We start from the raw sequence: 53997 nt of genomic DNA on the forward strand, positions 1-53997 counted from the left end.
AAGGAGGCGGCGTCGAACGTCGGCGAGATCCTCCTGCAGTTCCCGCTCTACGCGGGAATCCTCGGGATCATGTCGTCGACTGGACTCATCGCAGTGTTCTCCGACGCTATCGTCTCGATCGCGAACCCGGTCTCGTTCGGTGTCCTCGCGCTCATCTCGGCAGGGCTCGTGAACTTCTTCGTCCCCTCCGGCGGCGGACAGTTCGCCGTGCAGGGCCCGATCATGCTCGATGCGGCCAACCAGCTCGGAGTGGACCCGTCGATCGCGATCATGGCTGTGTCCTACGGCGACCAGTGGACGAACATGCTCCAGCCCTTCTGGGCGCTGCCGGTGCTCGCCATTGCCGGGCTGAAGATGCGCGACATCCTCGGCTACACCGTCATCACTTTCCTCGGCTCAGGGGTGGTGATGGCGGCCGCGCTCTTCTTCGTCTCCCTCTGAGACTCGGTGATCCTTCTCATTGTGGTGGGCGGAACGGAATCGTCGATACGACGGTCGGGAGGCCCCGCCCCGGCGATGGTGAGTCACTGATCTGCAGATTCGCGTGGCATGACAGGATAAGTGACCGGAAGTGTCTATGTGGTAACCTCCGTTGTTGGCCGTCCCTGGGGGACCGAGGGAGCGGCGAGGACGGAATCTCATTCAGCAACAGCCGTTGATCATGCCCGGTTGAGCACGCTGTTCGGCCGGGTCCGATGCCACGACGCAACAGCGTCCGGATAAGGAGCACAACCATGTCAGCATCAGTCGACACCCCGCCGGGTGAACCGAGGGGAGAGGCGAAGGGCAAGGCGAAGCCGTCTCTGCCACCCGTGAATAAGAAGGTGTTCCTGGCGGCAGCACTGGTGGCGCTTGCCATCACCGTGTGGGCCCTCATCTCGCCGACCAACGCCGAGGCGGTCCTCGGTGCCGTCGTCGGCTGGACCTCCGATTGGTTCGGTTGGTTCTACGTCCTCCTCGTTCTCGCCGTCCTCGTCTTCGTCATCTACCTGGCGGCCTCCCGCTACGGAAACACGAAGCTCGGCCCCGAACACTCGAAACCCGAATTCGGTCTCGTCGCCTGGGCATCCATGCTCTTCGCCGCCGGCATCAGCACCGACCTCATGTTCTTCGCCGTGGCCGAACCGGTCACGATGTACCTCACCCCGCCGAGCACCGAGGCCGAAACGGTCGACGCGGCCCGCGAATCCACTGTGTGGGCGCTCTTCCACTACGGCCTGAGCGGATGGGGACTCTACGCACTCATGGGTATGGCACTGGCCTACTTCGCCTACCGGATGAACATGCCGCTGGCGATCCGCTCGGCGCTGGCCCCGATCTTCGGCAAGCGCGTCCATGGTGCTTTGGGTGAGACGGTCGATTTCGCTGCCCTGCTGGGCACGATCTTCGGTGTGGCCACCTCGTTGGGCATCGGCGTCGTCATGGTCAACGTCGGCCTCAACACGGTCTTCGGAATCCCGATCGGCACCGCCACCCAGGTCGGCATCGTCATCGTCGGTGTCGGTGTCGCCACGCTCTCCGCGGTCTCCGGCGTCGACAAGGGAATCAAGTTCCTCTCCATCCTCAACGTCGTCCTCGCCATCGCACTGAGCCTGTGGGTGCTCGTGGCCGGGAACACGAAGTTCCTGCTCAACGCCCTCGTCCTCAACGTCACCGACTTCGTCCGTCTGTTCCCGAACATGGCCGGGCAGACCTTCGCCTTCGAAGACACCGGAACATGGATGACCGACTGGACCCTGTTCTTCTGGGCCTGGTGGATCGCCTTCGCCTCGTTCGTGGGACTCTTCCTCGCCCGCATTTCCCGCGGACGCACCATCCGCCAGTTCGTGCTGGGCACCCTGACGATTCCGTTCATCTACATCTTCATGTGGATCTCGATCTACGGAAACTCGGCCCTGGACATCATCCGCAGCGGTGATGCGAAGTTCGGCGAGTCTGTCATCCTCAGCCCCGAGGGCGGATTCTACGACCTGCTCTCCCGCTACCCGGCCTTCGCCGTCATCGCGGGATTGGCAACTGTCACGGCGCTGCTGTTCTACGTCACCACCGCGGACTCCGCGGCCCTGGTCATGGCCAACCTGTCGTCGAACCTGCGCAACCCCGCCGAGGACGGACGCGCCGGACTGCGCATCTTCTGGGCCCTGTCGACCGGTGCCCTGACGGTGGCGATGCTGCTCGTCGGGGGCATCGGCGCCTTGCAGAACGCGACGGTGATCATGGGCCTGCCCTTCGCCTTCGTCGTCATCCTAGTGATGATCGGCCTGTACAAGGCGCTGCGGGTCGAGGCGAACCGCGTCGACAGCGTCGATACGACCCTGCCCGGCTCTCTGGCCCGTCGCTCCCGGGGTCCCGGCCACGAGACCTGGCAGCGTCAGCTCGGGCGGGTGCTGTCCTTCCCTAACAAGGCACGTGCCGAGGAGTTCGAGCAGAAGGTCCTCATCCCCACCCTCAACGAGGTGGCCGCAGAGATGGAGGGCCGCGGAATCTCGTCGCGCTGCGGTCGCGTCGACTCCGAAGGCGTGTTCGTCGACGACGGCGAGCTCTTCCAGTTCGAGGTCGACGGAGACGGAGAATACCCGTTCCGCTATCAGGTGTGGCCGCACAAGGTCAGTGTGCCGTCGTTCGGCGGAATGGTTCCGCGCGGAACAGGCGAGGACTACTACCGGATGGAGGTCTACCTCGATGGCGGCACCGGTCAGGGCTACGACATCATGGGCTTCTCGAAGGAGCAGATCATCGATGACGTGCTCGACCAGTACGAACGCCACGTCGAATTCCTCCAGCTGCAGGAGAACATCATCCACCGGGATGACTGAATCGCGATGTCCGGATGACTGAATCCGGCAGGTGAGAGCAGCGCCCGGGACCACTGGCCTGTTGGCCGGCGGTCCCGGGCGTCGTCATTTCTCGCACCGAGGATGCGTCGATCTCCAGTGCCGAGGCTGGCGGACGCTGCGTGGTGGGCTCGGGGCGGCCAGGTGATCACCCCGCCATCACGGTGCGCAGGGTGCGGGTGACTGACAGGGCCGTCAGCCCGCTGGTGGCAGGGTTCTCCGGGCTCGGCGTCGATCGGATGTCGAAGGCGAACTCCCCTGCGGACCCGGACGCTCGGATTCGATGGGCGGATTGGGTCTGACCTGCCACGGCCTGGAGCTCGACCTGCACCCTCTCCAAAGAGTCACCGAGCAAGTCGGCATCGGTGCGTTCAGGCGCGGAACCGGTCGACGCCAATCTGGCTCCTGAGCCTGAGGCCGACGCAGCAGAACTCAGTCCGCGGGTGGCCCAGGCGAGGGCGACGGCGATATTGACGTTGGCAGGGAACTTCTCGATCGCTTCGGCGGGATTGCCCTCGAACACCGTCAGGGGGCCGTCTTCGAGGCGGAGGGCACGCAGGCGCTCGACTTCGATCTCGGGCATCCATGGTCGGATGAGTCCGCTCGCCTCCTTCGAGGTGGTGATTTCGACGCTGTCGAGGCCATCGGACTGAGCCGCCGCCTCGAGCACATCGAGACCGCCGATCGCCCCATTGGTCACATGCAGGCGGCCGGGTCCGGCGAGCAGGCCCGCGCGGATGTCGGGATCGGCCATGGCTCCGACACTGGTGAGGACGAGAGGTCGGCCGGACGCGATGACGGCGGGGCCGAATCGGGCGGCGGCGGGAACCCCAGCGCATTCGACTATGACATCGAAGCGGTCGAACATCCTCGGCGAGGGGAAGGAGCCTGGGTCGGCATGATCGGCGGGCTCGATGAGTCGGGGGAGGTCGACCACCTCGGCGCCGTGATTCGGGCGACCTTCATGCTTTGCCCGTTCCGAGACCAGGGCGGTCAGGGCGAGCGCACCGGACTCGAGCTCAGGAGAGAGCAGCCTGGCGACGTGACGGCCGATGGCACCGAATCCGAGGAGGAGCACTGAAGTCATGGCCGCACCCTATCGGAGGCGTCTGACACAAGGCTGGACCGTTTCCGCAGGAGGCCGGAGCATGGGGGTGCGCGGGCAATGTCAGTGCGACGCGATACGGTTGCAGGATGGACGACGAATCACAGCCGAGCGCATCCGGGGGAGCCGTCACCGGCGACGACGGACTTGCCCGCACCCCGTGGGCGTACGGTGACCCGATGCTGCTGGACTACTACGACAGTGAGTGGGGTCTGCCTATCCACGACGAGGCGGGGCTGTTCGAGCGGATGAGCCTCGAGGGATTCCAAGCAGGACTGTCGTGGCTGACGATTCTGAAGAAGCGGGAACGGTTCCGTGAGGTCTTCGCCGGATTCGATCCCGACGCCGTGGCTCGCTTCGGCGAAAGCGAGATCGAGCAGCTGCTGACCGATTCCGGGATCATCCGCCACCGCGGCAAGATCGAAGCCTGCATCAACAACGCCGCTCGCGTGATCGAACTGCGTGAAGACGGCGGACTCGATGCGTTCCTGTGGTCGTTCCAGCCTGCGCAGACTCCGCGACCGCGCACCACTGCCGAGATCCCGACGACCGGACCGGAATCCGTGGCGCTGTCGAAAGCACTGAAGAAGAAGGGGTTCCGCTTCGTCGGACCGACGACGATGTATGCGCTGATGGAGGCCATCGGCATGGTCGATACGCACCTGCTCGATTCCCACCGCCGAGGAGCGTCCGGAGTGTGGTCGGAATGAATGACATTCGCGTCTCCGCGCTCGTCCTGCTCCACCCGCAGCGCCGGGAACTGCTCATGGTGCGCAAGGCCGGGACCACCTCCTTCATGCTGCCCGGAGGCAAACCCGAAGAGGGGGAGACCGCTGAGGACACCATCGTCCGTGAGATCGCCGAGGAACTCGGACTCGATCTGGACCGTCACCGACTGCACGCCCTGGGCACGTTCGCTGCCGCGGCGGCGAATGAAGCCGATCACCGTGTCATCGGCGACGTGTTCTGCTACGACGGTCTGCCGGAAGCACTCGATGAGGAGAACATCGCGCATCTGGCCGAGATCGCCGAAGCCGGCTGGTTTCCCATCGACCCGCTGCCCGCAGACACCGAGACGCGCCAGTTCGCACCGCTGACCCGCGATGAGGTCATCCCGGCGCTGCAGGCCGAAGGGAGACCGGCCGGCTGACCGGCGCTGGACTCGCGCGGGGCGGTGCTGGTCTCACAGAGTGCGTCGCTGGAACCCGAGGTCGAGAGCGAACAGATGCAGTGAATGCACCAAGGTGATCGCGGCGATGAGGAAGCTCAGTGAGATGTCGGCGATGCCGAAGATCGTCAGCGCCGGCGGGCTGACATAGCCGGGGGCCTGCACGAGGGTGCAGCCGATGACGATCGCCCCGGTGAGGATCGCAATCAGCATGGCGATCGTCGTTCTCCCGACTGCCGCCAGGCACAGCAGTCCGGTGGTGAACAGCAGAGCGAAGAGCGCGAAGACATCGACTCCTCGACCGATGATGAGGACTTCCTGCCACAGGTTGCCGTACGTGACCGAACTGTCCGGTTCGGGGGAGTAATAGGGGAAGAACGAGGCGGTGATGACCAGCACCACGAGCGGCCCGTAGAAGCGGGCATAGATGATGTTGATGCGTCGAATGCGCTCGGCGAGGTCATCGGCACTGCGGCAATGCCCGGTCGCCGTCGACCGACCGTCGTCTGTCGCAGTCATTGTGACGCGCCGTCAGAATCGAGGCCGGTGGCAGGCGGACTCGTCACTGTGCCGAAACTCGGCAGAAGCATCGCAATTCTCCAATCAGGGAATGAGGGGATTGTGGTCGAGAATGACCAGAATGGATTAGTCGGCATCAAGCGGGCCGATACCTGAAATGTATCCAGGAAAGTTACCGCCCGGTGTTCTCGGAAGACAAGGAATGGTCGTGACTCAGGATGCATGCCCGCGAAATTCTCTCTATTCGCACAAAGGCATTCATGACGAGTTGTGGGTTTGTCCCTATTTCGACGCTCGGTCAGTCGCATTCCTCGTGTGGGCGGCCTCGAGGTCGGGCGCAGCATGTTCAGCGGCTGCACGACCGAGCAGAAGCGAGAGCCGTTTGAGGCATTCGCGGAATTCGGGGCTGTCGATGACGGAGAAATCGGTGTCCAATCGAGCCAGTGCCAGAGCCATGGTGGCCAGACTCTGCCCGCCGATAGTGACGAGGCAGCGATCGTCCTCGAGCGCCTCGACCATACCCTCTGCGGATGTGAGTCTCTTCATCACTGCAGCGGCGGGGGCATTGACGATGACGTGGGCCGAATGCCGCCACCTGGGTTCCGTCGTATGACGTTCGACGAATTCGCCGATGTCATCTGCCGGAAGTGGGCGCGGAGTGAAGTTGCGACCGCTCGGGGTCTTCGGCACGATGCGGTCGGCGCTGAAGACCCGCCAGGCCTCGGCCCTGGGATCGTAAGCCAACAGGTGCCACCGGTGCTGACGGTTGACGAGTCGGTAAGCCTCGACTTCCAAATGGACCTCGTGTGCCGGGCTGCCCGCGGCCTCCTCCGATGGGGAGCTGCCGGCGTCGAGGACAGCGGTGTTCGGCTCGGGCGTCTCGGTTTCGGTGGGGCTTGAGCCGTCTGCACTGTCGCGCGAGTGGGCGGAAGGCTCGCCGAGGTAGGTGAACCGCAGACGTTCGTGACGGCGACAGTGGTCGATGAGGGTGACGATGAGGTTGGGGTCGATGATCGGCATCGGCTGATTGCCGACGACCGGAACAGTGAAGTGCGCGAGGCTCTGCACCCGTGCCCGGACCGCGGCGGGGAGAATGGTCTCGAGCTTCGCCAGTGCCAGTGCCGAGGTCTCTTCCATTCCGCCGATGATGCAGCTCAGCCCCGAGTGGAGGCCGACGGCGACCGCCACCGCTTCATCGGCGTCGAACATGAGCGGCGGGATGCCCACGCCGTTGGAGGAGAGACGGTATCCGCCCTCGGTTCCGCGCATGCCGTCGATCGAATAGCCGATATCGCGGAGCGTGCCGATATCGTTCCGGACGGTCCGCGGACTCACTCCCAGACGATCTGCCAATTCGGTTCCCGACCAGGTTCGGGGCACCATCAACAGTGACAATAACCCGAGCAGCCGTGCTGCAGTCTGTGACATCTCTGCGTCTTCTGTCGTTTAGGAAGACCTCCTGCCTGAACTCAGAATAGCATTATGCAAATCGTTCCGGGGCAGAGCGAAAACAAAGAAGTGGCTTCCCCGAATTCGGAGGAACTAACAAAATTGATGCACGATCAGCAGAATATTCAGAGCATTCCTTCCACAGAGACAACTGAAGCAGAATTCGACGTCGATGACTATCTCGAGTTGTATTCGTCGGCACGGAAGAGGGACAAAGGGTGGATCCTCGACGAGGTCATGATCCTCACCGGTTGGTCACGTGACCATGCGCGGCGCCGCCTGGCGGCCTTCCGAATCGGAGTAGACGATGACTACGACGATCCGCCCGCCGACCAGCCGTCGTCGAGGTGCTGCAAATACTCACCCGAATCGCGTGCACTCCTCGTCCGGATCTGGGAGTGGTCGGGGTTCCAGAGCGGAAAGTACCTGGCCGCCGTGATGCCGCAGCTGCTCGATGCGGCCGAACGCCACGGCGCCCTGGTGCCCGACCGCGACGGTTACAGCATCAAGGTCCGGTCCGAGCTGCTCGCCGTCAGTCCGGCGTCGATCGACCGATATCTGCGCACCGCGCGAGCCAAGGAGTTCCGAGACCGTCGGGTGTCGACGAAACGATTCACCAGTCCCAGCGAAGACTTCCTCGACTTCGCTTCGGGACCGAACGAGTACGAACCCGGATTCTTCCTCGTCGACACCATCGCCCACGCAGGACCGACCCGAGCTTCGAACTGTGTGTTCACGATCAGCGCCTCCTGCCTGCACACCGGTTGGGTCTTCACCCACAGTCTTGCCGACAACGCTCCGGACACCATGGTGGACGTGCTGCAATGGTCACTCGATGAGGTGCAGGGGATTCCCTTCTGGGTCAATGCCATCGAGCTGAGCAATGCCGATGACACCGTCCACGAGGCGACCGACCGGTGGGCGCGGGGACTGGACATCCACTTCAGTCCGGTGCTCAAAGATCTCCGACGCGATCGACTTCCGGAAGCGTCGCGGCATCAGCATCTCGTCCATGAGTACGGCAATATCCGCCGCTATGACACCGACGGGGCCCGGTCTGCACTCAACGGACTCTGGCGCGCGGTCGATGACCGGCTCAACTACTTCACTCCCACGCGCAAACCGGCTGGCTGGGCCGATGATGGTCACGGCGAGCAGCGGCGAATCTACGACGAACCGCGCACACCGTTCGAACGTCTGCGCGCAGCGGGAGTCATGTCACCGACGCAGGAGGACGAGCTCACCCAGTATGCGGATGGTCTCGACCCGGCCCGACTGACCGAGGAGATCGTGTTCTGGCAGAGGCGTCTGCAGGAGCTGGCCGCCTGAGAGAGTTCCGTTCCCACACTGCCGGCAGAGCATCGTGTCCGCTGGCTGACGTCAGAGCCGTCGCTGAGGGGTGATGACTTAGTCCCGTTCCTGCCGCGAATAGGCGATGAGCGCCCGATACAGGTCGATCGGCGCGCAGTTGGCGCCCTTGGCCAGGGACTTCATGAGTTTGCGGTAGGTCTGATAGTCCATCTGCGCCGGATTGTCCGTGGGCACGAGATTGAAATCGTGCAGAACGGTCAGCGCCCGGGAATCCATGATGGAGAACTTCTTGGGATTGACCACCGTGAGCAGGGTGCTGGCCATCGGAATTCCCACTCCGGGCAGCATCTGCAGCAAAGGCAGACGGAACCGGTTGGGTGTGTCATCGTCCAGGGCAACGCCGGTGACGAAGTCGATGTCATCGGACGAGATCTCCTCGAGACTCGGCAGAACTCCGATAGCCTTCCACTCGGCGACCTTGAGGAAATGCTTGCGTTTGAACGATTCTCGGACCTTCGTCTTCGGACCGATGTCGTTGAAGATCTCCGACTCGAGGTCCGTGAGGGCATAGAGCGGTTCGAACTTGAGGACGAATGCGGTGTCGATGGTGCCACTGGGAGCGTCGCGTTTGAGGTCCGAGCTGAGTTCCGATGAGTTCATGGACCGATGATAGGTGACCATTCTGACGCGCAGGTGAACACTTCTCCGCCGAAAGAGGGGCAGACCCTGCTGATACGGCAGATGCAGTGTCGATGTCGTAACCTCGGACTATGAACCCCGAAGAACCGTCTCAGGCGACATACACCCCGGCCCTGTTGGGCCTGGTGTGGACGGCGATGTTCGGATTCTCCGCCTTCTTCTTCAGCTATTCGACGATGGTGACGATTGCGTCGACGGACGGACTGTCGACCGTCACCGGCGGGTCCGTGCTGACGACGATGATGATCGGTGTCATCGTCGCCCAGCCCTTCGCCCCGTGGGCCGGTCGCGTCTTCGGTTTCAAGGCCTCGCTCATGCTGGCTCTTGTGCTGCAGTTCCTCGGCCAGCTCCTCGGACTCTTCGTCACCCCGCCCCTATTGGCACTCGTCCTCGCCGGACTCTGCGGAGGCGTCGGATTCGGGCTCTTCGTCGTCCTCGCCAATGCCGCGGTCCCAGGAACGACCGGGCCGGGACGAATCGGCAAGGCGCTGGGCTTCTTCGGAGGGATCACTTCTCTGGCCGCGGCCGTCGGAGCTCCGCTCGGGCTGTGGTTGGTCGAGACGATCCCGATCTGGACCTTTCGCATCATCGTCTGCGCATGTCTCCTCTTGGCCATCCCCACCGTGCTCAAATACGTACCCGGTCGGCCGCCTCGGCGAGGGAATGACGACGCGGGGGAATCGGCGAGCGACAACGAGACGGTCGGAGTTCGGCCCGGTCGCAACGAGAAGCGGAGCCTGCGGAAGGTGGGACGCCGGGCGGGGGAGGCGCTCGGGCTCGTCCTCATGCTGTCTCCGTTCCTCGTCGGCATGATCGTCTTCGGGATCATCGTCGGCTTCGGCCCGGGCGAAGATGTCGCCGTGGCGGCACTGTTCATCGCCGGGATGCAGATCTCGGCGGTCATCGGACGCTTCGTCGTCGGGGCCGTTTCGGACAACTTCCCGCCGTTCGCCCTCAATATCTTGGGACTCGTCCTGACGGCGCTCGGGCTGGTCTGCGCTGTCGTCTCCTACGGTGGGACGCTGTTCGTCTCGATGCTCATCATCGGACTGGGATTGGGCGCCATGCAGTCGGCAAGCCTCGTCATGGCCTTCGCCGCGGTCAGTTCGCCGAGCCGGGCCAGCGTCGCCTGGAATATGAACTTCGACATCGGGCTGGCCGTCGCCGGTGTGGTCGGCGGGCTCGGTTTCACCTATCTCGGATCGTCGTCGACCTTCCTGGTGTGTGCTCTGCTTCTGCTGTTCACCGGTGCCCTGTCGTGGATCGCGCGGACTCTGCAGATGCGGAAAAACGGGCACGGCTGAGCTGTCAGTGCGGGCGCTGTCAACCCGGAGGCTGCGGGGCGCGACTGAACCTGTGGCTGCGGGGCGCGACTGAACCGTCAGCGCGGAGAATCCTCATCGAGCTGCGCCAACAGTCCTACGGCCGCACGCGTGTACTCACCGATCCAGCGATCGTGGATCCGTTTGATCGGGAGCGGTGCCAGTGCCAGCAGTCGGGTGCGTCCCTCCTTGCGGCCGGTGACCAGCTCAGCGCCCTCGAGTACCCGAATATGCTGCAGCACAGTAGTGCGATCGAGGTCTGGAAACGCCTCGCAGACCTCACCGGTCGTCCGCGGTCGAGTCCGCAGCAGGTCGAGGACGCGTCGGCGGGTGGGGTTGGCCAGGGCCTTGAAGACCGCGTCGTCGGATTCATCCGATCCTGTTCCCAACTCCCGTGACATGTGGTAAAAATATCACATGACAGATGAGCAGAGCACCCAGAACACACCCGCCGAGCAGTACGATCAGTCCCGCCCATTGGAGGAGCTGTCTTTCACGGTCACCGGCTACATCTCGAAGACTCCTCATGAGACCTATGAAGCGGTCGCTGATCCCGAGCAGCTCTCGCACTACTTCACGACCGGCGGCGCCCGCGGCCGTTTGGAGGCCGGGGCCGACGTGACATGGGACTTCGCCGACTTCCCGGGCCGATTCCCCGTCGAGGTCGTCGAGAACATCCAGGACGAGAAGATCGTCATCCGGTGGGAGGGTTCCGACGACTCAGTGGAGAGTGACACGACGACGACCTTCGAGTTCACTCCCGTCGATGACGGTGCCCGGACGCTCGTGACGATCACGGAGAAGTCCTGGAAGCTCACCGAGGGCGGAGCTCAGGGCGCCTTCGGCAACTGCATGGGCTGGACCGGAATGCTCTCGGCGCTCAAGGTCTGGATCGAGCACGGAATCAACCTCCGCGAGGGCTACTACAGATAGGTCCGGAGCGTCAGAGTGCGGACGGCTTCGACGTCGCGTCCGGCGCGTGCTGCCTTCGCGCTCCCCGTTGTGTCCGGATTTCCGGAATGAGCACTGCGAGGACCGCGGCAAGGAAAACAGCCTGCATCAGTGTGCGGGGCACCAGCTGATCGCCCCACCGCAGATTCTCGCCGGTCAGCGCCAGGTGCACATTCGCCGGGAACATAACGATGGGCATCAGCCCCAGCCCGCCGGTCGCCCACGGGCGAGTCTGCCGCAGCGGCAGGCCGAAGGCTCCGAGCAGTTCGAGCACCCCGGTCGCGGTGACGAGCGCAGCTGCTGCTGGAAGCCATGGCGGCGCCATGTCGATGAGTGCTTCACGCATGCTCGCGAAGTGGGAGATGCCGGTGACGACGAACATCACGGCCAGCCCGAACCTGATCGCCACGGGCCAGGTGTCCAGGCCGTGCCGGGTCGCCGCTGGGCTGAAGCGCCCGACGGCGTAGACGGCGAGAGTTGTGATGAGGAGAAAGAGCAAAGGCGCCATGAGGGGCTCCTTCGATGAGCGAGGCCTTGCGGCCGCGACGTATCTTTACGGTGACAAGATACTTCGCCGACAAGTATCTTGTCAATGAAAAGTTTGCTCCGGTACGATCGGACTGTGACTTATCATCATGGGGATCTGCGTCGGACACTGTTGGCGGAGACCGCCTCGGCGATTGCCGAAGACGGCGTGGCCAAACTGAGCATGCGTGCGCTGGCGAAGCGGGCCGGCGTCTCCAACGCCGCTCCGACGTATCATTTCGGTGACAAATCCGGTCTGCTCACGGCACTGGCGACCGAAGGATACGACCGCCTGGCGGAGGCGATGTCCGGAGTCGACGAAAGCGGCGGACTCATCGACCGCGGAGTCGCGTATGTCGAATTCGCGCTCGCCTGCCCATCCCACTTCACGGTGATGTTCCAACCCCGGCTGCTCCACGATGACGACGGCGAACTGACTGCGTCCCGTCAGCGGGCGTGGGCGGCGCTCTCGGTCGGAGTGGCGACGACCAGATCGGGGCCGGACTCCGACTTCGGGGTGGCGGCATGGTCGCTCGTCCACGGATACGCCACTCTGGTGCTCAGCGGGGCAGTGGAGCCCGAAGACGCACTCAGGCAGGCGCGCATCGTGGCGGGCCACCTCGTCGAGGGTGCCGACAGGAGCCGCTGAGGGGCTGGACCGGATTTGAGGGGCTGGGCCGGATCCGCTGATGTGGCGGTGAGGCACCTGCGGCGCCCCGGAATCACTTGCCGGTGACCTTCTTCTGTCCCGGTTCGAGTCCGTGGGAGTTCTTGATGAAGAACGCGCCGATGACGCCGAGGATGCCGACGCAGGCGGCGACGAAGAAGGCGACGTTCGCGCCGTGCACCAGGCCTGCCATGCCGTAAGTCTCCGGGTTCCGTGCGGCCGAGACCATGATCGTCACGAGCGCCGCGGTGCCGACCGACGCCGCGATCTGGCGCAGCGTGTTGTTCAGGGCAGTGCCGTGGGGGATGAGGTGCGAGGGCAGCTGGTTGAGCGCGGCCGTGGTCACCGGCATCATCACCATGGCGACACCGAACATGCGGATCGTGTTGACGACTGCGAGGTAGACGAACGAGGTGTCCGGTTCCAGTCGAGCCAAGAGGAACGTGGTTCCGGTGAGCAGGACGAAACCGGCGATCGCGAGCCATTTGGCGCCCACGGCGTCGAACACACGGCCGGTCACCGGCGACATCAGTCCCATCACTGCGGCGCCCGGAAGCAGAACCAGGCCGGACTCCATGGCCGAGAAGTCATTCATGTTCTGCATGTAGAGCGGCAGGACCATCATGCCGCCGACCATGACGATGAACACGCACATGCCCAGCAGGGTGTTGAGCGTGAACATGCGGTAGCGGAGGATGCGGAATTCGAGGATCGGCTGCTCGAGCTTGAACTGGCGGGTGATGAAGAGCGTCAGCGTGATCGCGCCGATGACCAGCGGGATGAGTACCTCAGCGCTGAGCCATCCGGCGTCACCGGCGGTGCCGAAGCCGAACAGCAGTCCCCCGAAGCCGAGGGTGGAGAGGATGATCGAGAGGACGTCGAGTCGGGGGAATGTCCGTTCGGTGACGTTCTTGAGCAGGAAGAAGGCGACGATGAGGTCGATGATCGCGATCGGCAGCATCATGTAGAACAGCGTCTGCCACGGCAGGTGGTCGACGATCCAGCCGGAGAGGCTGGGGCCGATGGCCGGGGCGAAGGCGATGACCAGTCCGAAGGTTCCCATGGCCGAACCGCGCTTCTCGACCGGGAAGATCGCGAAGAGGATCGTCTGCATGAGCGGCATGATGATGCCGCCGGCCGAAGCTTGGATGACGCGACCGATGAGCATCACAGGATAGACCGGGGCGATCGCGCAGACGAGAGTGCCGATGATGAACAGGCCCATGGCGGTGAAGAACAGGCCCCTCGTCGTGAACTTCTCGATGAGGAACGCGGTCACCGGAATCATGATGCCGTTGACGAGCATGAAGCTCGTCGTCACCCACTGTGCGGCGCCGGAGGTGATGTCGAAGTAGTGCATGAACGCCGGCAGAGCGGTGTTGAGCAGCGTCTGGTTGAGGATGATGACGAACGCGCCTGAGACGAGCACCGCAAGCACGAGGTTCCGGTTGACCGGGGTGCCTTCTGATGGGTCCTTCTGAATGTCGTCTCCGTTCGCCAATGGCATCCCCTCACCTTTTCGTCGTCTGTGTCTCTTCTCGTCTTCCAGCGTCAGCCCGCCCGAGGCGGTGTGCTGAACCGGCCCCTCTTTGCGCCCGGAAATAAATTCCTTGGTTATATAACCGCTTCATGCAGTTTAACCCACCACCCTCGCCGAGGTGGCCCCGGGTCGGTGTGAGATTCGTCGAGTTCATCTCCCGGTTGGGTGACAGGCACCCGCCGCCGCGAATGATTCCGACCGCGGCCCCACTAGGGGACCGCGGTCGGAATCAAGACGGTAGTCCGCCTCGGTGAGGGATCAGGTCAGGCGGGTGGCCGGCGACTGCGTCTTGTTGGGGTCGGTCTCCGGTAGGTCGCCGAGGATGTCGTCGATGCGAGTGAGGACGTCCGCGTCGAGGGCGACCCCGGCAGCCTCGGCGTTCGAGGCGATCTGCTCGGGGCGGGAGGCGCCGACGAGGGCGGTGGCGACGTTGTCGTTGGCCAGCACCCAGGCGATCGCGAGCTGCGCCATCGTGATGCCGAGCTCGTCGGCGATCGGTTCGAGACCCGTGATCGCCGTGAGTATGTCGTCGTGGAGGTAGCGGCTCTTGATGAAGTCGGCGCCACCTTTCTCATCCGTGGCGCGCGACCCGGCTGGCACCGGCTGGCCGGCTTTGTACTTGCCGGTCAGTGCGCCCTGGGCGATCGGGGACCAGACGATCTGCGAGATGCCGAGTTCCTTCGAGGTCGGGACGACCCGTTCTTCGATGACGCGCCAGAGCATGTTGTACTGCGGCTGGTTCGACACCAACTGGATGCCGAGGTCGCGGGCCAGGTGGTGGGCGGCGCGCAGCTGGTCGGCGTTCCACTCGCTCACGCCGATGTAAAGAGCCTTGCCGGAGCGGACGATGTCGGCGAAGGCCTGCATCGTCTCCTCCAGCGGAGTCTCGTAGTCGTAGCGGTGTGCCTGGTAGAGATCGACGTAGTCAGTGCCGAGGCGGCGCAGCGAGCCGTTGATCGACTCCATCATGTGTTTGCGCGACAGGCCGGTGTCGTTGTGCCCCTTCTGCCCGGTGGGGAAGTAGACCTTCGTGAAGATCTCGAGCGATTCGCGTCGTTGGCCCTTGAGCGCATCGCCGAGGACCTGTTCGGCGACGGTGTTCGCATAGACGTCGGCGGTGTCGAAGGTGGAGATGCCCGCGTCGAGTGCTGCGTGCACGCACTTCGTGGCGGTGTCGTTCTCCACCTGCGAACCGTGCGTGAGCCAGTTGCCGTACGTGATCTCGGAGATCTTGAGTCCGCTGTTTCCCAGATATCTGTGCTCCATGACCTCAGCCTACGACCGGGCGCGAGAGTGGGGAACCCCTCGCCGAGGCGGGGGATGCGGGTGCGGCGGGACCGAGACTGGTGCGTGCTGCCGCATTTCCGCGAGGGCGAGGGCGTTTCGGAGCGGATGCACCGCGGCGCCTTGCCAGTTCGGTACACCTTTCTCTGGATTGCATACTGAACAAAGTGGTCACTTCAGAGAAGGGCGTACCGAAACGCGTTTTGGCAGAAAGGCCAGCGTCCCTGCCTCAGCGCGCCGGGCCGGCGTTCTCCGCGATATGCTCCCGCAGGGTCGTCGCGAATGCCGCGGAATCGCCGACGCGCAGATGCGCGACAAGCGCCTCGTGTTCGGCGATGAGTTCGTCCGAACGATCGAGCAGGTGTCGGCTGTTCATGAAGAGGGTGAATCGGTGCCGGTCGGAGAGCAGTGAGTACATCTCGAGCATCACCCGGTTGTCCCCTGCTTCGACGAAGCCGCGGTGGAACTCCAGGGTGAGCTCGATGAAACGGGCGACATCCCCCTCGGCGAAAGCGGCTCGATGCTGCGTGATAAGACCACCGAGTTTCTCCGCCAACCGTTGCCGCATGGGTTCGGATGCCCGCTCGACAGCGGTCGTCTCGAGCACATAACGGGCATCGGCGAGATCGGAGACCGTGCGTTCGTCGATGCCTTGGACGATCGCCCCGCGCTTGGGATAGATGTGGATCCACCCCTCGTCCTGCAATCGGGCCAGAGCCACGCGCACCGGGGTGCGGCTGACGCCGATCTCGGTGGCCAACGCCGCCTCGCCGAGCATCGTCCCGGGCACGTGAGAGCCGTTGAGGATCTGCCCGCGGATGACCGAGTAGGCGCGTTCGGCCGCGCTCATCGATTCCGTCGCCGTTCTCGAGGATCTCGCCTTCGCGCTCATTTCCCCGCCCCGTCCTGTCTCGCGGCGGCAGCAGATTGGTCGGCCGCCTCGGTGAGAGCGGGAGTGCGGCGTCCGGGCCAGCTCATCAGCGGGATCGCGCGGATCGAGAATGCGACGGCGATGAGCAGGACGAACGTGGCCATGAGGTTGATCCACAGGAATCCGCCGGCGCCGAGCACGGACCCGGCCATCGCCGCCATGAGCGCCCCGCCGAGGTTCATCGCCGAATCCGAAGCGCCCTGGAGCGGCACCTTCGCATGCGTCGGCACCGAGGCGGTGAGCAGGGACGAGCCGCCGATGAGGAACATCGACCACCCGATTCCGAGCAGCGACAGCGCGGTCGACAGCAGCACCATCGACGACTCCGGGGCCACCGCATCGATGACGCCGAGGGCGATCGTGAGAACGAAGATGCCGGCCCCACCAGCGATGACGACGCCCGAACCCCACCGGTCGGCCATCCAGCCGAAGACAGGGGAGAGGGCATACATGCCGGCGATGTGGATGCTCACGACGATGCCGATCGCCCCGAGGCTGAACTCCTGGTGGTCCATGTGCACCGGGGTCATGACCATGACGTTGGTCATCATCATCTGTCCCGCGACGATCGTGATCATCGCGAACAGCGGCACCGGGCGGGCCAGAGCGAAGCGCAGCGCTTCGCCGAGTCTCATCTGAGGTGGAGCGGCCGCCTCGGCGGTGGACGTAGTGGAGTTGTCGGTCGCAGCGGAATCCCTCGCCGAGGCGGCCCCGTCCTTGTCCTCGGTCGTGCCTTCACCATCGCGGTCGGGATCGTCGAGCCTCGGTTCGCCCGGGTGGTCGGTGCCGGCGGCCACGGACTTCGTCAGGGTCGATGCTGACAGCGTGGCCAACGCGAACGCGACCATGGAGATGAGGTAGGGCCCGGCGAGGCCGTTCATGCCGAGTGTCTCGCCGAGGTGGGCGCCGGGGGCGGTGAAGCTCGGGCCGAGGACGGAGCCGACCGTCGTTGCCCACACCACCAGGGACATCGCACGACCGGCGGCGGACGGGTCGGCGAGGTCGACGGCGGCGTAACGAGCCTGCAGGCCCGAGGCGGTCGAGGACCCGCACATCATCATCCCGAGCATGAACAGCGGGAGGAGCTGTAGGGCGACACCGACGAGGACGACCACGGCGCCGAGCGTGCCGATGCCGAAGCCCAAGGTCAGCGCCTTGCGACGGCCGGAACGTCCAGCGAGCACGGCGAGGGGATAGGCAATGAGACCGGCTCCGAGGATGACGCTCATCTGCGCGAATCCGGCCATCGACGTCTGCCCGGTGATCTCTTCGGCAAGCAGTCCGCCGACGGCATACCCGGAGGCGATGCCGGCTCCCGAGAGGAGCTGGGCAGTGATGAGTTTGGCCTGTTCGCGGATGTGGCTGGTCATGGTGGTCTCACGTCGTCGTGGTGGTCAGGGCTTACTCACATTAACTTGCATCCATCTTGGATACAAGAGTGAGTCCGGCCGCAGGGAGGGACGCCTTCACCGAGGCGGGTGCTGACGAGAGCTTGCGCGCGGTCCTGCTTACCTCGGCTGGCGGACGCGGATTCTCAGCCGGAATGGACACCGCACAATTCGCACACACGAGTGCGTCGAGAGCGTACGCGACGATCAGCCGCCTCGGCGAGGTGTGCGAAGCGATCAAGGACTGCGCCCTTCCGGTCGCCGCCGCCATCGACGGATACTGCATCGGCGGTGCCGCCGAGATCGCCGCAGCCTCGGACTTCCGCATCGGCAGCCAGGACTCCTGGTATGCGACGCCCGAGGTGCGCATCGGCATCCCCTCGGCGCTCGAGTCGGTCAACCTCCACCGCCTGATGGGATGGACGAAGGCGACAGAGTTCGTGCTCACCGGCAACCGTTTCACTGCCGCTGACATGCTCGCCTGCGGCTTCCTCAACGACTCCGTCGACGGGCCGGTCGAGGAGCGCGCACTCGAGCTGCTGCGCGACACCACGCGCGCCGATCGGACCGTCATCGCGCACCAGAAGCGACTGCTGCGGACGTGGAAGAACACCCTCAAGGCGCAGGCGATTGCCGACAGCAAGAAGGAGTTCGCGCTCGCCTTCGCCGCGAAGAACCAGACTGCCGACCCCGGCTCGGGCGACTCAGACCCTGAGGGCAGAGTCTGAGGTCGGGCAGAATGGTGGAAACGCTCAACGACTGAGGAGATTGCATGACAGACAACGAGGTCAGCCCGCTTCCCGAGGCCTTCTACCTTCCGCGCGGCGAGGACGAATTCGACTCCACACGTGCGACGACGAGCCCGTGGGATGAGGCGATGCAGCACGGCGGCCCACCGGCAGCGCTGCTCGCCCGTGCCGTCGAACGAGTCCGTGAGGACGACGCGATGAGCATCGGCCGGCTCACGATCGACATGCTCGGCCCCATCCGGCAGGGTCGCATCCGCACCGAGGCGACCATCGTGCGTCCGGGCAAGCGCATCGAACTCGTCGAGGCGAAGCTCTGGGCCGAGGACCGCCTCGCCGTGACCGCGACAGCGTGGAGGATGCGGTCCACCCCGGAATCTAGCTCCGAGGTGGCCTCGACCTTCGACACGTCCGCTGTGCCGGGCCCGCAGGAACAGAAGTACTTCCCCGGTATCAGCCCCGACTGGGGGTATGGCCGTGCCATCGAGTGGCGCTTCGTCTCCGGCGGTCTCCAGGAACTCGGGGCGGCCGACGTCTGGGTGCGACCGCGCATCCCGCTCGTCGCTGGTGAGGAGACGAGCCCGATCCAACGCTTCGTCATCGCTGCGGACTCGGCGAACGGCGTCTCAGCGGCGGTGCCGTTCGGCGAGTGGACGTTCATTCCGCCGTCACTGTCGCTGACCTTCGCTCGCGAACCGCGGTCGGAGTGGCTGAACATGAATGCCCGCACCCACGTCGGCCCTGATGGGCGCGGTGTCACGGACGGTGATCTGGCCGACGAGCACGGATATGTCGGATCGGTGACCCAGCCGCTGCTCATTGCCCGGCTCTGAGGTTTCCCGCCAGTCATGGAATTCCTCGGACTCGTCCTCGTCGGCTGTCTCGTCGGCCTGACCACCGTGCTCTTCGGGTTCGGCGGCGGCTTCGTCACGGTCCCGATCATCACCCTCGTCGATGCGGATCTCGGACATGACACGGCACGGGTGGCGGCGGCCACCTCGGCGTTGGTGATGCTTGTCAATGCGATCGTCGCGACGGTGTCGACGAAGCGATCGACGCTCGCTCACCTGAACGGGCGATGGTGGCTGCTCGGGCTGCTCGCGCTGGGCGGGGGATTGGGGGCGTTCGCAGGACGATTCGCACCGGACACGCTGCTGCAGTGGGGGTTTGTCGCGTATATCGCGGCCACGGCCATAGATCTGCTCGCCCGGCCCGGATTCTTCCGGCGCAAGGCCGCGGTCGTCGATAACGTTGGCGAAGTCAGCGAGGGAGGCCGCGGTATCGCAGCGATCTGGGGTGTGCCGATCGGTGGGTTGGCCTCGTTCCTCGGTGTCGGAGGGTCGGTGATGACGGTGCCGATGATGCGCCGGTCCGGGGCGACGATGACCGTGGCCACAACCCTGGCCAACCCGCTGACATTGGTGATCATGAGCCCGGCCGTGCTCGTGACGATCCTGACCCCGGCAGCGATCGATGCTCCGGGTGTCGTCGGCTCGCTTGATTTGGTGGCGGCCGCGGCGCTGCTCATCGGCGGACTGCCGGTCATCGTGTTCCTGCGTCGCCGGGTGCCGAAGATCCCCGAGATCCTCCACGCCTGGGGCTACTTCGTGCTGCTCTTGGCGGCTGGGGTAGTCGTCGCCGTGGCGTGATGGGCGGGCGCCGACCGCGCACGCTAGCGTCGACCGCTCACCTCAGCCACATTCGTGTTTACCGACCGCTCACCTTAGCGTCGACCGCTCGCCGTATAGTTTGTGCGCTCGCCGCTAACTCGAGCGGTCGGCGGAGGTGAGTTGGAGAAAATGCTCAGCTGTCCCACCGGCGCCTGCGCAGGACGGGAGGCAAGCCGAAGTAGATCGGCGGACGTACCAATGCAGGACGCGGAGTTCCCGAGGAAACAGCAGGTGGTGAGGTCTTCGGCCTGGAGCTGTCTTCGCCATCTTCGCATTCGCTCGCCCCCAGCGTCCACGCGCTTTCCCAGCTGATGAGTTCGCCGGCGTGGCAGACGGGGTCGCCTCCGCTCGACGGCGGTTCGGCCCACATCCACAAGTTGATCCCGTACTCCATGAGAACCAGCTTGCTGCCGGACTCTCGTGAAGAATTCTCCTTGACCAAAGCCGCCCGCAGTGTCGCCGAGGCGTTCTCGAGTTCCGTCCACCCGTCCTGCCGATGTGGCAGGAACACCCACGTCCCAGCGGGGACGCGATTGGGCACTAGCCCTTCGGCGGCGGCGATCTCAATCGAGTCCCCGAACGCATCGAGCATTTCCCCGAAGCACGCACGGGCCACCTCGGGGGAGGGCGCGACGATGAGGAGGTGGGCCGCCTCGGCGCGCACCTCCTCCAGTGAAAGATGCGTGAACGGATTCGCACGCATCGTCCCGAGCACCTGCGTCCAGTGCCCCGGCACCATCCCATCGGCAAGGAACCCGCTGGTGCGCGGGCGCTCCTCATCGTGTCGCATCGAAAATCCTCCTCGCCGAGGCGGCCCACCGTTCCCTCCCATCATGCACCCACCCGTCGGTCGCGGAGGGGCGCTGGGAAGAAGACGGCCGGAGCGCGCCGAAAGCGGGCCACACCGTGGACTAGCAGAGCCTCGCCCTCGAAAGATGGGTCAGGAGAACACACCCCAGGCGACCACAATGACGAGAATGACTCCGGCCGACCAGACCCAGGGGCTGCCGAAATTGACGGTCCATCCCCAGCCGTAGCGCTTCGGAATCAGCGGAGCGCGATCTCGCATCGATGCGTAGAAAAGGCCCAGCTTCCAGTTGGAATCGTCCTGGCGGAGGGCCTCAACGTCGGGATCCTCGCTCATTGAGCATCACGGCTTTCCAGTTTTCGAAGACAAGTTCAGTTGACAGTCTATGCCCGTGCGCCGCATGTTCAGCGGCTGCTGTCCGATCAGTGTCCCCGCTCGCGATCTGGTGTTCGTCCGACCTGGTCATTCTGGCACCAAACCAATGTCGTCCGCGTATCTAACGAATGGGATACGTTCCGGCCGATCGAGTGCCACTGACGCTCTGCCGGTCCTACACTGATCGAAGTGGATCGAGCAGCGGCACTCGTGTCGGCTCGGTCCACGACCACGTCTGAACCATCTCGCTCCACTAGCGAGCCTGCACGCCTGAAAGTCCATGCCCTTGCTCTCTTCCTCACGCCGCACACTCGCGGCACTCGCGGCAGTCCTGTCCCTCGGCCTCCCGACCGGATGCGCCGAGGGTGGCCAACCGGCCGTTGATTCCGCCTCATCCAGCGCCGCCGACCCCACACCCGCCCGTGAGGCCCCGGAAGCGAGCGACGCTCCCACGGCATCGGCGGCAGGCGATGACGCCGACGAAGCCGGCGAAGAGGACGAAGGCCGCGCGGGAAGCGCGGCGACGGGCACCGCCTCGGCGATGTTGGATGAACTCACGGTAAAGGGCCGGGCACCGAAAACCGGGTACGACGGCGACCTGTTCAAATGGCGGTCGGACACCGACCACAACGGCTGCGACACCCGCAACGACGTGCTCCGCCGGGACCTCACGACCATCACCCTCAAGGCGGGCACCCGCGGCTGCGTCGTGCTGGCTGGAACGCTTGACGACCCCTATGCCGGTGACACCTACGACTTCGATCGCAGCGCGAACGCCGTCGACATCGACCATGTCGTCGCTCGCTCGAACGCCTGGCAGACCGGGGCTTTCAAATTCGACGAGGAGACGCTCAAGGAGTTCGGCAATGACCCGCTCAATCTGCTCGCCGTCGGCTCAAGCCTCAACCGACAGAAGGGCGACGGCGACGCCGCGACCTGGCTGCCGCCGAACAAGCAGTACCGATGCGAATACGTCGCCCGACAGATCACCGTGAAGCACAAATACGAGCTGTGGGTGGTCCCAGCGGAAAAGTCCGCCATGGAACGCGTGCTGGCGAAGTGCGATGACCAGCCCGCCTTCGCCGAGGATGTCGACTGGCCCGGCCCCGGCGACGGTGACAACGTCACCACGAAGGAAGAGACCCGCCCGGCGAAGCCGAAATCCTCGAGCTCGGGTTCGTCGTCGAGCGGATCATCAGGTGGCTCATCGAACTCGTCATCCTACTTCGAGACCTGCACGGCCGCCCGCGAAGCCGGTGCCGCGCCCGTTCGCCGAGGAGACCCCGGCTACGGGTCCCACCTCGACCGCGACGGCGACGGAGTCGGCTGCGAATAGCGGAGGCGTCACGCTCACATTCGCATGGAACCGAAGCGCGGACTGAGAGCGGTCGCCCTGACGGTGACCGCCTTGGCGAGGGGTGGTGTGCATGAGGTCACAGTCGCTCGGTAATCTGAAGTCGAACACCGTCGCAGCTGTGACTGCCGACGGCCGCCACGATCATCGACGATGAGGAGATTCCCATGTCCGGACTCGATACCGCCCTGACTCCGTTGCGCTTCCTCGAACGCTCGCTCGAGGCACACCCGGACCGGGAGGCGATCGTCGACGGGCCCCGCCGCTTCACCTATCGGCAGATGGCTGAGACCGTCCAGAACCTCGCCGAAGGACTCGTCCGCCGTGGCCTGAAGCCCGGGGACACGGTCGCGGTGCTCGCCCCTAACAGCGCCGAGGCACTCATCGCCCACTACGCGGTCCCGTTGGCCGGCGGCGTGCTCGTCATGCTCAACACCCGACTGGCGCCGCCCGAGGTCGAATACATCCTCGGCCACAGCGAGGTGAAATTCTTCTTCGGCGATGCCGGACTCCTCCAGCCGGTCATCGGTGCCGGGGCTGCGAACGCCGTCGAAACGATCGTCGTCCACCCCGACGAGAACGGCACCCCAGGTGAGGTGGCCGCCGCGGATCTCAGCGTGGAAGCCTACGCCGACTGGACCGCCTCGGCGCCTGAATCACCACGAGCCTACGAAGTCGAGGACGAAACGGCGACGATCACCGTCAACTACACCTCGGGCACGACGGGGCGGCCGAAGGGCGTGATGTACACCCACCGCGGGGCGTACCTGAACTCGCTCGGCGAGGTCATCACGCAGGACTTCCCGGCTCTGACCAAGTACCTGTGGACGCTGCCGATGTTCCACTGCAACGGCTGGTGCACGACCTGGGCGCTGACCGCGGTGTCGGGCACGCACGTGTGCATCCGAGCCGTGCGCGGGCCAGAAGCCTGGCGGCTCATCGACGAAGAGAAGGTCACGCGGATGGCCGGTGCTCCCGTCGTGCTCAACACCATCGCCGGGGCCAAGGAGGCCCACGACCTGGGTGGAACGCTGTCCATCACCACGGCCGGTGCCCCGCCGTCGCCGACGACGATCGCCCTCCTCGAGGGCCTCGGCATCGAGGTCATCCACGTCTACGGGCTCACCGAATCCTACGGCCCGTACTCCTCGTGCGAACCGCAGCCCGAATGGACCGGCCTGCCCGTTGAGGAGCGCGCGAAGTTGAAGTCCCGACAGGGGATCGGCATGATCAGCGCCGAGCGCATGCGCGTGGTCGAGCTGCGCGACGACGACGTGCTCACTGACGTGCCGCGTGACGGGGTGACGATGGGCGAGATCGTCATGCGCGGCAACAACGTCATGAAGGGCTACTTCAATGCGCCAGAAGCCACCGCCGAGGCGTTCCGCGGCGGCTGGTTCCACACGGGTGACCTCGCCGTGATGCACGAGGACGGGTACGTCCAGATCCTCGACCGTGCCAAGGACATCGTCATCTCCGGCGGAGAGAACATCTCCACGATCGAGGTCGAGCAGTCCCTCGTCGCTCACGAATCCGTCGCCGAGGCGGCCGTGGTCGGAATGCCCGACGAGAAGTGGGGACAGCGACCGTTGGCCTACGTCGTCCTTGCGCCCGGCAACGAGGTGGCCGAAGCCGATCTCATCGCATTCGTCAAGACCCGAATCGCCTCGTACAAGGCACCGGCCGGGGTCGAATTCGTCGACGAGCTGCCGACGACGTCGACCGGCAAGATCCGCAAGAACGCACTACGGGAGATGGCGGGGAGCTGAGGCCTACTCATGGATATATCACGAATGATATATATCTGTATGGTCGAATGGACGATCGAAGTCTCTCGTGAGGTGGTGAAATGACTGGAATCATTGAGTGACACTGACTTCCGGATTGCGGATCGACACCTGAAGAACCTGGCGGAGCATGGGACGGTGCTCGGAATGCCGCGTTCCAGAAGTCTCGGTGGAAGGTTGCACGAACTCAGATTCCAATGCCAGAACGTCGAAAGAAGGATTACGTACACATTCGACCCCGGACGGCGGGTCATCACGTTGACCACCTTCCGCAAACAACGAAGCAGTGAGCAGAAATAGGTCGCGAGAGCACGACTGGCATCGAGGAGGTGGCGGAGAAAATGAAGACACTTGATCAGATGCGTGAAGAACGTCTGGGCAGAATGTCAGCGAAAGAGCGCGCCGAATACGAGGCGGGCTACGACGACATCGATGCAGGACTCCGGATTGCCCAACTGTTCTAAGGTGAGCGAATCTCAATGGGACCGACTCAAGCAGAACTTGCAAAGCGCATGAATACGACTCAGGCGGCAATTGCTCGGATCGAAAACGGTGCAGTGATGCCCGGGACAGGGATGTTGGAGCGGCTGGCGCGTGCTGCCCGCAAGCGAGTCGCGTTGGTCTGATCTTTGGGCCTGGCCCTCTGGTGCCCTCAAGCCATCTCGTGCTGCGAGGTGACGATGAAACCGTCGCCCCGCAGCAGCTGAGATTCAGGCCGTTTCGAGCGGGAAGACCAGCAAGCTGCTCGTCGCCGTCGCGACGGTCTTGCCTGCTGCGTCGACGACTTCGCCCTCGGCGAAGGTGACCCGACGTCCCGGTTTGGTGACTCGGCCGGTGGCAACCAGAGGGCCGCTGTCGGCGGTCACGGGCCGCAGGTAGCTGACGTTGATGTCGATCGAGGTGTAGCCCATGCCTGCGGGAAGCAGCGAATGCGCGGCACACCCGAGGACCGAGTCCAGCAGGGTGCACACCAGCCCGCCGTGGACCACGCCGATGGGGTTGTAGTGGGATTCGTCGGGATGGCATGTGAAGGTCACCTTGCCCCGCTCCACCTCGGTGAGTTCCATTCCGATGTGTGCTCCGATGGGAGCGCCGGGAATCTCACCGTCGGCGATCTTCTGCAGGAAGTCGATTCCGTCGAGGAGGGGCATCTGCTTGAGGCTGATGGCCGGATCTCCCCAGGTCACGGTCGTTTCGCGAAGTTTCGGCTCAGCCTCGGTGCTCATCTCAGCTGCTCCCGTCGGGCATGGCGACGTTCTGGAGGCGCAGCTGGCCGCGTGAGATCTGCTTGCCGCTGGCCGAATCCGTGATGATGACCTCCCAAAGCTGCTGAGTGCGTCCCTGGTGAAGAGCGTTGCCCTCGACGTTGACGCGGGCTCCCGTGCTCGGGCGCAGGAAGTCGGTGGCGTTGTGGACGCCAACGGCGAATTCGCCGCGTTCTGCCACGGCATGTGAGGCGCCGATGCTGCCTGCACTTTCGACGATGGTCGTGTACACGCCGCCGTGGATGACGCCCCATGGAGTGTGGTGATTCTCGTCGAGTTCGGCATAGCCCCGCACCGAGGTGGCCGTCACCTCCTCGACGACGAAACCGGAAGCAGCGACGAATCGACTTGCCTTCTCCAGCGAGACATCTGGGGCCTGGGCGGCCTGGGCGTCATCAGTCATGTATTCTCCTTCGATCTGACTTGTTATTATGAAGTTAGCCTAGGGTGTCGACGACGGTCAACCGAAGGAGGGGGACATGGAATGGCTCGAATACGACTCCGCTGCCTGCTCGATCCGACGCAGCCTTGATGTCATCGGACGGAAGTGGACGCTGCTCATCCTGCGGGATGCGTTCAACGGCGTGCGCCGATTCGATCAGCTGCGCGACCACCTCGGGGTCTCCGACCCGGTGCTCGCCGAACGTCTGCGCACGCTCGTTGCGGACGGTCTCCTCGAACCCGCGACCTACAGCGAACCGGGCCGTCGGGCAAGAAGGGAATACCGACTCACTGATAAGGGCCGAGATCTCTATCCCGTGCTGATCGCCCTTCTTCAGTGGGGCGACAAACACTGCTCAGGGCCGGACGGCCCTCCGGTGCGCGTGACGCACCGCGACTGCGGCGAACCGGTCGAGGCGAAGGTCATGTGCGTGGCCGGTCACGAGCTCACCTCGCCGAGCGAAGGCCAGACAGCGCCGGGCCCTGGCGCAGAAGCGAGAGCGTAAGTCCTCCCGGCACTGGCGCTCTGGCGAATGCGTGGGCCGCTCACGCGTTGTTCTGGCAGCTCACGCGAAGAGCGCGAGACCGAACACGACGAAGATGATGAGGTGAGCGGCGCCTTGGACGGCGGTGATCTGTTTGCCGGCGAACCCGATGACGGAGACCAGGAGCGTGATCGCCAGCAGTGCGAGGTTGATCGGTGACTCGGCGAGTACGATCTGCTGATCAGTGAGCATGCCGATGACCAGGACCGTCGGTATCGTCAGCCCCACCGTCGATACCTGAGCGCCGTGGCAGAGGTTGCTCACGCGCTGGATCTCGCCGTTCCACGCCGCTCGCAGCGACGTCAGCGTCTCGGGCAGGAACACGATCATCGCAATTACCACCCCGGACAGAGCAACAGGAGCGCCGAGGCGGCCCAGGCCGTCATCGAGGAGCGTGGCCATATCGTGGGAGAGCAGCACAATTGGCAGCACAGTGGCGACGAGGAGGACCAGTCGAAGGACGATCTCCACGCGGTGGGTTGAGAGGATCTCGAGGATTCCGTGAGATGCGTCGTCAGCCTGGCCGGCCGCCTCGGGCCGGCTTGATTCGGACCGGTCGGCCGCCTCGGTGGGGGATGGCTGCGTCATTCCGGCAGTCGATGAGGCGCCCGCGGGGACGGCCCCGACGGGGGTCGCCTCGGTGAATTCGTGGGCCTGCGGTCCCATCTGTCGGTAGAGGAAGAAGGCGTAGGCGCCGACGGTGACGACGATGATCGGGATCTCCTGCCAGATCGCGTAGGCACCGTCGGGGGTGCCGATGAGGGCGGGCACGGCGAAGGCGAGGGCGGCGAAGACGACGATCATGACCAGGTAGTTCGAGACGCCCGTGCGATTGTGGGTGAGTGCGCCGTGGCGCAGTCCGCCGACGAGCAGGCACAGGCCGATGACGGCGTTGAGGATGATCATCGACACCGCCATCACCGAGTCGCGGGCGATCGTCGCGTGGTCGCCGGGGCCCAGCAGGACCGCGGCGATAAGGATGACCTCGATGAGGCAGATCGAAATTGTCAGCACGAGTGAGCCGTAGGGGTCGCCGAGGCGGTTCGCTAAGTGCTCGGCTTCGGTGACGACGCCGAAGGCGCAGATGAGGATGACCGCGACGATGACCACGAGTGCGGTCACGAGCAGCGGCAGGGGGACCGGCGGGGCAAGCAGAGTTCCCATGAATTGCAGGGCGATGAAGACGCCCCAGCCGAGGGCGAGTCGCAGGATTGCGGTCGGCGTGATGATTGAGCGGAGGGCGGCGGTCATGAAAGGTCTTCCTGTCTCTGAGGCCGTCCTCATCGTGAGTCTCACTCAGCCGGGTCGTCCCGACTGGTTCCTTCCTCTTTCAGGTTATCCAGGCCCGCCTGGCCCGGCAAATCCGGTGATCTGGGGCACCGGATGACCTGGGGCGCTGGTGCGGCTCAAGCGCGCCGTCGGCCAAATTGGGGTGCGCGTTGGTTGGCGCGAGCCTTTCGTTGGAGCGCACGTTTAGGTTCTGTATAGGTTCCTCTGAAACGACCACTTCCCTCGCTGTGAACTTCAGAGCAGAATGTACCGATTCGCTGGATCGAGCAGCCGCTACGGCACAATTGAAGTTGAGCAGCCCACGTTTGAAACAGTGCTGCTCGTCGTCGACCGTGCCGCTAGCCACCACGTTGCCGATCACTTCTGTCGCGCGCGGTCGACGAGGCTGCTCAGTGCTGATGTGTCGGAGCCGTTCCGCATAGCGTCGCGATTGCTGAAGGGAATGCCCGACTGCAGACCCCGCCCGCCGCAGGTGATCGCTTCGCCGAGCAGGCTCAATCCGATGCTCAGCGTCATGGGGCGAACGGCTTCTTCGGCGCCGATGAACTGAGCTCCGAAATGCAGGCCCAGCCCCGCCAGCAGGCTGCATGCCCAGATGATCATCGTCTTCGCCGTGTATTTCTGGTGGAGAGTCCCGTCTCGTTCGAAGAGGACCGTAGATGCTCCGCGCAGCATTCCGAAGCTGACACCGACCACCACCGAGGCAGTCAGGAAGGTGACGTTCGCGGGTGTCCAATGGCCGAATCCCCACAGTTCCTTGACGGCCAGTCCCAGCAGGATCAGCGGTGGAATTGCGAGATCTTTGGCGTCGACGGGCTCTCCGCGGAAGCGCCGAACGATGACGACGACGATGACGGCTATGACTCCGAGGGCGATGAGGAGGGGTGACATGGGTGATCTCCTTTGATGTTGTAGCAGGTGCGTGCTAAAACGATAGCACGTTGTGGCAGGGGTGTGCTATAAAAGATCTATGCCGAAATTCGTCGACCCTGTTCAGCGCCGAGAGCTCATCGCCGATGCGCTCTTCGCCATCGTCCTCAGGCAGGGACTCTCCAAGGTCTCGCTGCGGACGATCGCCGATGAAACCGGCTTGGCCATCGGTTCCATCCGGCACTACTTCACCGGCGCCGACGGGATCGTGCGTTTCGCGCTCGAGACCCTCGTCGAGCGTGTCGGAGATCGGCTGGAAGCACGACTGGCCGACATGCTTCCCAAGCTTGATTCCGGGAGCATCGATCACGATCAGGCCAAAGAGCTGACGGTCGATTTCCTCTCCGAGCTGCTGCCGCTCGACGAGACCCGCCGCCGGGAGTCAGTGGTCTGGCTGGCCTTCGAAGAGGAGGCGCGAACGACGCCGGAGCTTGCCGACGTCTTCGAGACTTCCGTGCGTGGCACCCGCGATCTCATGGTCCGAGTCATTGCGAGCATGAGTGCCCGCGGGGTCCTGCGCGCGGGCCTCGACGTTCAAGCTGAAGCCGAGACGCTCGCTGCCCTCATCGACGGGTTGACCCTGCGTTCGACGCTTCACCCCGAGGTCCTGGCCCCCGAGCGTGCTCGCGAGCTTCTGGCTGCGCACCTCGAGCGTCTGCGCGCCTGACTTTGGTCATGGGGCGCTTCACGCAGAGTTCGCATATTCAGACGGTGGGCGGATATCGCTCTGGAACGATCAGAACCCGTAGGCGGCGTCCCGCTCCTCTCGAATCGTGGCAAATGTGCGGGTGAGTACGACCGTGTCCTCGACGAGGCGGTCGAGGCGCTGGAGGACGTCATGGCTGACGATCTCGCCGCGGTGCAGGTCGCTTTCGCCGACGAACACATACGGCTGGACGACCTGCGCCTTCATGTAGCTGAGGATCGGCAGCAGGTGCTGGGCCGGAATGAGATAGTGCTTCGATGAACCGGCCGTGGCGATGACGCCGACGACCTTATCGAGGAAGGCGCTCGTCGGCAGCAGATCGAAGACGTTCTTCAGCGCTGCCGGGATCGACGCCTGGAAGATCGGGGTGCCGATGATGATCGCGTCGGCGTCCATGAGGTCCCGGGCTACCCGACCGGTGTCACCGGTGTACTCCGTGAAGTTCCGACCGTCGGCGAAGACCATGTCCACCTCGGCGAGATCGATGACGCTCACGGCGATGGTCGGGTCGTAGGCGGCGACCGCCTCGGCGAGATGATCGATCACGGTCCGGGTCTTCGTTCCGACGTTCGAGCCGGACAGCAGGACCATCTTCATCGGATGGCCTCCTCGGAGGAATCGAATGCGGAACCAGCGTATTCCGTCCCGGAACCGGCGGATCCGACTCCCGAGACCCCAGGTGCCGTGGCGGTGTATTTCTTGACGGCGGGCAGGATCTCGGTGCCGATGATGTCGATCTGGTTCATCACGTCGGCATAGGCCATCCCGCCGAAATCGACCTGTGCGAGATAGCGCTGATGACCGAAGACCTCGTGCTGGTGGAGGATCTTCTCGATGATCTGCTGCGGGCTGCCGATGTTCGCGATGGACGCCGGGTGGACGCTCTGCGCGAAATGCTGCTTGGGCATGCCCTGCCCGTTCGTGCGCTTCATCCCCTCGTTGATGTGCGGATACATCGCCCGCAGCGCCTCCTGCGAGGTCTCCGCGGCGTGGAAGAATCCCGCCGTGGCGATCGGCAGGGTCGCCGGATCGAATCCGGCATGCGCGGCCGCGCGACGGTAGGCATCGACGGTGCCCTTGAACACCGAGGTGGTCCCGCCGAGGTGGGCCATGACCATGGGAACCCCGGCCAGTCCCGCCTTCACCGCGCTCGCCGGTGCCCCGCCGACGGCACGCCAGATGCGCAGCGACTGCCCGGTGGGGCGGGGGAGGATCTCGGCGTTGTTGAGCGGTGCCCGGAACTGCCCGGACCAGGTCACCTGCTGTTCGCGGTTGATTGTGAGCAGCAGATCGAGCTTCTCCTCGTAGAGCTCTTCGTAGTCGCGCAGATCGTAACCGAGGAGCTCGAACAGGCCGACCCGGGAGGCGCGACCGGCGACGAGCTCGGCGCGTCCGCCGGAGATGAGGTCGATCGTCGCGAAGTTCTCGAACACCCGGACCGGGTCCGAGGTCGACAGGATCGTCGAGGAGCTGCCGATGCGGATCGTATCCGTGGCCTGGGCGATGGCGCCGAGGATGACGGCATGGGCCTGCGCGGCGAAGAACTCTTGGTGGCTCTCGCCGAGGCTGAAGAAGTCGAGTCCGGCGGCCTCGGCGGCTTGGGCATAGCCGATGAACTCGTGGATCCGCTGGCCTGCGTCGACGCGTGATCCGTCGTGCGGATCAGGCAGGTGATCGCCGAGGCTGTAGATGCCGAACTGCAGTCCCTGACCTCGGTCGAGACCGAATTCATGCATATAGTTCGGCCGTTGTGACGGCTGCGATTCAGTCGTCCCAGAATGCCGCGGTGGGGTGGTGTGCGGCTGCGCGGACTCGCTCAAGGTGTCTCCTCGTGACGGTGACGAAAATGTCATTTGCCATGTCAGCTGATATGGCTGCGGGATTATTCCCGCGAGTTCTCGCCGCGCTCCCGGCTGGTGTCATAGAGCTTCTTCATCAGTGCGTGCAGCTGCACTTTCTCGTCCTCGCTCAAGGAATCGTCGAACAGAGACGCCTGCTGTTCCTGCTGCGAGGGAAACGCGCGTTCGAGGAGTTCGCGGCCCTTGGGCGTTAGGGAGATGTGTTTGGTCTTCCAGTCCTGTTCGCGGGAGATCAGGTCCTCGGACTCGAGCCGGGCGAGCATGCGGGAGATTCCGCCGCTGCTGACGGTCAGTCCTTCGGCGAGAGCGGACTGCGTGATCGGTTCGAAATTGCGGATATGGGCAAGGGCTTCGAACTGGGCGACGGTGAGTCCGAATTGGCGCAGGTGCTCATTGGAGAGCTGGTTGCTGTTCTGGACGAAGCGGGCCATGCGCAGCCAGATGAGCGTGCTCAGACTGAGATCGTCCACCGCTTCTCCTTCTCCTGACTGCGTAGTGGCCGCCGGCGACTTAGTCACCGCGATTCGTCCTCACATTACCTGCGCTGCGCAAGACGGGGTGCGGACCGCGGCAAAGGTGGCGGCCACGGCGGGTGAGGTGGTCGCACTAGGTGGGTGGAATGGTCACAGAGAACTCAAGTGAGCGTGACCATTTCACCCACCTATGACTGCGTTTCCTGCAGGCTGTGCCGCGGTTCATCGGCGGGCGAGGGCGAACACGCGAAGTGCGCGCTCCGTCCGCAGGTTCAGGCGTCGGCGGCCACGGCGGGAGATGCGCTCGAGCGCTTACGTCCCTTGCCTGCCTTGCCGGCGAAGAGGAGGCGGTCGATGCTCAGACGGCCAGGACCTGCAGCGGCAATCAGCAGTGCGCCTGCGGCCAGGGAGGCGACGAGCTCCCAGCCTCCCTGATCGACGAACGGGGTCGGGATGAGGTGGACGATGATCAGGGCGCCGATGACGTCGGCTGCCAGCAGGAATCCGATGATGGGAGTGAGCGCGCCGAGGATGAGCAGTGCTCCGCCGATGAGTTCGACGAAAGTTGCGACCGGGGCCGCGATATCGGCCATCGGCACCCCCATCTGCGCAAACGAATCGCTCGTTCCGGCGATGGTCCACTCATTGAACTTCTGCCACCCGTGGGCGATGAAGATCGCGCCGAGGCCGATCCGGGCAATGAGAGTGATGATGTCGCGGGCAAAGGTCGGCAGTCCGGTCGTTGCGTACACGGTGATCTCCAAGATTGGTTGAAATTGCAATCACACGGTATGTGCCGAACATGGCAATACGCTGGCAACAACCGCCAACGATGCACAGCAGCGAGAGCAGTCCTCGACGATTCGTCCCTTGACTGGCCTTCTCCTCCCGCGACCCGGGGTCGTGCCGTCTCTGGTCATCCCCGACCGGAGTGGGACAATGGAGGCAGTGACCGTGCCTCATGGGTGAGCGCAGGGATCGCGGGCAGGCGCACGTACCAGATGTGCTGTCCACGGGTGCGATTGAAGCTAGTTGGGAAGAGGGCAGATAGGTGAGCGAAGAGAACGGCGAACTCCTCGGAGCGGGACGCAAGGCTGCGGTCATCATCGCCTCCACCTCTGCGGCCAGGGGGGAAGCCGCGGACACGACGGGTCCGATCCTCGTCGATTGGCTGCGCGGCCGCGGTTATGAGACTCCCGATGCGATCGTCGTCCGCGACGGCGAACCCGTCGGCGACGCACTCAAGCATCTTCTCGTTGACACTCCGGAAGCCGACCGTCCTCGCGTCATCGTCACCAGCGGCGGCACCGGGCTCGCGCCCGATGATCGCACTCCGGAGTTCACCGCCGAACTCCTCGAACGCCAGTCCCCTGGCCTCATCTATGCGATGTGGCGCAAGGGTCTCGAATCAACATCCTCGGCGGTGATGAGCCGCGGAGTCGCGGGAGTGCGGGGACGCAGCTTCGTCATCAACTTCCCCGGTTCGAAGGGCGGGGTCAAGGACGGAATCGCCGTCATCGATGACCTCCTCGAGCACATTCAGACCTCCGTCGAGGACACCACCGACCATGGCCCCCGGGTCTGAGAGAGGAACGAGACCATGCAGATGCGCAAGGCCGTGCGAGCCCGGGTCTATAAGTTCGACGCCACCGGTGAGATCTCGGCCGGTCCGGATTCCCTGGCAGGCGAGGAGCCGCTGGAGATCCAGCTCAACGGTGAGCAGTACACCGTGACCATGCGCACCGCCGGACACGACGTCGAACTCATCGCCGGTTATCTGCTCTCCGAGGCGGTCGTGACCTCGATGGACGATATCGAAGAGGTCAATTTCTCTGCCGGGCTCGCCCCCGACGGCAGCCGGAACTACAACGTCGCCCAAGTGCGTCTGGCTCCTGGGATCTGGAATCCCGAGACGGCGCCTGCCCGCAACGTCTACACCTCGTCGTCGTGTGGAATCTGCGGAACCGCGGCCGCGGATGCGGTGACGAAGACCTCCGCGTTTCCGCTCATCCCCGCCGCCTTTCATGTCGAGGACCAGGGGGAGTACGAGTTTCCGCAGCTGCTCTCCGCCGCCCGGATCGGTGAGCTGCCCGATCGACTGCGGCAGACACAGGAGATCTTCGACAAGACCGGCGGAGTCCATGCCGCTGCGCTCTTCGCCGTCGGAGACGACCCGAACGCGGAACCCGAACTGCTCGTCGGTCGCGAGGACGTCGGCCGGCACAACGCCGTCGACAAGGTCATCGGCTGGGCCATGGCCAACCGTGGCCTGCCGCTGCGATCGACCGTTCTGCAGGTGTCCGCGCGGGCATCGTTCGAACTCGTCCAGAAGTGCGCGATGGCCGGCATCCCGATGATGTCCGCCGTCAGCGCCCCCTCTGCGATGGCCGTCGATTACGGCAAGGACGTCGGCGTGAGCGTCATCGGCTTCAATCGCAGGGGCAAGTTCAACGCGTACTCGTATCCCGAACGCGTGGCCTGACCTCGCCGAGACGGCCCCGCCGTTCCGGTGCTAGATTCGCTGGCATGGACATCAATGACGATCCCACCAGCTTCACCTCCCGTCTGACCATCGCGCGGGCCCGTACCGAATGGGACGTGCAGACGGCTTTCCTCGACTCCTGCTCCTACGGTCCGCCTCCTCGGTGCGGATGGGATGCGCTGCAGCGGTCCCTCGACCAGTGGCGGGCCGGAAGCGTACCCTGGCCGCGGTGGGCGGAATCGGTTGACACCAGCCGCGAACTCTTCGGTCGCCTCGTCGGTGTTTCCGCAGATCAGGTGGCCGCCGGGGCCGCCGTATCGCAACTGCTCGCCCCGATCGCCGCAGCACTGCCCGACGGTGCGGAGGTCCTCATCCCCGACATCGAGTTCACCTCCGGTGTCTACCCGTTCGCAGTCCACGCCGACCGTGGGGTGCGGGTGCGCACCGCGCCGCTGAACACCCTCGCCGAGGCGGTCGACAAGTCCACGACGCTCGTGTCCTTTTCCGCCGCACAGTCTGCGACCGGCGAGGTCGCCGACATCCCGGCGATCACCCGCGCCGCACGCGAAGTCGGAGCGCTCACCGTCCTCGACGGCACGCAGGCGGCCGGATGGCTGCCGCTCAACGCCGCCGAGGTCGACTTCCTCGCCGTCGCCGCCTACAAATGGCTGTGCGCCCCGCGCGGGACGGCGTTCCTCACGATGCCGTCGCAGTTGGCAGCCGCCGACGAATCCCACCCAGACCGTGCGGAGTTCTTCGACCGACTCAAGCCTCTGGCGGCGGGGTGGTTCGCAGCCGGGGGAGCAGCCAGCTACGGGATGCCGATGCGCCTGGCCGACGGTGCTCGCGCCTTCGACATCTCACCGGCCTGGCATTCGTGGGTCGGCACGGCTCCAGCGCTCGAGCTGCTGCTCGACGTCGGCGTCGACCAGATCCACACCCACGACCTCGCTCTGGCCAACCGTTTCAGAACCGGGCTCGGCCTCGCAGAGTTGAACTCGGCGATCGTGTCGATCGACCTCGGGATCGTCGACCGGGCCTGGCCTGGTGCCGTCGATCGACTCGACGCGGCCGGAGTCAGGTACTCGCGGGCCGGAGGAAATATGCGCTTCGGATTCCACCTCTACAACGACGAGGCCGATGTCGATACGGCGCTCAACGCTGTGACTTCGTGACAGGCGCTGACTTCTCTCCTTCCCGGTCGCCCGGCCGAATTGATCTCGGGGTCTCGAGCACAGGACCACTCATGTCCATATGCTCTCGGGCTTCGGCAAGGGAGTCGCGGCGCTGAGCCATGAGGAATTCGGTAACACAGCCATAACAATCGGCCGACTGCCGTCAGCCGGTGGGCAGCCGACCGGCCCCGCTGACCGGGGCAGAACCTCTTTTGTGAATGATCTGCAACATTCAACAATTTCTACTTATGGGGATCGGAGCGCGGACTCGGGGCTAGTCTTGCTCTTGGCGTTGTTTCTGCATGAACGGGAAGGGCGCGACCGACAGATTGCTTTCGCATCACTGCCGCTGAATGCGGAGATGCCGATACCGAGATGGAGTGACGATGACCTACACGCTGCAGGCCGTTGAGAACTCGGCTGAGAAGGCCAGCCTGATCAGGCGGCTCCGCACCGGAGCCCTCATCGTCATCTTCGCCTCCGTGCTGTGTGGATTGCTGGCATGGAATGAACCGCACCCGGTGGCGGTGGCGCTCGCCGTTCTCGTCGGCGGTGCCGGAATCCTCGCCATCGACATCGCAGTGGCTTACCGGGCTTTGGTGCGCCGGTCGAAAGGCTGAGTCAGACCCGCACCCGTTCTGCCCTCAAAGCGCCGTGTCACCGCAGTCACGCCGCTCCTCAGACGCCGCCGCACCCTTCGTCGGCCTCCGGCTAGCATGCTGACTTGAAGCATCCCGGCGACAGGAGGTGAGCAATGGCCGACCATGGCCGGAAACCGGATCAGAAGCCCCCTGGCATCGGTCTGCTCACCGTCCTCCTCGGCGCCGTCGCCGCCGGGCCCATCATGCTCTACGGTCTCAGTGCCACGAGCGATTCGGTCATCGCCGAGCTCGGCATCTCCGAAGCCCACTTCGGCCTGCTCGCCACCACCTGCTTCGGCGCCGCCGCGATCGGCAATGCCACCCTGGGCCGCCTCGCCGACCGGCATTCCGACCTCTCGCTCATGGCGTTCATCTTCGTCCTTGCCACGCTGGCTCTCGTGCTCGTGGCCGTGCCCGACGGGTTCTGGATGTTGCTTCTGGCCGCCGCACTGTCCGGAATCGCCCAGTCCTTTCCCAACGGTGTGACCAACCGGATCCTCCTCGAACGCGTCCCCGACACCAAACGCATCGGCTGGGTCGGCATCAAACAGTCCGGGGTCCAGGTCAGCCAGCTCGTCGCCAGCCTCGCCTTCCCCGTCCTGGCACTCGGTATCGGGTGGCGCGGCGCGGCCCTGGCCGTCGCGGTCATCCCGCTCATTCTGCTCGCGATGACCTGGTCATCCCTGCGCACCACACCGCTGCTGACCGCTCCGAATCCCACAGCCGACACCTCCGCCGAGGCGTCCGGCCGTACCACTGACACCACCCAAACCGGCACCACCGCCGAGGCGGCTCACCCCGACCGCGAACCGGCATCCGGCCGTCCGGCCAAGCACCCCGGCATGGTGTGGGCGTTGGCGCTGTTCGGCCTGATCAACGGCATCGGCGTACAGGCGACGAACGTGTACATTCCGCTCTTCGCCGTGCGTGAGATGGGCTTCAGCCTCGTCCTCGGCGGTGCCACGGCGGCACTGGCCGGTGTCGTCGGAGTCATCGCCCGAGTCACCTGGGCCAGGCGCATGGCCAAAGGTGCATCGGGTCCGCGCCTGCTGCTGGTCCTCGCCCTCATCGCGCTGGCCGGAGCGGTGCTGTTCCTCATCGCCGACGCAGCCGGGTGGGCGCTGCTCGTCTGGGTGGCAGTGGCCTTCCACGGAATCTCTGCGCTCGGTGTCTCGGTGGTGCTCATGGCTGCGCTCATGCGAGCGATTCCGGCTGCCTCGATGGTCTCGGCCAGCGGCATGGTCACGGCCGGAATGTTCTTCGGCTTCGCCCTGGGGCCGTTGCTCATGGGCGTCATCGTCGGCTCACCCGGTGGGTTCGAACTCGGCTGGGTCACCGTCGGCGTCACCTATCTGCTGTGTACGGTGCTCGCTCTCGTGCTCATGCGCGTGAATTCACGGGCCCGGCGATAACGGCATGGGGAGATGCGCGCCGCCCGTCGGCAGTGACCGGCTCCCAGCGCGGGGCTGGCGGATGGTGCAGGGTTCGTAGCGTCCCGGGCTCGTCGAGTCAGGTCAACTGCAGGTGCAGCAACGGGTATGGTCGCCCGGCGTCGTCGGTTGCGCTGCGCCGGACCACCTGGAAACCGCGACAAGTGTAGAACTCCACGGCTTGCCGATTCTGTTCATTCACGTCGACGTACCTGACGCCGTGGTTGTTGATCGCGTGTCTGAGAAGTCTCGTCCCGATACCGGTGCCGCGGTGCTTCGCGTCGATGAACAGCATCTCCAGGTTTCCGTCGAGGACGCCGGCGAATCCCACCGGTCGACCATTCAGCTCCGCGACGGTGAGCGAAACGGCGGGGAAGTAATCCGACTCCAGTCGGGATTCGATCTCATCGCGGTCCGCATCGGCGAGGAATTCGTGAGTCGCGTCGACCGCGCTTCGCCAGATTGCGACGAGGGGCGCAAAGTCAACTGGTCCGCGTGACGGCCGAACGCTCAGTTCACTCGTGTCGAGGTCCGGGTGCTCATTCATGCCTCGATTATGTCAGGGGGAACGCTGGATGGCGTTCGCGCCGGGTGACCTTCCCCGCGTCGGCCACCCGGCCTATAATAGAACGCATGTACGAAAATGAGGGTGCCGGATTGGACGGTGAATCGGAGTACCAGCCTCCGGCGTGGATGATCCGCTACCGAAACTTCAAAACTCTGTGCTCCTATGTCTGTGGCGAGTTCATCCGCTTCTATCTCACCACCGGCTGCGATCAGATCAGCTACACGCATTCTCAGATCACCGAGGGGCTGCCGAACTACTCGTGCCGCCTGACCTCCGTCGACGAGGCGGTCCTGCTGCTGCCTCTCGACGACTGGGCCGAGCGGATGGATGAGGTGCGTCCCCTGGTGCGGGCGTGGCTGGGAGAACATTCGGACCTCAAGGGGTGTCAGCCGGAGAAGTCGCACTATCAGGGCGACCGCTATTGGTTCACCCGCTGGCAGGAGGCCAACCCGTGGTGACAGACGGAACCGGTAGAATCCGAGCATGCGCAAACGTATGATCGTGTTCGTCGTGGCGGCCTTGGCGGTGCTCGGGCTCATCGCCAGCATGCTGGGCGGCGTTCCTGCCTGAGTCGCTTCCCGACGCAGACATGGCCGACGAGAAGCGACTCGAGTGTCGCTTCGGGGCCGATGCGGATCCGTGCGCCGGTTCCTGACGTGGAGGGTGTCAATGACGGCGAGGACATGCGCTTGTCCTCATGAAACAGGACACCCACCATGCCTCGTCAACAGAACTCTGCGGAAGCGCGGTCCTCTTCCACGTCACCCCGACTCGGCCCCACAACACGTCGGCCTGTCATGGCAATTGTGGGGCTCGCGTGTCTGGCAGCACCGCGAGTGGTGCTCCATGATCTCAACTTCATCGAAGAAGGCACTTTCGTCAATGCGCTGTTCGTCCTTCTGCCCCCGCTCGTCTGGACTGTCACGGTTCTGATCGCACGAGTGCCGAAACTTCTCATCACTCTGCTGGCAGTCGGGCTCTCCGACCGGACTCAGGAACGCCGCCGGCGTGAACGGTCAGTGGCTGACGCCGATCGGTCAGGGACTCGGCTGGCCGCCATTGACGTTGAGGGTCTCACCGATGACGTAGCTCGACTCCGACGAGGTGAGGAAGACGTAGGCGGGAGCCAGCTCCGTCGGCTGCCCCGCCCGTCCGAGCGGAGTGTTCTTCCCGAAGTGCGGCAGGGCGTCCTTCGGCTGGCCGTCGGAGACCTGCAGCGGAGTCCAGATCGGTCCCGGGGCCACAGAGTTCACTCGGATTCCCCTCGGTGCGAGTTGGGTGGCCAGTCCCTTGGTGAAATTGTTGATTGCCGCTTTCGTCGACGCATAGTCGATGAGGTGGGCGGACGGCGAATACGCCTGCACGGAGGTGCTGTTGACGATCGTCGATCCGGGCTCGAGATGCTCGAGCGCGGCCTGGGAGACCCTGAACACGGCGTGGATGTTCGTCCGGAAAGTGTCTTCCCACTGCTCATCCGTGAGGTCGGCGATGTCTTCGACGGCGATCTGTCGCCCGGCGTTGTTGACCAGGGCGTCGAGTCCGCCCAGCTCCTCGGCTGCCCTGCGGACGACCTCCCGGCAGTAGTCAGGATCGGACAGGTCTCCGGGCAGAGGTACGGCCTTGCGACCGGCACGGCGGATGACCTCGCAGACGTATTGGGCGTCCTCCTCCTCGGCGGGCAGATAGGCCAGGGCGACATCGGCCCCTTCCCGGGCGAAAGCGATTGCTACTGCGGCTCCGATACCGGAATCCGAGCCGGTGATGAGCGCCCTGCGCCCGCGGAGCCTGCCGGTGCCGGTGTAGCTGTCCTCTCCGCGATCCGTGCCCGGGATGAGGTCCGCGTCGAGACCCGGCTCCGGTTGGTCCTGCTTCGGCGGCGTGATTTCGGGAAAGCGAGTGGTGGGGTCCTGGAATGTCAGCTGGTCGATCATCGTCTTCTTCCTTGCGCATCGGAGGCACCTGGGCGGCAATCAGGCCGGTCTCAGGAATTCTGTTTCGTCTTCCGCTTGCTCTCTTTCTCCAGTGCATCGACAAGTTCCTTCTTCGTCATCGTCGACCTTCCAGAGATGTTCAGCTTCTTCGCCTGCGCGTAGAGGTGCTCCTTCGACGCGTTCGCATCGACTCCGCCGGCCGTTGCGCGATTGGTGTTCTTCCCGCCTGAGCTCTGCGCGTCCGAGGGGCCTGGCGACTCTTTCGCCACCCACCTGTCGCCGACCTTTTCGAAACTGTGTTTGAGGGCGTCGTAGGCGACCTGGTGGGCTCTCTTCTCGTCCCCGTATTGGTCGATGGCCGAGTCGTAGGCCTTGGCGAAGGTCCGCTGCGCCTTCTTGCTCGACTTCTCCAATGTCGACGGCAGCTCGGCTTTCTTGGGCGTTCCTGCTTTCGTCGTCTTCGGCATGGTGTGAACAGCTCCTATCGTGTCGGCTTCGTCTGCTGCATCGGGGTTCGGTCTTGGTCAAGTCGAAGGAAAGTCTATTTCGCCCCCCGCCTCAGCCGGTGCGCTTCTTCGGTGCGGACTTCTTCGTCCCCTTCTTCTTCGACGATCGGGAACTGTCCACCGACTTGCGCAGGGCTTCCATGAGGTCGATGACATCTCCACCGCTGGTGTCCTCGGAATCGTCTTCGTCGAACGTCTTCTCGACATCGAAACTCTCGCCTGAGTCGATCTTCGCGTCGATGAGTTTGCGCAGTTCGACCTGATAGTCGTCGCTGAACTCCTCGGGGGTGAAGTCCTCGGAGTATGACTCAACGAGCTTCTCCGACATTTCGAGTTCTTTGTCCGAGATCTTCGCCTTCGAGTTCACTCCCTTGAAGTCGACGTCTCGGATCTCATCGGCCCAGCGCAGGGTCTGGATCATGAGGACCTTTCCGCACACTCGCAGCACGGCCAGGCGCGTCCGGGTGCGCAGTGTGAGTCTCACGATCGCTGTCCGCTCCGTCTTCTCGAGCGTCTGACGCAACAAGAGGTAGGCCTTCGGCGTCTTCGACGTCGGCTCGAGGAAGTAGGACCTTTCGAGCATGATGGGGTCGATCTCGTCGCTGGGCACAAATTGGAGGACGTCGATGTCATCGTCGTCCTCTGCGGGGAGAGCCTCGAAGTCCTCGCTGGTGAGCACGACGCGGTGCTCACCATCGTCGAAGGCCTTGTCGATGTCGTCGTAATCGACGGTCTTCCCGCACTTCTCGCAGCGGTGCTGATTGCGGATCCGCCCTCCGTCCTTCGCATGGACCTGGTGCATCCTGACGTCGTGGTTCTCCGTCGCCGAGTACAGCTTCACCGGCACATTGACGAGGCCGAAGGCGATGGATCCGGTCCAGATAGCTCTCATGCCCCCATTGAAACGCAGGTTTCGAGCACTGGCTAGCCCCCTTGGCCGAGGTCGACGAACTCAGTGCGTCTGGCACCGGGCTTCAGTCGGACTCTCGGGCTCTGCGTGCCGAGGCGACGTCGTCGACGATGACGACGATGTGGCGCAGGCTCGTGATGAGGGAGCCGTAGAGCGGCCAGGTGGTCTTCGGGAGCGTCTGATGCTGTGAGATATCGGCTGAGAGCTGCTCGAGCCTGTCGAAGACCGGTTCGACCTCACTGTCGGGATCGGCGATGGCCCGTCCGGCATCGGCCACGATCGATGCCCACTCTTGACGGAACTGCGAGTTCCATTCCGTTTCCGATGACGATGCCTCTCGGAGAGTACGGGCAAGGTTCCGCAGGTGTGAGATGCCTTCGTCGACTCGGAGCAAGATGCTCTCATAGCTTTCCTCCTCGTAGTGCGGGGCACTTTCCGGTGCGTCAGGTCGGCCGTGAGAGCTGCCGATGCGCATGGCTGTGCGGGGGTTGATGCGTCTGCTCTCGCGGGCGAATCGCACGGTCTGCCACGCCGACTCAAGCTCTCGGCTCATGGCCTCCGTGCGTTCGAACCATTCCTGTGCCGAATCAGAGTCCCATGTGTGGGAGAACTGCTTCGACATGTCGGTGAGCACTTCGCCCATCTGCCGGTTGACGCTGTCGATATAGTGGGCCGCCTGTCGATCCCGCAGCGGTGGGATCATGAGGAGGTTGACGGCGAGTCCGAAGGCCACCCCGAGGGCGAGTTCGAGGAGTCGGTCGGCGAGCAGCGGCTGCTGGGAATCGAAACCGGAGCCGAGGATGAAGATCGCGGTCGTCGCGATCGCCACACCTTCGTCACGGATCCACGACAGGCGGGCACCGGCCAGGCCGACGAACATCGCCAGAGCGAAAGTCCAGATACTGACACCGAGGTAGTTGCCGATGAGGAAGGACACGCCGACGCCGATCGTCGACGCGATAGTCGTCTGCACGCCTCGAGAGAACGACCTGTAGACGGTGGCGTGGACTGTCAGCAACGCAGTCCACGGAGCGAGGAACGGCATCTGGCTCTCGAGCACGGCATCGGAGAACCACCATGCGCCCGTGGCCGCGATCACTCCCTTGGCGATCTGCAGCAGGTCGGTGGCGAACTCCGGTCGCCGGAGGTATTCCGCCACTGAGTGTTGGTGGGGCATTGTCGGCTCCTTTGCATCGATGTTCTGCTGAGACGCATTCAACTCAGGAAAGCAGTCTAAAGGCCGTCCCTCCTGCAGGTCAGTTCGCTGGCGTCTGCAGCGAGCTTCGTCTCCGGGCGAACCAGGTGAGGACCGTCGCCCTCCTGCGGGAGCGGTCCCGGATGGGTGTGCAGATTCTCCCGGCGGGGGCACTCCGATGCGGAGGCGATAGAGTGAGCGGATGTCTCCACTGAGAGTTCCACCCACCAGTCACATCAGCCGTCGAATCGTGCCCTGGGCGATCGCCGGTCTGGCCAGTGCCGTGCCGGCAACCGTCGCCGCTTCGATGGTCATCGACCTGATCCAGAAACGGGGACGCAAAACGCGCACCGCTCCGCGTCCGGGAACATTCAGTTCAACGGTCGAAGAGTCAGAGCTCAACATCTATACCGATGGTTCCACCCTGTACGAGGCCATGATCGATGCGATCGATTCGGCGCGTGAGTCGATCCTCATGGAGACATTCATTTGGAAGAACGACGAGGTGGGCCAGAGGTTCATCGATGCATTCAATGCGGCGGCGGATCGCGGAGTCGAGATCCACCTCATCTACGACGGGTTCGCGAACCTCACGATCCCGTCGTCCTTCTACCGGCAGCTGTCTGAACGTATCCATGTCCTGCGCCTGCCGACAGTGGCGCGGCAGTTCTGGCGCGGGCCTCTGCGCCATTCGGGATTCAACCATTCGAAGATCCTCGTCATCGACGACGATGTGGCCTTCGTCGGCGGATTCAACATCGGCTCCCTCTATGCCCGTCACTGGCGCGATACCCATCTGCGCTCGGTCGGTCCGGGAGCATGGGGGCTGCGACAGACGATCGCGCAGGTGTGGAATGAGTTCCACGACACCGACGAACAGATCGCCTGGGTCCCGCCCGAAGTGTGGGAGTCGAAGCTGCGAGTCGCTGCCAACCTGCCCATCCACCTCGTCTACCCGATCCGGAGCATGTACCTCAACGCCTTCGCTCGCGCACAGAAGCGAATCTGGCTGACGACTCCCTACTTCATCCCTGACCAACAGCTTCTGCAGGCGCTGATCGAGGCGGCTGATCGGGGAGTCGATGTGCGGGTGATGGTTCCGCAGGAATCCAACCACATCCTCGGGGACTGGCTCTCACGGGGATTCTTCGAACAGATGATCAACTCGAAGGTCACGGTCCTGCTCTACACCGCGAGCATGATCCATTCGAAGGTCGCCACCGTCGACGGCGAATGGTCGACGGTGGGCACGGCGAATATCGACCGACTGTCGTTGACATTCAACTACGAGAGCAATGTCGAAGTCATCGACAGCGCCTTCGCCGCCGAGATGGAGAAGGTGTTCGGCAGAGATTCCGCGCACTGCGTGGAGCTCGGCACAAATTGGCTCGACCGGCATCAGCTGGTCAAGCTCGCCGAACGGGCGCTCGTGCCAATGCGCCCCTGGTTGTGAGGAAGGCCGCTTCCCGGCCGGCCTGAAGAGCGAGCCGGCCTGAAGAGCGCCAAGACCGCGCAGACGCGGTGGAGCGCTTCCGCACCCCCCCCTGTCGCAGACCTGTTCTGCCCAGTACCGTAGGAGAAGATCGTGGGCAGAGGCACGAACAGTGCGCAGGAGGAGGTGCCCAATGGCACGCCGCGAGCAGAAGGTGACGGTCGAGGGCCATCGGCTGACATTGAGCAATCTGGACAAGGTCCTCTACCCGGAGACCGGCACGACAAAGGGCGAGATCCTCGACTACTGTGCCAAGATCGCCCCGCACGTCATCCGCCATGCCCGGGACCGGATCGCCACGCGCAAACGCTGGGTCGACGGAGTCGGCACTCCCGATGACCCCGGGGATGTGTTCTTCGAGAAGAACCTGCCCGAATCCGCACCGTCGTGGATCCGAACACGCGCGATCCGACATTCCACCGGCACCAAACGCTATCCCCTGGTCAACGATCTCGCGACGCTGACCTATCTCACGCAGATGGCTGCGCTCGAGATCCATGTCCCCCAGTGGAGGGTGAGTGCGGGGGCGAAGGATCCCGGCACGATCGATTCCGAGAACAGGTACCCCGACCGGATGGTCTTCGACCTCGACCCCGGCCCCGGGCGCTGTTTGGCCGACTGCATCGAGGTGGCTCAGCTCGTCCGCGAACTGCTCGAGGGCATGGGACGCGACGCATACCCGGTGACCAGCGGGTCCAAAGGCGTCCACCTCTATGCACCGCTGGACGGGTCGGCGAGCTCGCAGGAGGTCTCCGATGTCGCCCATGAGCTCGCCCGCAGCCTCGAAGCCGATCATCGGGAGCTCATCGTCTCAGCGATGAAGAAGACGCTGCGGGAGAACAAGGTGCTCATCGATTGGTCGCAGAACTCGGCGTCCAAAACCACCGTGGCTCCGTATTCCCTGCGCGGACGCTTCACCCCGACAGTCGCCGCTCCCCGCAGCTGGGACGAATTCGACGACCCGGCAACCGTCGAGCAGATGCGTTTCGAGGAGGTCCTCGACCGGATCGACGATGTGGGGGACCTCCTCGAACCCCTCGCCGAGGCGGTCGGAGGAACCACCTCGGCGCCGGAGTCCGGAGCGGATTCGGAGCCCCACACGAACTCGAAGTCAGAAGAGACCCCGGAAACCGAGCGCGACCGGCTGGAAATCTACCGGTCCAAACGAGATCCGAAGCGCACGAGCGAACCCGTCCCAGCGAAACAGGGAACGAGCGGGGCCGAACTGAGCTTCGTCATCCAAGAACACCACGCGAGGAGCCTCCACTGGGACTTCCGACTCGAACACGATGGGGTATTGGTTTCCTGGGCGCTGCCGAAGGGACCGCCGACCGACCCGGGGAAGAACCACCTGGCGGTCCAGACCGAGGACCACCCCCTCGAATACGGCAGCTTCGAAGGCACGATCCCGAAGGGGGAGTACGGCGCCGGCGAGGTCGAGATCTGGGACTCGGGAACCTGCGACATCGAGAAGTGGAACGAGGGCAGGGAAGTCATCGCGGTCCTCCATGGGCGTGAGGACGGCGGCCTCGGGGGAGTGCGGCGGTTCGCGCTGTTCAACACCGGAGACCACGGTCCGAACAAGGATCCCGAGAAGAACTGGATGATCCATCTCATGGAGGACGAGCCGAAGAAGGCGGCACCTTCCGCCGGTCGCAAGCAGGCGGCCCTGCCGGCGGATCTGTCCCCGATGCTCGCGAGCATCGGAAACATCGACTCCGTCCGGCAGGAGGCAGAGGACTGGGCGTTCGAGATGAAGTGGGACGGCATCAGGGCCCTGGCGAGGGTGCAGCCGGGCGACGGGGACCGCAACGGCAGCATCGAGCTGACCAGCCGCAACGGCCGACACATGACGAACACGTACCCGGAGCTTCGCGAACTGGTTGAGTGTGTTGATGTCGACTGCATCCTCGACGGGGAGATCGTCGCCCTCGGGCAGGGCAGCCGACCGGACTTCGGGCGCCTCCAGCGCAGAATGGGGTTGAGCCGGGACAGCGACGTCGAACGGGAGCGGCGACGTACCCCTGTCTACCTCATGCTCTTCGACGTCCTCCACGCGGACGGAACCTCGCTGCTGCGCGCCCCCTATGCGGAACGGCGCGAACGTCTGTTCGACCTCGTTACCGAGAGCGAGCACATCCATGTTCCCGACGCCTTCGAGGGAAGCGTCGACGCCGCCTTCGAGTCCAGCCGGAAGCTTCGACTCGAAGGGGTGATGGCGAAGCGGACCGACAGCATCTATCTCCCCGGAAAGCGCACTCGCACCTGGGCCAAGCTCAAGCACGCCTCGACGCGCGATGTCGTCATCGTCGGCTGGCGGACCGGAGAAGGCGAACGCGCTGACAGCTTTGCCTCACTGCTGGTCGCCGCCCATGACGACGACGGACTCCACTACCTGGGCCGCGTGGGCACCGGGTTCGACGACGAGGCATTGCAGAGTCTGCGGGCCCGACTCGATCGCCGGTCGCGGAAGACGCCGGCCCTCACGGTGCCGGCCGCCGAATCGCGAGATGCCCACTGGGTGCGCCCCGACCTCGTCGGGGAAGTCCGGTTCTCGGGCCTGACCGAGGCCGGTCGCCTGCGGCACCCTGTATGGCGCGGCCTGCGCTCCGACATCGACGCAGCGGATGTCAGCTTCTCATCCTCGGCGACAGCAGATCAGCCATGATCGGCCTACGGTCGGATCGCCCGTTCCTCGGCGTTGTGTCCTGGAGTGAGGTCTCCCAGCTGTGACGGACGCAGAGCTGTGAAGCCGCCCGCGATCTCGACCGAATCGACACGCGCAGTGAGGCAGACGTGATCGCCTCCGTCGTCGAGCATCGTGATGCGTTCGACGATGAGGCGGTTCGGTAGGGCAGTCAGCAGCGGCACTCCATCCTCGGTGACGGTGAGGTCAAGACCGGCGAACTTGTCCGTCTCCGATCCGGAGCGCGACCCGAAAAACCGGGCCAGCTCACTGTCCGCGGTGGTGGGGAAATGGACGGCGAAATGATCCGAACGCAGCGCGACCCGGTAGGTGTGGTTGGCCTTCAACAGCCAGAAGCAGTAATGCCCGGGATCGATGCTCGCCTGCGAATGGAAGCCGACCAGACAGCCGGCCCGTTCGCCCTCCGCCGAGGTGGTGACGACGATGAGCGGGGAATCGACCGAAGCCATGAGGTCGTCGAGCTCGGAGGCGCTCATGATCGTCCCTCCTCCGCGGGCTTCGCCTCGTAGCGGAGGAAGAGCGTGTCGTCGGCGACCATCGTCGACTTCAGCGAGAACTGTGCGATGCCGGCTCCCGGCGGCGCAACGCTCACCGGCAGCGGATCGCCGCCCATCATCGGTGAGATCGACAGGCACAGCTCGTCGAGGCGGTCTGCGGCGACGAGCTCCCCGAGCCAGCGTGGCCCGCCTTCGCAGAGGACGACCCGGTAGCCGAGACCGGCGAGGGCCTGCAGTGCCTTCGCAGGTTCGACACGGTCCTCACCGGCGATGATGACCGTGGCCGCCTGTTCGGCGGCCGCCAGCAGCTTCGGATCGGCCTGTGCACACGTGATGACGATTGTGCGCGCGTGCTCGGGGGCTGCGGCGAAGACCTGTGATGACCAGTCGAGGTCGAGGCTGCGACTGACGACCGCCACCGGCAGCATCACGGCTTGTCCCCGCTTTCGACGCTGGATTCGGGCGGACTCGGGCAGTCGCATCGGAGCATAACCTTCGCTGCGGATGGTCTGAGCGCCGACCATGACGACATCGGCGATCTGCCGCATCCGCCGGAACAGGTCCTGATCGGGTTCTGTCGACAGCGCGCCGACGCGCCCGTGGATGGCGGCGGTTCCGTCGAGGCCGGCGACCATGTGACCGGTGACCCAGCATTCGTGCCGCGGCTGGGTGCGGTCGACCTCCAGGTAGAGTGTCAGCGGGTCAGGGATCGGGACACCGCGTTCGAGAGGCTCCATCCAGGCAGTCTACTCAGTCCGTCCAAGCGTCGTCGGTGAAGTATCCGTCGATGAATCCGGGTAGGCGCTGTCCGTCCTTCGCGGTCGCCAGTGTGTACGGGGCGACGTGGAAGCCGGCCTTGTCGAGTTCGCGCATCTTGTTCGTCGGCAGGTTCTTGCTCGGTCCCACCCATTCGATGCCGGCGTCCTTGATCTCGGCCGGTGATTCCTTCGGCATGGCCGACCCCATGAGGTAGAGCGAGGTGTATCCGCGGTCGGCGATCGTCTTCGCCGCTTCGAAGTCGAAGGACTGGACGACGAGGGAGTCCTGCAAACCTCGTTCGTCGAATTCGTTGAGGACGCGGTTGACGTCCTCGGGGGTGGCTCCGGGCTTGATCTCGGGCACGAGGACGACCTCGCCGCCCATTTCGTCGAGGAGTTCGTCGAGGGTGACGGTGGCGGCTTCTTCTCCGCCGGCCGGGTGTTTGATCGTGGCCGCGTCCCATTCCTCGCGGCTGAGGTCCCGGATGGGACCGGTTGCGCCGTTGAGTGTGCGGTCGGCAGTGTCGTCGTGGATGAGGACGGGGGTGCCGTCTGCGAGGAACTGGATGTCCATTTCGGGGAGGAATCCGTCCTTCGCCGAGGCGGTGAATCCTTCCATGGATTCTTCCGGATAGACGTCGGCGCCGCCTCGGTGGGAGATCGTGGTCGGGAACTCGAGGTCGGCGACCTTGTCAGGGGCCGTGAAGTCGCCGGGGGAGCCGAGTCCCGGTGTTTCACCTGCAGAGCCGAGGCCGGTGGCTGCCGCGGGGGCGAGGCCGGTGCTGAAGGTGGCCGAGGCTGTGAGGACTGCAGCGGCGAGAATCGTGAACGGACGGGTGCGTGTGGATTTCTCTCTCTGTGTATTCACGCTCGCGACGCTACGAAGCGCAGGTGATCGTGTGGCGAAGCCGCCGTGAACGTCATCGGCCGAGTGGGCGAACGGGTGGGTAACAAGCAGCCCGGGTCAGCTTCTTATGGAAGCTGCCCGGGCCGAGGAACTGGTGGGGGAGTGCCTCAGTTTCCGAATGCCTGCTTCGTATGCGAGCGGCCGACGAAGGCCATGATGATGAGGAAGATGCCGAAGATGATCGTGTAGATCGCGATAATCCAAACCAGCGCGAGCAATGCGGCTCCCGGATTGGAGAAGACGACGATGAACATGATGACGGCGAAGATGATGTCGAGGACTCCGAGGGCCTTCGACCATCCCTTGAATGATTTCGAAGCGACGCTGAGGATGCCATCGAGCCCGGCAGCTCATCGGAGTCACCGGGCAGTACGCCTCGGCGACGATGAGAAGCTCACCGGCCGTGAAAACCTCAAACTCATCGCTCGTCTGCAGGGATTGTCCCGAGGCGCGGCACAACCGATCGCGGCCGATCTCCTCGACGAGTTCGGCTTGGAGTAGGCCGCCGACAAACCGCTTTCGACGTTCCCCGACGGTATGCGCCGTCGCTTCGACCTGGCCGTGAGTCTGATCAGCCGCCCACCGCTGATCTTCCTCGACGAACCGACCACCGGCTTCGACCCGCGGACCCGGAACCAGATGTGGGCGACTATCCGCAGCCTGATCGCCTCCGGAGTCACCGTGCTGCTGACCACGCAGTACCTCGAGGAAGCCGACCAGCCGGCCGACCGGATTGCCGTCATCGACCGTGGGGCGATCGTCGCTCAAGGCACTCCGGCCGAGCTTAAGTCGTCGATCGGAGGATCCAGCCTCCACGTAGGCCTCGATGCCGACGCCTAGGTCGACGACAGCGAACGCGCACAGACGATCATCGCCGGCATCGTCGGTGCGGAGGCCGTCCATGTCGCAGGCACCAGCGAGATAACGGTCTACCTGCAGCAGGCCGGGGACGCGAGATCGGTCCTCGTCGCCCTCCGGGAAGCCGCCGTCGACGTCGTCTCGATCAAGGTGGCCGAACCCAGCCTCGACGTTGTCTTTCTCACCATCACCGGCGAGACCACCACCGATGCTTCCACGCAGCCCCAGCCCACCGAAAGAATCCCCGCCTGAGAGCCGCCCCTGCCGACCGGACCGCTGCTGGTCCGACCACGACCGTCGACCGCGTCCACGAAGACGCTGCCGGCCTGCCCCGCCGACTCGAGGGCACGGTCGGTCGCACCGCGGGCCAGAGCCTCCTCGGCGTCTGAGAGAGCAGAGGCGAGAGCCCAGGCATCGACGTCCTCGACCGGCAGATCGAGACGGTAACCGGTCTCAGTGCGGGCGATCGCTGCAGACGTGGTGTGAACACGGGCGCGGAAGACGAGGACCTGCAGAGCCTTGGCTGGATGTGTCGGTGGTGAGTCCGGCCAGATCGCGGTGACCAGTCCTGACGCAGACAGGCCCCGGAATCCTGCATCAACGAGGCGGCGCAGCAGTGACCTGATGCGCTCGCAGGTGATCGGCGTGCCGTTCCAGGCGACGTTGTCGATGAGCCTGAGCCGGGGCTTCACCCGACCAGCTTAAGACCGACGCAGGCCAGTCTGAGACGGACGAAGCCGTCACCTGCTGAGATCTGCGATTCCCCGGAGAAGAACACCGAAGGAAACGGCCGTCTGCATCGCAGCTCACGGTTCTCAGTCGACGAGGTTTTCAAGCGGTTTCGTCAGATCGGCGATGATGGTCGGGTCATGATGAGAACGTTTGCCGGGCACATAGGTCACCGAATCGAGAATGCCGCCTGTGAACCAGTTCGCACCATATTCCTCGAACAGGTCCCAATCCACCGGGGAACCATAGTCGTATCCGACGCTGATTCCTGTGAACGGAGCCATGCCGAACAGCATCGGCACGGCGTCGATGCGCGCGAGTTCAACTCCGTCCTCGGCGAGGGTGATCGTCCACTGCAGATCCTTCACCTCGGTGAAATTCAGACACAGCCGATGCGATCCGGTGGAGATCGCCGTTGCTTGAACGCGTGAGAGGTGACCATAGGCGTTGTAGCTGATGAGCGGGCGGCCCGACTCGAAGCTGAGGAGATATCCTCCGCCTTGGTCCCCGTGGGCGACGACAGCTCCTTGGACATCGTCCGTTGTCTCCAGGGAGATGTCGATGTCGAAAGATCTCAGGACTGTCAGCTTCGATGACCGGAACCGTTCGAGAGCTGTGCCGAAGGGCCGGAGAGTCAGCGGGCGCGACAGTGAGTTCTCCGAACTCGGACGAGTCGACAGCAGCGAGCCGTTGTCGTCGAGGGGGAAGACTTTGTTCTCCCATGCCTCGGCACGCCACTGCTCGGCCAAGCCTCTGACTTCGGATTCCCGCTCGTCGGCCAGGTCGTGCGTCTCCGTCGGGTCGCTGTCGAGATTGTAGAGCTCCCAGTCGCCTCCCGCAGCTCCTTGCCATTTGAACGGTGGTCGAGGGGAGACCAGTTTGAGGCTGTCGTGGATGAGACCTCGCCTGCCCATACACTCGAAATACTGAGTGTGCCGGCCGCTGTGCGGCCGGTTTCTCATCACATCAGTTCTGCTGCGCCCGTCCATCGCTTCGGCCGTCTTGCCCTGCCGCTGGGCCAGCGGCTCGACACCAGTGAGTTCGAGGAGCGTCGGAGCCAGGTCGGAGACGAAGACGAAATCGTGGCGCAGACCCGGCTGCAGGTCCTCCGGCGCTTTCGGCCAGGAGACGATGAGCGGAGAGTGGACACCGCCCTCATACGTACTCGATTTGAAGGAACGATAGGGAGTGTTCGACACACGTGCCCACCCTGTCGGATACTGGCTGAAGACCCGAGCTGAGCCGATGAGGTCGGGATCGCGGGGAACATCGGTGATCCAGTCCTCGGGGAGAGTGCCCAGGGAACCGAACTGGGAGAAGTAGCTTCGGGTTCCCTGTGGGCCGGCTTCGGCGCTCCCGCCGTTGTCGCTGGCGAGGACGATGATGGTGTTCTCGGCCTCTCCGAGCTCCTCCAGATGGTTGAGGAGCCGTCCGACCGATTGATCAACTTCGTTCACCGAGGCGGCGTACACCTCCATGTGTTTGGCGAACAGTGCTCGGTCTTCGTCGCTGAGGGAATCCCAGGAAGGGATCTGATTCGAGTCATCCAGTGCCTTGCCGGGAAGCCTGGCATGGTCAGGGATGATCCCGAGTTCCTTCTGCCGGTCGAATCGCTTCTGCCGCAGCACGTTCCACCCTGCCGCGTATCTGCCTTCGAACTTCGCAATGTCGTCGGCCTTGGCCTGGATGGGACCGTGGACGGCGGTGTGAGCGTAGTAGAGGAAGAATGGTTTGTCCGAATCGTTCGCACGCAGACGGTCGATCATCGCCACGGCCTCATCGGTGAGTTCATCGGTGAGGAAGTACCCGGCCGGGAACTCTCGCCGATCCATGACCGAATTGTCTCGGACGAGTCGGTGCGGGTGATGGACGGATGTGAATCCGTCCATCGAACCGAAATAGCTCTCGAAGCCGCGCTGCAGCGGCCAGGACGACTTCTCGGCCGCATCATGGAGACGCGATTCGAGAGTGAGGTGCCATTTGCCGACCATGAATGTGGCGTACCCACCGGCCCGCAGAGATTCCGCGAGTGTCGGCGCGTTGTCCGGGATCTCGCATGTGAAGCCGGGGTAGCCGGGGTCGGCATGAGCGACGAAGCCGAACCCTGCACGGTGAGGGTTGAGTCCGGTCATCAGCGACGCTCGTGCCGGAGAGCACATCGGTGCAGTCCGATAGTTCGTGAATGTCCACCCGGAGTGGGCCAATCGGTCGATGTTCGGAGTGTCGATCTCGCTACCGTAGGGGCCGAGGTCGCTGAATCCGAGATCGTCGACGAGCATGACGATGACATTCGGCGCATCTGGGTCGGCCTGAGGCTTTTCGGGCCAGGAGGGGGTCGAGTCTGAAGCGAACTCGCTGATATGGCCGTGGAAGTCAGTGGTGCTCATCAACCCGCCTTCCGAATGAGTTCGAAGATCTCGCTTCTCAGCTGAGCGAACCTCGGCAGAGCGCGGGTGGTGAGCTGATCCCGTGGCCCGTCGAAGTCGATGGGGATGACGTCTGTCACCTTTGCCGGACGCTGGCCGAGGACGATGACACGATTGGACAGATAGACGGATTCGTCGATGTCGTGGGTGACGACGAGGATCGTCATATCGAACTGTTCGCGGATGCGCAGGCACAGGTCCTCGAGCTCGAAACGGGTCTGTGCGTCAACGGAGGCGAAGGGTTCGTCCATTATGAGCACGCCCGGGCGGTAAGCGACTGCCCGGGCGATGGCGACCCGCTGCTGCATCCCACCTGACAGCTGCCACGGATATTTCGAGGCGGCCTCCGCCATGCCGACGGCCTCGAGCGATGATGCTGCGCGCTGGCGTCGCTCCTCCGCCGAAAGACTCAGATGTCTGAGAGGCAGCTCGACATTCCGCTCGACCGAAAGCCACGGCATGAGTGAGCGTGTGTACTCCTGGAAGACGAGAGCGAGCTCCTCCGGCGGACCGTCGATGACATGCCCATCGATGGTCGCCTGTCCTGACGTGATCGGCTGCAGCCCGGCGAGGCATTTGAGCAGGGTCGTCTTTCCGGTGCCGGAAGGGCCGACGATGCAGGCGATCTCTCCTTGGCGCAGGTCGAAGGTGAGGTCGTCGATGACGGGCACGTCCCCCTTCTTCGTGGTGTACGTCTTCTTCAGCCCCGAGACGTCGAGGCGGACCGGACGCTCGTCGCTGTGGCCGGCAGTGGATGGGGTTGATGTCATAGCTGTCGCTCCTGTTGCTGGGCGGCGATGTACCAACGCAGGACACGTCGCCGGAAGAGTTCGAAGAGAAAGG

Annotated in this window: 61 protein-coding genes (2 of these 61 cut by a window edge); 28 read left to right on the forward strand and 33 right to left on the reverse strand. The window is 64.3% G+C overall.

All coding sequences use genetic code 11. The features are described from left to right. Positions 1 to 441, forward strand: partial view of a short-chain fatty acid transporter gene (locus D3I60_RS18145; protein ID WP_262778196.1) — the 3' portion only. 939 nt of this gene lie to the left of the window's left edge; 441 of the gene's 1380 nt are visible here — the last part of the coding sequence; its start codon lies beyond the left edge, outside the window; its stop codon occupies positions 439 to 441. A gap of 293 nt (positions 442 to 734) precedes the next feature. Next, a complete protein-coding gene (betT, locus tag D3I60_RS18150; protein ID WP_262778198.1) occupies positions 735 to 2816 on the forward strand; it encodes a choline BCCT transporter BetT in 2082 nt (693 codons plus the stop codon). Positions 2817 to 2982: 166 nt separating this feature from the next. Here betT and D3I60_RS18155 read toward each other — a convergent pair whose 3' ends face one another. Next, positions 2983 to 3921, reverse strand: coding sequence for an aspartate dehydrogenase domain-containing protein (locus D3I60_RS18155; protein ID WP_262778199.1), 939 nt, complete (start codon positions 3919 to 3921; stop codon positions 2983 to 2985). A 107-nt stretch (positions 3922 to 4028) separates the two neighbouring features. Here D3I60_RS18155 and D3I60_RS18160 point away from each other — a divergent pair, with 107 nt between their 5' ends. Together D3I60_RS18160 and D3I60_RS18165 are read left to right on the forward strand one after the other, a co-directional pair. Beyond that, complete coding sequence (locus D3I60_RS18160; protein ID WP_262778201.1) at positions 4029 to 4649, forward strand: DNA-3-methyladenine glycosylase I; 621 nt, start codon at positions 4029 to 4031, stop codon at positions 4647 to 4649. Beyond that, positions 4646 to 5089 (forward strand): NUDIX hydrolase, encoded by a 444-nt coding sequence (locus D3I60_RS18165; protein WP_262778202.1) that lies wholly within the window; start codon positions 4646 to 4648, stop codon positions 5087 to 5089. The genes D3I60_RS18160 and D3I60_RS18165 overlap by 4 nt, the downstream gene beginning before the upstream one ends. A gap of 33 nt (positions 5090 to 5122) precedes the next feature. Here D3I60_RS18165 and D3I60_RS18170 read toward each other — a convergent pair whose 3' ends face one another. Then, positions 5123 to 5626: a hypothetical protein gene (locus D3I60_RS18170; protein ID WP_262778204.1), complete on the reverse strand. Its 504-nt coding sequence runs from the start codon at positions 5624 to 5626 to the stop codon at positions 5123 to 5125. 282 nt (positions 5627 to 5908) lie between these two features. Beyond that, a complete protein-coding gene (locus D3I60_RS18175; protein ID WP_262778205.1) occupies positions 5909 to 7054 on the reverse strand; it encodes a helix-turn-helix transcriptional regulator in 1146 nt (381 codons plus the stop codon). A gap of 126 nt (positions 7055 to 7180) precedes the next feature. Here D3I60_RS18175 and D3I60_RS18180 point away from each other — a divergent pair, with 126 nt between their 5' ends. Continuing rightward, the gene (locus D3I60_RS18180; protein WP_262778207.1) at positions 7181 to 8404 is read left to right on the forward strand and encodes an integrase; all 1224 of its coding nucleotides are present in this window, start codon (positions 7181 to 7183) and stop codon (positions 8402 to 8404) included. Between the two features lie 78 nt (positions 8405 to 8482). Here the strand turns inward: D3I60_RS18180 and D3I60_RS18185 are convergent, their stop codons facing one another. Further along, the gene (locus tag D3I60_RS18185; RefSeq protein WP_262778209.1) at positions 8483 to 9046 is read right to left on the reverse strand and encodes a hypothetical protein; all 564 of its coding nucleotides are present in this window, start codon (positions 9044 to 9046) and stop codon (positions 8483 to 8485) included. A gap of 110 nt (positions 9047 to 9156) precedes the next feature. Here D3I60_RS18185 and D3I60_RS18190 point away from each other — a divergent pair, with 110 nt between their 5' ends. Beyond that, positions 9157 to 10389, forward strand: coding sequence for an MFS transporter (locus D3I60_RS18190; RefSeq protein WP_262778210.1), 1233 nt, complete (start codon positions 9157 to 9159; stop codon positions 10387 to 10389). 77 nt (positions 10390 to 10466) lie between these two features. Here the strand turns inward: D3I60_RS18190 and D3I60_RS18195 are convergent, their stop codons facing one another. Then, positions 10467 to 10808: an ArsR/SmtB family transcription factor gene (locus tag D3I60_RS18195; protein ID WP_262778211.1), complete on the reverse strand. Its 342-nt coding sequence runs from the start codon at positions 10806 to 10808 to the stop codon at positions 10467 to 10469. A gap of 16 nt (positions 10809 to 10824) precedes the next feature. Here D3I60_RS18195 and D3I60_RS18200 point away from each other — a divergent pair, with 16 nt between their 5' ends. Then, a complete protein-coding gene (locus D3I60_RS18200) occupies positions 10825 to 11340 on the forward strand; it encodes an SRPBCC domain-containing protein (protein ID WP_262778212.1) in 516 nt (171 codons plus the stop codon). 10 nt (positions 11341 to 11350) lie between these two features. On the opposite strand, the gene D3I60_RS18205 is transcribed toward D3I60_RS18200, so the two are convergent. After that, positions 11351 to 11866 carry a DoxX family protein gene (locus tag D3I60_RS18205; protein WP_262778213.1) on the reverse strand — a complete coding sequence of 172 codons (516 nt, stop codon included), beginning with the start codon at positions 11864 to 11866 and terminating at the stop codon, positions 11351 to 11353. Positions 11867 to 11980: 114 nt separating this feature from the next. Between D3I60_RS18205 and D3I60_RS18210 the strand changes: the two genes are divergently transcribed. Next, positions 11981 to 12532 (forward strand): TetR/AcrR family transcriptional regulator, encoded by a 552-nt coding sequence (locus tag D3I60_RS18210; protein ID WP_262778215.1) that lies wholly within the window; start codon positions 11981 to 11983, stop codon positions 12530 to 12532. Positions 12533 to 12605: 73 nt separating this feature from the next. Here the strand turns inward: D3I60_RS18210 and D3I60_RS18215 are convergent, their stop codons facing one another. The 4 genes from D3I60_RS18215 to D3I60_RS18230 all read right to left on the reverse strand — a co-directional run bounded on the left by D3I60_RS18215 (position 12606) and on the right by D3I60_RS18230 (position 17675). Continuing rightward, entirely contained in the window at positions 12606 to 14057 is a 1452-nt protein-coding gene (locus D3I60_RS18215) for an MDR family MFS transporter (protein WP_262778217.1), read from the reverse strand. A gap of 291 nt (positions 14058 to 14348) precedes the next feature. Continuing rightward, entirely contained in the window at positions 14349 to 15356 is a 1008-nt protein-coding gene (locus D3I60_RS18220; protein ID WP_262778220.1) for an aldo/keto reductase family protein, read from the reverse strand. 247 nt (positions 15357 to 15603) lie between these two features. Beyond that, positions 15604 to 16224 (reverse strand): GntR family transcriptional regulator, encoded by a 621-nt coding sequence (locus D3I60_RS18225; protein ID WP_262778222.1) that lies wholly within the window; start codon positions 16222 to 16224, stop codon positions 15604 to 15606. 38 nt (positions 16225 to 16262) lie between these two features. Next, positions 16263 to 17675, reverse strand: a complete 1413-nt coding sequence (locus tag D3I60_RS18230) for an MFS transporter (protein ID WP_262778225.1) — start codon at positions 17673 to 17675, stop codon at positions 16263 to 16265. A 68-nt stretch (positions 17676 to 17743) separates the two neighbouring features. On the opposite strand from D3I60_RS18230, the gene D3I60_RS18235 reads away from it, so the two are divergent. The 3 genes from D3I60_RS18235 to D3I60_RS18245 are packed head-to-tail and all read left to right on the forward strand — an operon-like array spanning position 17744 to position 20088. Further along, complete coding sequence (locus D3I60_RS18235; RefSeq protein ID WP_262778228.1) at positions 17744 to 18421, forward strand: enoyl-CoA hydratase-related protein; 678 nt, start codon at positions 17744 to 17746, stop codon at positions 18419 to 18421. A gap of 44 nt (positions 18422 to 18465) precedes the next feature. Further along, a complete protein-coding gene (locus tag D3I60_RS18240) occupies positions 18466 to 19272 on the forward strand; it encodes a thioesterase family protein (RefSeq protein ID WP_262778231.1) in 807 nt (268 codons plus the stop codon). Between the two features lie 15 nt (positions 19273 to 19287). Continuing rightward, a complete protein-coding gene (locus D3I60_RS18245; protein WP_262778234.1) occupies positions 19288 to 20088 on the forward strand; it encodes a sulfite exporter TauE/SafE family protein in 801 nt (266 codons plus the stop codon). 154 nt (positions 20089 to 20242) lie between these two features. On the opposite strand, the gene D3I60_RS18250 is transcribed toward D3I60_RS18245, so the two are convergent. Both D3I60_RS18250 and D3I60_RS18255 read right to left on the reverse strand, forming a co-directional pair. After that, positions 20243 to 20899, reverse strand: coding sequence for a hypothetical protein (locus tag D3I60_RS18250; RefSeq protein WP_262778235.1), 657 nt, complete (start codon positions 20897 to 20899; stop codon positions 20243 to 20245). 150 nt (positions 20900 to 21049) lie between these two features. Beyond that, complete coding sequence (locus D3I60_RS18255) at positions 21050 to 21253, reverse strand: DUF5808 domain-containing protein (RefSeq protein ID WP_262778237.1); 204 nt, start codon at positions 21251 to 21253, stop codon at positions 21050 to 21052. Positions 21254 to 21572: 319 nt separating this feature from the next. Between D3I60_RS18255 and D3I60_RS18260 the strand changes: the two genes are divergently transcribed. The 5 genes from D3I60_RS18260 (at position 21573) to D3I60_RS19425 (ending at position 25059) form a co-directional block, all read left to right on the forward strand. Then, entirely contained in the window at positions 21573 to 22628 is a 1056-nt protein-coding gene (locus D3I60_RS18260; protein ID WP_262778239.1) for a GmrSD restriction endonuclease domain-containing protein, read from the forward strand. 185 nt (positions 22629 to 22813) lie between these two features. Further along, positions 22814 to 24415, forward strand: coding sequence for an AMP-binding protein (locus D3I60_RS18265; protein ID WP_262778241.1), 1602 nt, complete (start codon positions 22814 to 22816; stop codon positions 24413 to 24415). A gap of 93 nt (positions 24416 to 24508) precedes the next feature. Further along, complete coding sequence (locus D3I60_RS19420) at positions 24509 to 24733, forward strand: type II toxin-antitoxin system RelE/ParE family toxin (RefSeq protein ID WP_369415544.1); 225 nt, start codon at positions 24509 to 24511, stop codon at positions 24731 to 24733. 41 nt (positions 24734 to 24774) lie between these two features. Beyond that, the gene (locus D3I60_RS18270) at positions 24775 to 24897 is read left to right on the forward strand and encodes a hypothetical protein (RefSeq protein ID WP_262778242.1); all 123 of its coding nucleotides are present in this window, start codon (positions 24775 to 24777) and stop codon (positions 24895 to 24897) included. A 15-nt stretch (positions 24898 to 24912) separates the two neighbouring features. Continuing rightward, positions 24913 to 25059 carry a helix-turn-helix domain-containing protein gene (locus tag D3I60_RS19425; protein WP_369415546.1) on the forward strand — a complete coding sequence of 49 codons (147 nt, stop codon included), beginning with the start codon at positions 24913 to 24915 and terminating at the stop codon, positions 25057 to 25059. A gap of 84 nt (positions 25060 to 25143) precedes the next feature. Here the strand turns inward: D3I60_RS19425 and D3I60_RS18275 are convergent, their stop codons facing one another. Together D3I60_RS18275 and D3I60_RS18280 are read right to left on the reverse strand one after the other, a co-directional pair. Beyond that, a complete protein-coding gene (locus D3I60_RS18275) occupies positions 25144 to 25659 on the reverse strand; it encodes a PaaI family thioesterase (protein ID WP_262778244.1) in 516 nt (171 codons plus the stop codon). A gap of 1 nt (position 25660) precedes the next feature. Further along, entirely contained in the window at positions 25661 to 26101 is a 441-nt protein-coding gene (locus D3I60_RS18280; RefSeq protein ID WP_262778246.1) for a PaaI family thioesterase, read from the reverse strand. A gap of 76 nt (positions 26102 to 26177) precedes the next feature. On the opposite strand from D3I60_RS18280, the gene D3I60_RS18285 reads away from it, so the two are divergent. Then, a complete protein-coding gene (locus D3I60_RS18285) occupies positions 26178 to 26645 on the forward strand; it encodes a winged helix-turn-helix transcriptional regulator (RefSeq protein ID WP_262778248.1) in 468 nt (155 codons plus the stop codon). Positions 26646 to 26705: 60 nt separating this feature from the next. Here D3I60_RS18285 and D3I60_RS18290 read toward each other — a convergent pair whose 3' ends face one another. Together D3I60_RS18290 and D3I60_RS18295 are read right to left on the reverse strand one after the other, a co-directional pair. Further along, positions 26706 to 27935 (reverse strand): calcium:proton antiporter, encoded by a 1230-nt coding sequence (locus D3I60_RS18290; protein WP_262778249.1) that lies wholly within the window; start codon positions 27933 to 27935, stop codon positions 26706 to 26708. 396 nt (positions 27936 to 28331) lie between these two features. After that, a complete protein-coding gene (locus tag D3I60_RS18295; protein ID WP_262778251.1) occupies positions 28332 to 28865 on the reverse strand; it encodes a hypothetical protein in 534 nt (177 codons plus the stop codon). Positions 28866 to 28944: 79 nt separating this feature from the next. On the opposite strand from D3I60_RS18295, the gene D3I60_RS18300 reads away from it, so the two are divergent. After that, positions 28945 to 29571 carry a TetR/AcrR family transcriptional regulator gene (locus D3I60_RS18300; RefSeq protein ID WP_262778253.1) on the forward strand — a complete coding sequence of 209 codons (627 nt, stop codon included), beginning with the start codon at positions 28945 to 28947 and terminating at the stop codon, positions 29569 to 29571. Positions 29572 to 29640: 69 nt separating this feature from the next. Here D3I60_RS18300 and D3I60_RS18305 read toward each other — a convergent pair whose 3' ends face one another. The 4 genes from D3I60_RS18305 to D3I60_RS18320 all read right to left on the reverse strand — a co-directional run bounded on the left by D3I60_RS18305 (position 29641) and on the right by D3I60_RS18320 (position 32694). Beyond that, a complete protein-coding gene (locus D3I60_RS18305; protein ID WP_262778255.1) occupies positions 29641 to 30207 on the reverse strand; it encodes an NADPH-dependent FMN reductase in 567 nt (188 codons plus the stop codon). Then, entirely contained in the window at positions 30204 to 31346 is a 1143-nt protein-coding gene (locus tag D3I60_RS18310) for an LLM class flavin-dependent oxidoreductase (RefSeq protein ID WP_262778258.1), read from the reverse strand. Before D3I60_RS18310 ends, D3I60_RS18305 begins: the two co-directional genes overlap by 4 nt. Before the next feature lie 146 nt (positions 31347 to 31492). Further along, positions 31493 to 31939, reverse strand: a complete 447-nt coding sequence (locus tag D3I60_RS18315) for a MarR family winged helix-turn-helix transcriptional regulator (RefSeq protein WP_262778260.1) — start codon at positions 31937 to 31939, stop codon at positions 31493 to 31495. A 275-nt stretch (positions 31940 to 32214) separates the two neighbouring features. After that, the gene (locus tag D3I60_RS18320; protein ID WP_262778263.1) at positions 32215 to 32694 is read right to left on the reverse strand and encodes a DoxX family protein; all 480 of its coding nucleotides are present in this window, start codon (positions 32692 to 32694) and stop codon (positions 32215 to 32217) included. A gap of 299 nt (positions 32695 to 32993) precedes the next feature. Between D3I60_RS18320 and D3I60_RS18325 the strand changes: the two genes are divergently transcribed. From D3I60_RS18325 to D3I60_RS18345, 5 genes are all read left to right on the forward strand, one after another. After that, on the forward strand, positions 32994 to 33527 hold the full coding sequence (locus tag D3I60_RS18325) for a MogA/MoaB family molybdenum cofactor biosynthesis protein (RefSeq protein WP_262778264.1): 534 nt from the start codon (positions 32994 to 32996) through the stop codon (positions 33525 to 33527). A gap of 15 nt (positions 33528 to 33542) precedes the next feature. Beyond that, complete coding sequence (fdhD, locus tag D3I60_RS18330; RefSeq protein WP_262778266.1) at positions 33543 to 34424, forward strand: formate dehydrogenase accessory sulfurtransferase FdhD; 882 nt, start codon at positions 33543 to 33545, stop codon at positions 34422 to 34424. A 44-nt stretch (positions 34425 to 34468) separates the two neighbouring features. Continuing rightward, a complete protein-coding gene (locus D3I60_RS18335) occupies positions 34469 to 35599 on the forward strand; it encodes an aminotransferase class V-fold PLP-dependent enzyme (RefSeq protein ID WP_262778269.1) in 1131 nt (376 codons plus the stop codon). Between the two features lie 386 nt (positions 35600 to 35985). Then, entirely contained in the window at positions 35986 to 36219 is a 234-nt protein-coding gene (locus tag D3I60_RS18340; RefSeq protein WP_262778273.1) for a hypothetical protein, read from the forward strand. A gap of 134 nt (positions 36220 to 36353) precedes the next feature. Further along, positions 36354 to 37652, forward strand: coding sequence for an MFS transporter (locus D3I60_RS18345; protein ID WP_262778276.1), 1299 nt, complete (start codon positions 36354 to 36356; stop codon positions 37650 to 37652). A 97-nt stretch (positions 37653 to 37749) separates the two neighbouring features. Here the strand turns inward: D3I60_RS18345 and D3I60_RS18350 are convergent, their stop codons facing one another. Next, complete coding sequence (locus D3I60_RS18350) at positions 37750 to 38217, reverse strand: acetyltransferase (RefSeq protein ID WP_262778279.1); 468 nt, start codon at positions 38215 to 38217, stop codon at positions 37750 to 37752. 86 nt (positions 38218 to 38303) lie between these two features. Here D3I60_RS18350 and D3I60_RS18355 point away from each other — a divergent pair, with 86 nt between their 5' ends. Further along, positions 38304 to 38696 (forward strand): hypothetical protein, encoded by a 393-nt coding sequence (locus D3I60_RS18355; protein WP_262778281.1) that lies wholly within the window; start codon positions 38304 to 38306, stop codon positions 38694 to 38696. A 579-nt stretch (positions 38697 to 39275) separates the two neighbouring features. Here D3I60_RS18355 and D3I60_RS18360 read toward each other — a convergent pair. The 4 genes from D3I60_RS18360 to D3I60_RS18375 all read right to left on the reverse strand — a co-directional run bounded on the left by D3I60_RS18360 (position 39276) and on the right by D3I60_RS18375 (position 42762). After that, positions 39276 to 40169, reverse strand: a complete 894-nt coding sequence (locus tag D3I60_RS18360; protein ID WP_262778284.1) for an SDR family oxidoreductase — start codon at positions 40167 to 40169, stop codon at positions 39276 to 39278. A 50-nt stretch (positions 40170 to 40219) separates the two neighbouring features. Continuing rightward, positions 40220 to 40636, reverse strand: a complete 417-nt coding sequence (locus tag D3I60_RS18365) for a ChaB family protein (RefSeq protein ID WP_262778286.1) — start codon at positions 40634 to 40636, stop codon at positions 40220 to 40222. 91 nt (positions 40637 to 40727) lie between these two features. Continuing rightward, positions 40728 to 41567 (reverse strand): non-homologous end joining protein Ku, encoded by an 840-nt coding sequence (ku, locus tag D3I60_RS18370; RefSeq protein WP_262778289.1) that lies wholly within the window; start codon positions 41565 to 41567, stop codon positions 40728 to 40730. Between the two features lie 82 nt (positions 41568 to 41649). After that, positions 41650 to 42762 (reverse strand): FUSC family protein, encoded by a 1113-nt coding sequence (locus tag D3I60_RS18375; RefSeq protein WP_262778292.1) that lies wholly within the window; start codon positions 42760 to 42762, stop codon positions 41650 to 41652. A gap of 220 nt (positions 42763 to 42982) precedes the next feature. Here D3I60_RS18375 and D3I60_RS18380 point away from each other — a divergent pair, with 220 nt between their 5' ends. Further along, positions 42983 to 44233 carry a phospholipase D-like domain-containing protein gene (locus tag D3I60_RS18380; protein ID WP_262778295.1) on the forward strand — a complete coding sequence of 417 codons (1251 nt, stop codon included), beginning with the start codon at positions 42983 to 42985 and terminating at the stop codon, positions 44231 to 44233. Positions 44234 to 44405: 172 nt separating this feature from the next. Continuing rightward, positions 44406 to 46940: an ATP-dependent DNA ligase gene (locus D3I60_RS18385; RefSeq protein ID WP_262778296.1), complete on the forward strand. Its 2535-nt coding sequence runs from the start codon at positions 44406 to 44408 to the stop codon at positions 46938 to 46940. Between the two features lie 5 nt (positions 46941 to 46945). Here D3I60_RS18385 and D3I60_RS18390 read toward each other — a convergent pair whose 3' ends face one another. The 4 genes from D3I60_RS18390 to D3I60_RS18405 form a co-directional block, all read right to left on the reverse strand. Then, positions 46946 to 47455, reverse strand: a complete 510-nt coding sequence (locus D3I60_RS18390; protein ID WP_262778298.1) for a flavin reductase family protein — start codon at positions 47453 to 47455, stop codon at positions 46946 to 46948. After that, complete coding sequence (locus D3I60_RS18395) at positions 47452 to 48213, reverse strand: dihydrofolate reductase family protein (RefSeq protein WP_262778299.1); 762 nt, start codon at positions 48211 to 48213, stop codon at positions 47452 to 47454. The genes D3I60_RS18390 and D3I60_RS18395 overlap by 4 nt, the downstream gene beginning before the upstream one ends. 13 nt (positions 48214 to 48226) lie before the next feature. Further along, positions 48227 to 49102 carry a glycerophosphodiester phosphodiesterase gene (locus tag D3I60_RS18400; protein ID WP_262778302.1) on the reverse strand — a complete coding sequence of 292 codons (876 nt, stop codon included), beginning with the start codon at positions 49100 to 49102 and terminating at the stop codon, positions 48227 to 48229. Positions 49103 to 49248: 146 nt separating this feature from the next. Then, complete coding sequence (locus D3I60_RS18405) at positions 49249 to 49395, reverse strand: DUF308 domain-containing protein (protein WP_262778305.1); 147 nt, start codon at positions 49393 to 49395, stop codon at positions 49249 to 49251. On the opposite strand from D3I60_RS18405, the gene D3I60_RS18410 reads away from it, so the two are divergent. After that, entirely contained in the window at positions 49388 to 49642 is a 255-nt protein-coding gene (locus D3I60_RS18410; RefSeq protein WP_262778308.1) for a hypothetical protein, read from the forward strand. The genes D3I60_RS18405 and D3I60_RS18410 overlap by 8 nt on opposite strands. 60 nt (positions 49643 to 49702) lie before the next feature. Then, positions 49703 to 49981 carry a hypothetical protein gene (locus tag D3I60_RS18415; protein ID WP_262778311.1) on the forward strand — a complete coding sequence of 93 codons (279 nt, stop codon included), beginning with the start codon at positions 49703 to 49705 and terminating at the stop codon, positions 49979 to 49981. 89 nt (positions 49982 to 50070) lie between these two features. Here the strand turns inward: D3I60_RS18415 and D3I60_RS18420 are convergent, their stop codons facing one another. The 4 genes from D3I60_RS18420 to D3I60_RS18435 all read right to left on the reverse strand — a co-directional run. After that, positions 50071 to 50691, reverse strand: a complete 621-nt coding sequence (locus D3I60_RS18420; protein ID WP_262778313.1) for an AfsR/SARP family transcriptional regulator — start codon at positions 50689 to 50691, stop codon at positions 50071 to 50073. Between the two features lie 123 nt (positions 50692 to 50814). After that, positions 50815 to 53115, reverse strand: coding sequence for an arylsulfatase (locus tag D3I60_RS18425; RefSeq protein ID WP_262778317.1), 2301 nt, complete (start codon positions 53113 to 53115; stop codon positions 50815 to 50817). Further along, the gene (locus D3I60_RS18430; protein WP_262778320.1) at positions 53115 to 53924 is read right to left on the reverse strand and encodes an ABC transporter ATP-binding protein; all 810 of its coding nucleotides are present in this window, start codon (positions 53922 to 53924) and stop codon (positions 53115 to 53117) included. The genes D3I60_RS18425 and D3I60_RS18430 overlap by 1 nt, the downstream gene beginning before the upstream one ends. Next, positions 53921 to 53997, reverse strand: the 3' portion of a protein-coding gene (locus tag D3I60_RS18435; protein ID WP_262778323.1) for an ABC transporter permease. The gene runs 763 nt beyond the window's last position; 77 of the gene's 840 nt are visible here — the last part of the coding sequence; its start codon lies beyond the right edge, outside the window — the gene reads right to left on this strand; its stop codon occupies positions 53921 to 53923. Before D3I60_RS18435 ends, D3I60_RS18430 begins: the two co-directional genes overlap by 4 nt.

It is taken from the genome of Brevibacterium permense (genome assembly GCF_025506275.1).
Taxonomy (GTDB): domain Bacteria; phylum Actinomycetota; class Actinomycetes; order Actinomycetales; family Brevibacteriaceae; genus Brevibacterium; species Brevibacterium permense_A.

Excerpts from the sequence above, each read along its gene's own strand:
- betT (WP_262778198.1), top strand. The coding sequence starts at position 735 with ATGTCAGCATCAGTCGACACCCCGCCGGGTGAACCGAGGGGAGAGGCG.
- D3I60_RS18155 (WP_262778199.1), bottom strand. The coding sequence starts at position 3,921 with ATGACTTCAGTGCTCCTCCTCGGATTCGGTGCCATCGGCCGTCACGTC.
- D3I60_RS18160 (WP_262778201.1), top strand. The coding sequence starts at position 4,029 with ATGGACGACGAATCACAGCCGAGCGCATCCGGGGGAGCCGTCACCGGC.
- D3I60_RS18165 (WP_262778202.1), top strand. The coding sequence starts at position 4,646 with ATGAATGACATTCGCGTCTCCGCGCTCGTCCTGCTCCACCCGCAGCGC.
- D3I60_RS18170 (WP_262778204.1), bottom strand. The coding sequence starts at position 5,626 with ATGACTGCGACAGACGACGGTCGGTCGACGGCGACCGGGCATTGCCGC.
- D3I60_RS18175 (WP_262778205.1), bottom strand. The coding sequence starts at position 7,054 with ATGTCACAGACTGCAGCACGGCTGCTCGGGTTATTGTCACTGTTGATG.
- D3I60_RS18180 (WP_262778207.1), top strand. The coding sequence starts at position 7,181 with ATGCACGATCAGCAGAATATTCAGAGCATTCCTTCCACAGAGACAACT.
- D3I60_RS18185 (WP_262778209.1), bottom strand. The coding sequence starts at position 9,046 with ATGAACTCATCGGAACTCAGCTCGGACCTCAAACGCGACGCTCCCAGT.
- D3I60_RS18190 (WP_262778210.1), top strand. The coding sequence starts at position 9,157 with ATGAACCCCGAAGAACCGTCTCAGGCGACATACACCCCGGCCCTGTTG.
- D3I60_RS18195 (WP_262778211.1), bottom strand. The coding sequence starts at position 10,808 with ATGTCACGGGAGTTGGGAACAGGATCGGATGAATCCGACGACGCGGTC.
- D3I60_RS18200 (WP_262778212.1), top strand. The coding sequence starts at position 10,825 with ATGACAGATGAGCAGAGCACCCAGAACACACCCGCCGAGCAGTACGAT.
- D3I60_RS18205 (WP_262778213.1), bottom strand. The coding sequence starts at position 11,866 with ATGGCGCCTTTGCTCTTTCTCCTCATCACAACTCTCGCCGTCTACGCC.
- D3I60_RS18215 (WP_262778217.1), bottom strand. The coding sequence starts at position 14,057 with ATGCCATTGGCGAACGGAGACGACATTCAGAAGGACCCATCAGAAGGC.
- D3I60_RS18220 (WP_262778220.1), bottom strand. The coding sequence starts at position 15,356 with ATGGAGCACAGATATCTGGGAAACAGCGGACTCAAGATCTCCGAGATC.
- D3I60_RS18225 (WP_262778222.1), bottom strand. The coding sequence starts at position 16,224 with ATGAGCGCGGCCGAACGCGCCTACTCGGTCATCCGCGGGCAGATCCTC.
- D3I60_RS18230 (WP_262778225.1), bottom strand. The coding sequence starts at position 17,675 with ATGACCAGCCACATCCGCGAACAGGCCAAACTCATCACTGCCCAGCTC.
- D3I60_RS18240 (WP_262778231.1), top strand. The coding sequence starts at position 18,466 with ATGACAGACAACGAGGTCAGCCCGCTTCCCGAGGCCTTCTACCTTCCG.
- D3I60_RS18245 (WP_262778234.1), top strand. The coding sequence starts at position 19,288 with ATGGAATTCCTCGGACTCGTCCTCGTCGGCTGTCTCGTCGGCCTGACC.
- D3I60_RS18250 (WP_262778235.1), bottom strand. The coding sequence starts at position 20,899 with ATGCGACACGATGAGGAGCGCCCGCGCACCAGCGGGTTCCTTGCCGAT.
- D3I60_RS18255 (WP_262778237.1), bottom strand. The coding sequence starts at position 21,253 with ATGAGCGAGGATCCCGACGTTGAGGCCCTCCGCCAGGACGATTCCAAC.
- D3I60_RS18260 (WP_262778239.1), top strand. The coding sequence starts at position 21,573 with ATGCCCTTGCTCTCTTCCTCACGCCGCACACTCGCGGCACTCGCGGCA.
- D3I60_RS18265 (WP_262778241.1), top strand. The coding sequence starts at position 22,814 with ATGTCCGGACTCGATACCGCCCTGACTCCGTTGCGCTTCCTCGAACGC.
- D3I60_RS18270 (WP_262778242.1), top strand. The coding sequence starts at position 24,775 with ATGAAGACACTTGATCAGATGCGTGAAGAACGTCTGGGCAGAATGTCA.
- D3I60_RS19425 (WP_369415546.1), top strand. The coding sequence starts at position 24,913 with ATGGGACCGACTCAAGCAGAACTTGCAAAGCGCATGAATACGACTCAG.
- D3I60_RS18275 (WP_262778244.1), bottom strand. The coding sequence starts at position 25,659 with ATGAGCACCGAGGCTGAGCCGAAACTTCGCGAAACGACCGTGACCTGG.
- D3I60_RS18280 (WP_262778246.1), bottom strand. The coding sequence starts at position 26,101 with ATGACTGATGACGCCCAGGCCGCCCAGGCCCCAGATGTCTCGCTGGAG.
- D3I60_RS18285 (WP_262778248.1), top strand. The coding sequence starts at position 26,178 with ATGGAATGGCTCGAATACGACTCCGCTGCCTGCTCGATCCGACGCAGC.
- D3I60_RS18290 (WP_262778249.1), bottom strand. The coding sequence starts at position 27,935 with ATGACCGCCGCCCTCCGCTCAATCATCACGCCGACCGCAATCCTGCGA.
- D3I60_RS18295 (WP_262778251.1), bottom strand. The coding sequence starts at position 28,865 with ATGTCACCCCTCCTCATCGCCCTCGGAGTCATAGCCGTCATCGTCGTC.
- D3I60_RS18300 (WP_262778253.1), top strand. The coding sequence starts at position 28,945 with ATGCCGAAATTCGTCGACCCTGTTCAGCGCCGAGAGCTCATCGCCGAT.
- D3I60_RS18305 (WP_262778255.1), bottom strand. The coding sequence starts at position 30,207 with ATGAAGATGGTCCTGCTGTCCGGCTCGAACGTCGGAACGAAGACCCGG.
- D3I60_RS18310 (WP_262778258.1), bottom strand. The coding sequence starts at position 31,346 with ATGCATGAATTCGGTCTCGACCGAGGTCAGGGACTGCAGTTCGGCATC.
- fdhD (WP_262778266.1), top strand. The coding sequence starts at position 33,543 with ATGCAGATGCGCAAGGCCGTGCGAGCCCGGGTCTATAAGTTCGACGCC.
- D3I60_RS18335 (WP_262778269.1), top strand. The coding sequence starts at position 34,469 with ATGGACATCAATGACGATCCCACCAGCTTCACCTCCCGTCTGACCATC.
- D3I60_RS18340 (WP_262778273.1), top strand. The coding sequence starts at position 35,986 with ATGACCTACACGCTGCAGGCCGTTGAGAACTCGGCTGAGAAGGCCAGC.
- D3I60_RS18345 (WP_262778276.1), top strand. The coding sequence starts at position 36,354 with ATGGCCGACCATGGCCGGAAACCGGATCAGAAGCCCCCTGGCATCGGT.
- D3I60_RS18350 (WP_262778279.1), bottom strand. The coding sequence starts at position 38,217 with ATGAATGAGCACCCGGACCTCGACACGAGTGAACTGAGCGTTCGGCCG.
- D3I60_RS18355 (WP_262778281.1), top strand. The coding sequence starts at position 38,304 with ATGTACGAAAATGAGGGTGCCGGATTGGACGGTGAATCGGAGTACCAG.
- D3I60_RS18360 (WP_262778284.1), bottom strand. The coding sequence starts at position 40,169 with ATGATCGACCAGCTGACATTCCAGGACCCCACCACTCGCTTTCCCGAA.
- D3I60_RS18365 (WP_262778286.1), bottom strand. The coding sequence starts at position 40,636 with ATGCCGAAGACGACGAAAGCAGGAACGCCCAAGAAAGCCGAGCTGCCG.
- ku (WP_262778289.1), bottom strand. The coding sequence starts at position 41,567 with ATGAGAGCTATCTGGACCGGATCCATCGCCTTCGGCCTCGTCAATGTG.
- D3I60_RS18375 (WP_262778292.1), bottom strand. The coding sequence starts at position 42,762 with ATGCCCCACCAACACTCAGTGGCGGAATACCTCCGGCGACCGGAGTTC.
- D3I60_RS18380 (WP_262778295.1), top strand. The coding sequence starts at position 42,983 with ATGTCTCCACTGAGAGTTCCACCCACCAGTCACATCAGCCGTCGAATC.
- D3I60_RS18385 (WP_262778296.1), top strand. The coding sequence starts at position 44,406 with ATGGCACGCCGCGAGCAGAAGGTGACGGTCGAGGGCCATCGGCTGACA.
- D3I60_RS18390 (WP_262778298.1), bottom strand. The coding sequence starts at position 47,455 with ATGAGCGCCTCCGAGCTCGACGACCTCATGGCTTCGGTCGATTCCCCG.
- D3I60_RS18395 (WP_262778299.1), bottom strand. The coding sequence starts at position 48,213 with ATGGAGCCTCTCGAACGCGGTGTCCCGATCCCTGACCCGCTGACACTC.
- D3I60_RS18410 (WP_262778308.1), top strand. The coding sequence starts at position 49,388 with ATGAACATGATGACGGCGAAGATGATGTCGAGGACTCCGAGGGCCTTC.
- D3I60_RS18405 (WP_262778305.1), bottom strand. The coding sequence starts at position 49,395 with ATGTTCATCGTCGTCTTCTCCAATCCGGGAGCCGCATTGCTCGCGCTG.
- D3I60_RS18425 (WP_262778317.1), bottom strand. The coding sequence starts at position 53,115 with ATGAGCACCACTGACTTCCACGGCCATATCAGCGAGTTCGCTTCAGAC.
- D3I60_RS18430 (WP_262778320.1), bottom strand. The coding sequence starts at position 53,924 with ATGACATCAACCCCATCCACTGCCGGCCACAGCGACGAGCGTCCGGTC.